The sequence below is a fragment of the Nocardia sp. NPDC055321 genome (assembly GCF_053645575.1).
Map to the genome: position 1 here is coordinate 1 of NZ_JBSHMS010000040.1, position 57671 is coordinate 57671.

The 57671-nt window shown below is 70.1% G+C and carries 49 protein-coding genes, 1 tRNA gene, 1 other RNA gene and 1 pseudogene; 18 read left to right on the forward strand and 34 right to left on the reverse strand.

Annotated elements, in window-relative coordinates; translation table 11 throughout:
• Positions 1 to 1408 precede the first annotated feature (1408 nt).
• A pseudogene (locus tag ACWIGI_RS38070) lies at positions 1409 to 2977 on the reverse strand (DNA polymerase III subunit gamma and tau); the annotation flags it as partial.
• Positions 2978 to 3385: 408 nt separating this feature from the next.
• Between ACWIGI_RS38070 and ACWIGI_RS38075 the strand changes: the two are divergent.
• Complete coding sequence (locus ACWIGI_RS38075) at positions 3386 to 4219, forward strand: hypothetical protein (protein ID WP_454208468.1); 834 nt, start codon at positions 3386 to 3388, stop codon at positions 4217 to 4219.
• A 104-nt stretch (positions 4220 to 4323) separates the two neighbouring features.
• Entirely contained in the window at positions 4324 to 5628 is a 1305-nt protein-coding gene (locus ACWIGI_RS38080) for an ammonium transporter (protein WP_454208469.1), read from the forward strand.
• Between the two features lie 90 nt (positions 5629 to 5718).
• Here ACWIGI_RS38080 and ACWIGI_RS38085 read toward each other — a convergent pair whose 3' ends face one another.
• On the reverse strand, positions 5719 to 6642 hold the full coding sequence (locus tag ACWIGI_RS38085; protein ID WP_454208470.1) for a neutral zinc metallopeptidase: 924 nt from the start codon (positions 6640 to 6642) through the stop codon (positions 5719 to 5721).
• A gap of 392 nt (positions 6643 to 7034) precedes the next feature.
• On the opposite strand from ACWIGI_RS38085, the gene ACWIGI_RS38090 reads away from it, so the two are divergent.
• The gene (locus ACWIGI_RS38090) at positions 7035 to 8633 is read left to right on the forward strand and encodes a DUF2207 family protein (protein WP_454208471.1); all 1599 of its coding nucleotides are present in this window, start codon (positions 7035 to 7037) and stop codon (positions 8631 to 8633) included.
• Between the two features lie 65 nt (positions 8634 to 8698).
• Here ACWIGI_RS38090 and ACWIGI_RS38095 read toward each other — a convergent pair whose 3' ends face one another.
• Positions 8699 to 10999, reverse strand: coding sequence for a PAS domain-containing protein (locus tag ACWIGI_RS38095; RefSeq protein ID WP_454208473.1), 2301 nt, complete (start codon positions 10997 to 10999; stop codon positions 8699 to 8701).
• Positions 11000 to 11147: 148 nt separating this feature from the next.
• Between ACWIGI_RS38095 and ACWIGI_RS38100 the strand changes: the two genes are divergently transcribed.
• Positions 11148 to 11534 carry a response regulator gene (locus ACWIGI_RS38100; protein WP_454208475.1) on the forward strand — a complete coding sequence of 129 codons (387 nt, stop codon included), beginning with the start codon at positions 11148 to 11150 and terminating at the stop codon, positions 11532 to 11534.
• On the opposite strand, the gene ACWIGI_RS38105 is transcribed toward ACWIGI_RS38100, so the two are convergent.
• Positions 11527 to 12183: a response regulator gene (locus tag ACWIGI_RS38105; RefSeq protein ID WP_454208477.1), complete on the reverse strand. Its 657-nt coding sequence runs from the start codon at positions 12181 to 12183 to the stop codon at positions 11527 to 11529. The two genes, ACWIGI_RS38100 and ACWIGI_RS38105, sit on opposite strands and share 8 nt — an antisense overlap.
• Before the next feature lie 210 nt (positions 12184 to 12393).
• Here ACWIGI_RS38105 and ACWIGI_RS38110 point away from each other — a divergent pair, with 210 nt between their 5' ends.
• Together ACWIGI_RS38110 and ACWIGI_RS38115 are read left to right on the forward strand one after the other, a co-directional pair.
• Positions 12394 to 12663 carry a WhiB family transcriptional regulator gene (locus ACWIGI_RS38110; RefSeq protein WP_454208478.1) on the forward strand — a complete coding sequence of 90 codons (270 nt, stop codon included), beginning with the start codon at positions 12394 to 12396 and terminating at the stop codon, positions 12661 to 12663.
• 118 nt (positions 12664 to 12781) lie between these two features.
• Complete coding sequence (locus ACWIGI_RS38115; protein ID WP_454208479.1) at positions 12782 to 15511, forward strand: AAA family ATPase; 2730 nt, start codon at positions 12782 to 12784, stop codon at positions 15509 to 15511.
• 132 nt (positions 15512 to 15643) lie between these two features.
• On the opposite strand, the gene ACWIGI_RS38120 is transcribed toward ACWIGI_RS38115, so the two are convergent.
• From ACWIGI_RS38120 to ACWIGI_RS38145, 6 genes are all read right to left on the reverse strand, one after another.
• Positions 15644 to 18346 carry a fumarate reductase/succinate dehydrogenase flavoprotein subunit gene (locus tag ACWIGI_RS38120; protein ID WP_454208480.1) on the reverse strand — a complete coding sequence of 901 codons (2703 nt, stop codon included), beginning with the start codon at positions 18344 to 18346 and terminating at the stop codon, positions 15644 to 15646.
• Between the two features lie 85 nt (positions 18347 to 18431).
• Positions 18432 to 19187: an ABC transporter ATP-binding protein gene (locus tag ACWIGI_RS38125; RefSeq protein WP_454208481.1), complete on the reverse strand. Its 756-nt coding sequence runs from the start codon at positions 19185 to 19187 to the stop codon at positions 18432 to 18434.
• Complete coding sequence (locus tag ACWIGI_RS38130; protein ID WP_454208522.1) at positions 19184 to 19990, reverse strand: ABC transporter permease; 807 nt, start codon at positions 19988 to 19990, stop codon at positions 19184 to 19186. Before ACWIGI_RS38130 ends, ACWIGI_RS38125 begins: the two co-directional genes overlap by 4 nt.
• Before the next feature lie 65 nt (positions 19991 to 20055).
• Complete coding sequence (locus ACWIGI_RS38135; RefSeq protein ID WP_454208482.1) at positions 20056 to 21489, reverse strand: ABC transporter substrate-binding protein; 1434 nt, start codon at positions 21487 to 21489, stop codon at positions 20056 to 20058.
• A 10-nt stretch (positions 21490 to 21499) separates the two neighbouring features.
• Positions 21500 to 21727, reverse strand: coding sequence for a 4Fe-4S dicluster domain-containing protein (locus ACWIGI_RS38140; protein ID WP_067574315.1), 228 nt, complete (start codon positions 21725 to 21727; stop codon positions 21500 to 21502).
• A complete protein-coding gene (locus ACWIGI_RS38145; RefSeq protein WP_454208483.1) occupies positions 21728 to 22495 on the reverse strand; it encodes a GntR family transcriptional regulator in 768 nt (255 codons plus the stop codon).
• Positions 22496 to 23211: 716 nt separating this feature from the next.
• On the opposite strand from ACWIGI_RS38145, the gene ACWIGI_RS38150 reads away from it, so the two are divergent.
• Entirely contained in the window at positions 23212 to 24492 is a 1281-nt protein-coding gene (locus ACWIGI_RS38150) for an ROK family protein (protein WP_454208484.1), read from the forward strand.
• A 515-nt stretch (positions 24493 to 25007) separates the two neighbouring features.
• On the opposite strand, the gene ACWIGI_RS38155 is transcribed toward ACWIGI_RS38150, so the two are convergent.
• The 16 genes from ACWIGI_RS38155 to ACWIGI_RS38230 all read right to left on the reverse strand — a co-directional run bounded on the left by ACWIGI_RS38155 (position 25008) and on the right by ACWIGI_RS38230 (position 40769).
• Positions 25008 to 26141 carry an LLM class flavin-dependent oxidoreductase gene (locus tag ACWIGI_RS38155; RefSeq protein ID WP_454208486.1) on the reverse strand — a complete coding sequence of 378 codons (1134 nt, stop codon included), beginning with the start codon at positions 26139 to 26141 and terminating at the stop codon, positions 25008 to 25010.
• Positions 26138 to 26944 carry a DUF1684 domain-containing protein gene (locus ACWIGI_RS38160; RefSeq protein ID WP_454208487.1) on the reverse strand — a complete coding sequence of 269 codons (807 nt, stop codon included), beginning with the start codon at positions 26942 to 26944 and terminating at the stop codon, positions 26138 to 26140. Before ACWIGI_RS38160 ends, ACWIGI_RS38155 begins: the two co-directional genes overlap by 4 nt.
• A 261-nt stretch (positions 26945 to 27205) precedes the next feature.
• On the reverse strand, positions 27206 to 28570 hold the full coding sequence (locus ACWIGI_RS38165; protein WP_454208488.1) for an NtaA/DmoA family FMN-dependent monooxygenase: 1365 nt from the start codon (positions 28568 to 28570) through the stop codon (positions 27206 to 27208).
• A gap of 8 nt (positions 28571 to 28578) precedes the next feature.
• Entirely contained in the window at positions 28579 to 29736 is a 1158-nt protein-coding gene (locus ACWIGI_RS38170) for an LLM class flavin-dependent oxidoreductase (protein WP_454208489.1), read from the reverse strand.
• Positions 29736 to 31505, reverse strand: a complete 1770-nt coding sequence (locus ACWIGI_RS38175) for a dipeptide ABC transporter ATP-binding protein (protein ID WP_454208491.1) — start codon at positions 31503 to 31505, stop codon at positions 29736 to 29738. The genes ACWIGI_RS38170 and ACWIGI_RS38175 overlap by 1 nt, the downstream gene beginning before the upstream one ends.
• Entirely contained in the window at positions 31502 to 32386 is an 885-nt protein-coding gene (locus tag ACWIGI_RS38180; RefSeq protein ID WP_454208492.1) for an ABC transporter permease, read from the reverse strand. The genes ACWIGI_RS38175 and ACWIGI_RS38180 overlap by 4 nt, the downstream gene beginning before the upstream one ends.
• Positions 32379 to 32597, reverse strand: coding sequence for a hypothetical protein (locus tag ACWIGI_RS38185; RefSeq protein ID WP_454208493.1), 219 nt, complete (start codon positions 32595 to 32597; stop codon positions 32379 to 32381). The genes ACWIGI_RS38180 and ACWIGI_RS38185 overlap by 8 nt, the downstream gene beginning before the upstream one ends.
• Positions 32590 to 33549, reverse strand: coding sequence for an ABC transporter permease (locus ACWIGI_RS38190; protein ID WP_454208494.1), 960 nt, complete (start codon positions 33547 to 33549; stop codon positions 32590 to 32592). The genes ACWIGI_RS38185 and ACWIGI_RS38190 overlap by 8 nt, the downstream gene beginning before the upstream one ends.
• Before the next feature lie 4 nt (positions 33550 to 33553).
• The gene (locus ACWIGI_RS38195) at positions 33554 to 35158 is read right to left on the reverse strand and encodes an ABC transporter substrate-binding protein (protein WP_454208495.1); all 1605 of its coding nucleotides are present in this window, start codon (positions 35156 to 35158) and stop codon (positions 33554 to 33556) included.
• Entirely contained in the window at positions 35155 to 36225 is a 1071-nt protein-coding gene (locus tag ACWIGI_RS38200; RefSeq protein WP_454208496.1) for an LLM class flavin-dependent oxidoreductase, read from the reverse strand. The genes ACWIGI_RS38195 and ACWIGI_RS38200 overlap by 4 nt, the downstream gene beginning before the upstream one ends.
• Before the next feature lie 178 nt (positions 36226 to 36403).
• Positions 36404 to 37585 (reverse strand): YeiH family protein, encoded by a 1182-nt coding sequence (locus tag ACWIGI_RS38205; RefSeq protein ID WP_454208498.1) that lies wholly within the window; start codon positions 37583 to 37585, stop codon positions 36404 to 36406.
• On the reverse strand, positions 37585 to 37734 hold the full coding sequence (locus ACWIGI_RS38210; protein WP_454208499.1) for a hypothetical protein: 150 nt from the start codon (positions 37732 to 37734) through the stop codon (positions 37585 to 37587). Before ACWIGI_RS38210 ends, ACWIGI_RS38205 begins: the two co-directional genes overlap by 1 nt.
• A gap of 103 nt (positions 37735 to 37837) precedes the next feature.
• Positions 37838 to 38383, reverse strand: a complete 546-nt coding sequence (locus ACWIGI_RS38215) for a flavin reductase family protein (protein ID WP_454208500.1) — start codon at positions 38381 to 38383, stop codon at positions 37838 to 37840.
• Positions 38384 to 38534: 151 nt separating this feature from the next.
• Positions 38535 to 39242 (reverse strand): hypothetical protein, encoded by a 708-nt coding sequence (locus ACWIGI_RS38220; protein WP_454208501.1) that lies wholly within the window; start codon positions 39240 to 39242, stop codon positions 38535 to 38537.
• A gap of 134 nt (positions 39243 to 39376) precedes the next feature.
• The gene (locus ACWIGI_RS38225; RefSeq protein WP_454208502.1) at positions 39377 to 40075 is read right to left on the reverse strand and encodes a hypothetical protein; all 699 of its coding nucleotides are present in this window, start codon (positions 40073 to 40075) and stop codon (positions 39377 to 39379) included.
• A 115-nt stretch (positions 40076 to 40190) separates the two neighbouring features.
• Entirely contained in the window at positions 40191 to 40769 is a 579-nt protein-coding gene (locus ACWIGI_RS38230; protein ID WP_454208503.1) for an HhH-GPD-type base excision DNA repair protein, read from the reverse strand.
• A 116-nt stretch (positions 40770 to 40885) separates the two neighbouring features.
• On the opposite strand from ACWIGI_RS38230, the gene ACWIGI_RS38235 reads away from it, so the two are divergent.
• The 4 genes from ACWIGI_RS38235 to ACWIGI_RS38250 all read left to right on the forward strand — a co-directional run bounded on the left by ACWIGI_RS38235 (position 40886) and on the right by ACWIGI_RS38250 (position 44969).
• On the forward strand, positions 40886 to 41245 hold the full coding sequence (locus ACWIGI_RS38235; RefSeq protein ID WP_454208504.1) for a YciI family protein: 360 nt from the start codon (positions 40886 to 40888) through the stop codon (positions 41243 to 41245).
• Positions 41242 to 42456, forward strand: a complete 1215-nt coding sequence (locus tag ACWIGI_RS38240; RefSeq protein WP_454208506.1) for an RNA polymerase sigma factor — start codon at positions 41242 to 41244, stop codon at positions 42454 to 42456. The genes ACWIGI_RS38235 and ACWIGI_RS38240 overlap by 4 nt, the downstream gene beginning before the upstream one ends.
• Before the next feature lie 64 nt (positions 42457 to 42520).
• Complete coding sequence (locus ACWIGI_RS38245; protein ID WP_454208507.1) at positions 42521 to 44026, forward strand: alpha/beta fold hydrolase; 1506 nt, start codon at positions 42521 to 42523, stop codon at positions 44024 to 44026.
• 103 nt (positions 44027 to 44129) lie between these two features.
• Positions 44130 to 44969, forward strand: coding sequence for a methyltransferase domain-containing protein (locus tag ACWIGI_RS38250; protein WP_454208523.1), 840 nt, complete (start codon positions 44130 to 44132; stop codon positions 44967 to 44969).
• 84 nt (positions 44970 to 45053) lie between these two features.
• On the opposite strand, the gene ACWIGI_RS38255 is transcribed toward ACWIGI_RS38250, so the two are convergent.
• Together ACWIGI_RS38255 and ffs are read right to left on the reverse strand one after the other, a co-directional pair.
• A complete protein-coding gene (locus ACWIGI_RS38255; RefSeq protein WP_454208508.1) occupies positions 45054 to 46352 on the reverse strand; it encodes an aminotransferase class I/II-fold pyridoxal phosphate-dependent enzyme in 1299 nt (432 codons plus the stop codon).
• A gap of 134 nt (positions 46353 to 46486) precedes the next feature.
• Positions 46487 to 46581: signal recognition particle sRNA small type (gene ffs / locus ACWIGI_RS38260), an RNA gene on the reverse strand.
• Between the two features lie 100 nt (positions 46582 to 46681).
• On the opposite strand from ffs, the gene ACWIGI_RS38265 reads away from it, so the two are divergent.
• Both ACWIGI_RS38265 and ACWIGI_RS38270 read left to right on the forward strand, forming a co-directional pair.
• Complete coding sequence (locus ACWIGI_RS38265) at positions 46682 to 47752, forward strand: hypothetical protein (RefSeq protein WP_454208509.1); 1071 nt, start codon at positions 46682 to 46684, stop codon at positions 47750 to 47752.
• Positions 47753 to 47837: 85 nt separating this feature from the next.
• Positions 47838 to 47922, forward strand: a tRNA-Ser gene (locus tag ACWIGI_RS38270).
• A gap of 66 nt (positions 47923 to 47988) precedes the next feature.
• On the opposite strand, the gene ACWIGI_RS38275 is transcribed toward ACWIGI_RS38270, so the two are convergent.
• Positions 47989 to 48234, reverse strand: a complete 246-nt coding sequence (locus ACWIGI_RS38275; RefSeq protein WP_454208510.1) for a hypothetical protein — start codon at positions 48232 to 48234, stop codon at positions 47989 to 47991.
• 406 nt (positions 48235 to 48640) lie between these two features.
• A complete protein-coding gene (locus ACWIGI_RS38280; protein WP_454208511.1) occupies positions 48641 to 50134 on the reverse strand; it encodes a wax ester/triacylglycerol synthase domain-containing protein in 1494 nt (497 codons plus the stop codon).
• Positions 50135 to 50235: 101 nt separating this feature from the next.
• Between ACWIGI_RS38280 and qcrB the strand changes: the two genes are divergently transcribed.
• Positions 50236 to 51870 (forward strand): cytochrome bc1 complex cytochrome b subunit, encoded by a 1635-nt coding sequence (gene qcrB, locus ACWIGI_RS38285; RefSeq protein WP_454208512.1) that lies wholly within the window; start codon positions 50236 to 50238, stop codon positions 51868 to 51870.
• 75 nt (positions 51871 to 51945) lie between these two features.
• On the opposite strand, the gene ACWIGI_RS38290 is transcribed toward qcrB, so the two are convergent.
• Entirely contained in the window at positions 51946 to 52149 is a 204-nt protein-coding gene (locus tag ACWIGI_RS38290; protein ID WP_454208513.1) for a DUF397 domain-containing protein, read from the reverse strand.
• Between the two features lie 398 nt (positions 52150 to 52547).
• On the opposite strand from ACWIGI_RS38290, the gene ACWIGI_RS38295 reads away from it, so the two are divergent.
• The 3 genes from ACWIGI_RS38295 (at position 52548) to ACWIGI_RS38305 (ending at position 54905) form a co-directional block, all read left to right on the forward strand.
• On the forward strand, positions 52548 to 53063 hold the full coding sequence (locus ACWIGI_RS38295; RefSeq protein WP_454208514.1) for a DUF309 domain-containing protein: 516 nt from the start codon (positions 52548 to 52550) through the stop codon (positions 53061 to 53063).
• Positions 53064 to 53170: 107 nt separating this feature from the next.
• The gene (gene gluQRS, locus ACWIGI_RS38300) at positions 53171 to 54091 is read left to right on the forward strand and encodes a tRNA glutamyl-Q(34) synthetase GluQRS (protein WP_454208515.1); all 921 of its coding nucleotides are present in this window, start codon (positions 53171 to 53173) and stop codon (positions 54089 to 54091) included.
• 52 nt (positions 54092 to 54143) lie between these two features.
• Positions 54144 to 54905, forward strand: a complete 762-nt coding sequence (locus tag ACWIGI_RS38305) for an RDD family protein (protein WP_454208516.1) — start codon at positions 54144 to 54146, stop codon at positions 54903 to 54905.
• 138 nt (positions 54906 to 55043) lie between these two features.
• Here ACWIGI_RS38305 and ACWIGI_RS38310 read toward each other — a convergent pair whose 3' ends face one another.
• Positions 55044 to 55709, reverse strand: a complete 666-nt coding sequence (locus ACWIGI_RS38310; RefSeq protein WP_454208517.1) for a DUF4190 domain-containing protein — start codon at positions 55707 to 55709, stop codon at positions 55044 to 55046.
• A gap of 49 nt (positions 55710 to 55758) precedes the next feature.
• On the opposite strand from ACWIGI_RS38310, the gene ACWIGI_RS38315 reads away from it, so the two are divergent.
• Positions 55759 to 56529, forward strand: a complete 771-nt coding sequence (locus ACWIGI_RS38315) for a queuosine precursor transporter (RefSeq protein WP_454208518.1) — start codon at positions 55759 to 55761, stop codon at positions 56527 to 56529.
• A 56-nt stretch (positions 56530 to 56585) separates the two neighbouring features.
• On the opposite strand, the gene ACWIGI_RS38320 is transcribed toward ACWIGI_RS38315, so the two are convergent.
• Entirely contained in the window at positions 56586 to 57176 is a 591-nt protein-coding gene (locus ACWIGI_RS38320; protein WP_454208519.1) for a YceI family protein, read from the reverse strand.
• Positions 57173 to 57586: a hypothetical protein gene (locus tag ACWIGI_RS38325; protein WP_454208520.1), complete on the reverse strand. Its 414-nt coding sequence runs from the start codon at positions 57584 to 57586 to the stop codon at positions 57173 to 57175. Before ACWIGI_RS38325 ends, ACWIGI_RS38320 begins: the two co-directional genes overlap by 4 nt.
• Positions 57587 to 57671: the final 85 nt, after the last annotated feature.

A 57671-nucleotide genomic window follows, 5' to 3' on the forward strand; every position in this document is an offset into this window, starting at 1 on the left:
CGGCGGGCGCGCTCGCGGGCGCGGCGCCCCAGCCCGCCGGGGCCGCGGCGGGCGCGCTCGCGGCGGCGGGCGCGCTCTTGGCCTGACTGGGCCGGGAGAACTGCGCCGGCCCCTTCTTGGTGGCGGGCCCGGCGCCCGCGGGCCCCTTGCCCGCGCCCTTGGCGGGCGCGGCGGCGGCCGGGGCGCTCCCCCCGCCGACCTCCCACTTCACGTCGTGCTCACGGCCCAGCACGGCCCGCACGGCCGACCGCACCGCGTCCAGGTTCTGCGGCTGCGACAGCCGCTGCGCCAGCGGCGCGTGCTGGTGCGCGAAAACGATGGTCGCCCCTTCGAGCCGCGACACCGACGCCCCCGACAGCAGCGCCTGCACGGCGGCCCCGAACTCCCGGACCTTGGCCCGGATGTCGGCCCACGCCGCCTCGATCTCCCGCAGCACCTCGTCGGGGTCGGCGCCGCCGGACGCGGCGGGCGCGGGCTGTGCGTCCTCGGCCGCCAGGGCGACATCGGATTGCGCTGCCGCACCGCCTGTTTCGGGCACGGCCTCGAAGCCGTGCGCGATTTCAGGGGCCGGGTCGGAATGCGCCGTCCCACGTGTTTCGGGCACAGCACCGAACGCGGGGGCGGGCTCGCGCGCCGGATCGAAGTCGGGTCCGGCGTCCGGGCCGGAAGGCGGCTCGGCACCGAGGGTGAGTTCCCCGTCGAGCGTCGGCTCCGACGCAGCCATGACCTCCGCGACGAGCGCGGGGTCGCCGCCGGCGGCGGGCTCGACGTCGAGTTCGAGGGCGGGTTCGGAGTCGAGCGCGGGATCGGCGTCGAGGCCGGGCTCCCGCAACTCCGGCACGAAGTCGCCGTCGGCGTCGCCGTCCGGTCCGGCCGGGGAGATATCCTGCGCGACAACGCCTTCGGGCGACGCGTCGGCCGCATCGGAACCGTCGTCCGCCGCCGGGTCTGCCACCCGCCGCGTGTCGGGGCCCTGCGGGATCGCCGAAACCCGCGCCGCACTCATCTCCGGCGGACGCATGGCGACTCGGCCTCGGAACTCCGAATCATTCTGCGACACAGTGTTTTCGGCCGTGGAAGCCGAACTCGGTGTGGCAGCGAAGGGCTGCTCCGCAGCGGCCTGTCCCGCGCCTTCCGCCACAGCGGACGACCGATCACCCGAAGGCACATGCTCTTCGGGTGAACTGTCCTGTTCGCCGGCGGTCCGACCCTGTGCGGGCTGTCCCGCGCCGTCCGTCTGGTTCACGGTCGTTTCCGGCGCGGAAGCCGAGCTCGATCCGAGAGTGGTCTGCCCTGCGGCACTCGGCTGCTGTCCGGATCCGTCCTGCTGAACAGCCTGCCGCGCAGGGGCCGTCTGTCCAGCAGCTCCGGACTGGTCCGCTTGCGCCGAAGCGGGCGCGGCCTGCTGCGGTGACCGACCCGATGCGTCAGTCCCCTGCGCAGCAGGGGGCTGCTGCACAGTGGCAGCGTCGCGTGCCGGGGCGGAGCCCTGTCCGGCGCTCGGCTGCGCGGACGCGGCGGATTGCCCCGCGGCGGACGGCTGCACGGCCGGAACCTGCTGCGGCGCAGCGGCATCCGCGGGCCGGGGCGCGGCGGGTGACGGGGGCGTCTGGGGCGCGGGGGCCGAGTTCTGGTGGGGCGCTTCGGGTTGTTTGTTGCCGCGGATGGCGGCCAGGGCCTCGGCGCCGCGGCGGCGGGGCTCGCCGGTGGGGGTCGTCGGGGCGGCGGGGGCGGGGCGGGGGTCGGGCTCGTGGGACTGCTGAGGGTGGGACTGTTGGGGCCGGGCGGGCGCGGGGGCGGGCTGGGCGGGCGGGAGGGCGCCGCCGGCCATGCGGCGTTCCAGGTTCTCCAGGCGCTGCAGGGTGGCCGTCTCGGCGTCGGAGGCGGCGGGCAGGAGCATGCGGGCCGCGACCACCTCGAGCAGGAGGCGGGGGGCGGTGGCGCCGCGCATGTCGCCCAAGCCCTCGTGCAGGAGCTCGGCGAAGCGGGCCAGGGACGCGGGGCCGATGTCGTTGGCCTGGAACTGCATTCGCTCCAGGACGTCGCCGGGGCCGGTGACCAGGTTGCGGGCGATCGCGTCGGGGACCGCGCGCAGCAGGATCAGGTCGCGCAGGCGCTCGAGCAGGTCGGTGGCGAAGCGGCGGGGATCGTGGCCGGCCTCGACCACGCGGTCGATGGTGCCGAACAGGGTGGCGCCGTCGCCCGCGCCCAGGGCCGCGACGGCGTCGTCGATCAGGGCGACATCGGTGACGCCGAGCAGCGAGACCGCGCGCGGGTAGGTGACGCCGTCGGGGCCCGCGCCCGCGAGCAGCTGGTCCAGCACGCTGAGGCTGTCGCGCGGCGAGCCACCACCCGCGCGAATGACCAAGGGGTACACCGCCTCGTCGACCCGCACGTTCTCCTGATCGCAGATCTTGCCGAGCAGGCCGCGCATGGTGGCGGGCGGCAGCAGCCGGAAGGGGTAGTGGTGCGTGCGGGACCGGATGGTGGGCAGCACCTTCTCCGGTTCGGTGGTGGCGAAGACGAAGATGAGGTGGGCGGGCGGCTCTTCGACGATCTTGAGCAGCGCGTTGAAGCCCGCGGTGGTCACCATGTGCGCCTCGTCGACGATGAAGACGCGGTAGCGGGATTCGGCGGGCGCGTAGAAGGCGCGGTCGCGCAGTTCGCGGGTGTCGTCCACACCGCCGTGGCTCGCGGCGTCGAGCTCGATGACGTCGAGGTTGCCCGCGCCGCCGGGACCGAGCGATACGCACGAGTGACAGACACCGCACGGGGTGGAGGTCGGGCCCTCCACACAGTTCAGCGAGCGCGCGAGGATGCGCGCGGACGAGGTCTTGCCACAGCCGCGCGGGCCGGAGAAGAGATAGGCATGACTGATCCGCCCGGTGTCCAGGGCGGTACTCAGGGGATCGGTGACGTGCTCCTGCCCCACCACTTCAGCGAACGTTGCCGGTCGGTACTTCCGGTACAGAGCCACGGCCCGAGGGTACCGGCAGGCGGTGACACCGCTCCGCTGCTCCCCGGCGGTTCCGAACAGGCGCGTCGCACAGTCGTGTGATGTAGGTCACATGCAATCCGGAGGCCCGTTCGATACCGACCGGACCGGACGCGGTCCCGGTGACGCGCTCGAGCAAATTCTTAGCGTGACCCACCGGCTCGATAGCCGGACGTAACTTAAGTGCAAGATCACCATTTACGGACACGCGTTCGGTTTCAACTCCGCAGACCGGACATAACGATCGCATCAACCGATGCGGCAAGATCGCAATTGTTTGGCTACCGTGGACCTCGGCAACTTCGGTAGCCAAACCTTCATCAGGTTGGTGGCCCCGGCCGGTCCCTCATCCCGACCGGGGCACAACCAAATTCTCCGGAGGAACGCCCAGTGCCGTCGCACGACGACATCGCAGAAGCCTGGCTCTCCAGCACCGAGTTCGCCGGTGATCTCGCCGCGGTCGGATTGCTCAGCCGAGCCATCAACCCCGAGGACTACGACATCAAACGGGCCTCGCTACCGGTGTCGGCCGCCGCCGATCCGGCCACCGCCGGGGCCATTCTCGAGCTGCTACAGCGCGGCCAGGTGCCGACGCTGGCGGCCATCGAAACCCTCATCGTGCAGAACGACATGCGCGCCGAGGCCGAGCGCATCGAACGCCTGGGCCGGCGCGCCCAGCGCAGCGTCGACGACTTCGGCCGAGTGCTCGCCAAACTCACCGACGAGTACTGGACCGCGCACGGCACCGGCCCGACGCGGCGCGACATCCTGCTCTCCGAACCGGTGTTCGCGCTCATTCGCGATCGCGTCGGCGATATCGCGCCGACCGCCGTCAAACATCTGTGGCTGATCGAACGGGCGCAGCGCGCGGGCTGGATCGCCTACAGCGCCACGCCCCGATCCCTGTGTGCGGGAAGGCGTTTCCACGCCGCGCGGTACGGCAACCGGGTCTCGCTGCGGCCGGTGAACGCGCTGGGCACGCTGGTCGCGGCGTATCTGCGCGATCAGATCGCCGAGCAGGGCCGCCCGCCGCGCTGGTCCGTATTGGCCTACGAATTGCGGGACGATCGCGGCCGGCGCGTGTTCAACGACACAGCCGATGCCCGGTCGCAGCAGCGCTGGCTCACCACCGCCGAATGGATGGCGCTGGAGGACGACCTCCCGGTGCCCGGACCGCGTGGATTGCGGGCGCTGGCCAAGAAGAGCCGGGATCGTCGCAGCTAGACCTGTTACAGACACGTATCCAAGTCCTCAATTTCGTAACAGCGCCGAAACGTGAGTTTTCGGTAACTTCCGTGCAACGCGAATTCGCGCGAAGGGAGTTACCGATGACACCGACCCTCGACCCGGCCGCCACGGCCTGGCTGCTCGCAGCCACGGCCATGGTGCTGCTCATGACGCCAGGGCTGGCCATCTTCTACGGCGGCATGGTGCGGTCCAGCGGTGTGCTCAACATGCTGATGATGAGCTTCATCTCCATTCCGCTGGTGACGGTGGCGTGGCTGCTGGTGGGGTACAGCCTCGCCTTCGGCGACGACGCCGGCGGCGGGCTCATCGGCGACCTCGGGCATATCGGGCTCTCCGGGATCGATCCGAGTTCGCTGTACCTGATCGGTGAGAACACCGGTATTCCGCAGCTGCTGTATGTCACCTTCCAGCTGACGTTCGCCATCCTGACCGTCGCCCTGGTCAGCGGCGCCATCGCCGATCGCGCGAAGTTCTCGGCGTGGATGGTGTTCGTGCCGCTGTGGGCCATCGCGGTGTACGCCCCGATCGCGCACTGGGTGTGGACCCCGGACGGCTGGCTGGCCAAGTTCGGCGTCATGGATTACGCGGGCGGCCTGGTCGTCGAGATCGCCTCGGGCGCTTCGGCACTGGCGCTGGCGCTGGTCCTGGGCCCGCGCGTGGGTTTCAAGGTCGACGCCATGCGCCCGCACAATCTGCCCTTCGTGCTGTTGGGCGCGGGCCTGCTGTGGTTCGGCTGGTTCGGCTTCAACGCCGGTTCCGCGCTGAACGCCAACGGCACCGCCGCCGCGGTCTTCCTGAACACCCTGGTCGCGGGCTGCCTCGGCATGCTGGGCTGGCTCGCGGTGGAGCAGTTCCGCGACGGCCGCCCGACCACCTTCGGCGCGGCCTCGGGCGTGGTGGCCGGTCTGGTCGCCATCACCCCGTCCTGCGGTTCGGTGACCACGGTCGGCGCGCTCGTGGTGGGTCTGGTCGCGGGCGTGGTGTGCTCGTTCGCGGTGGGCTGGAAGTTCAAGGGCAACTACGACGATTCGCTCGACGTGGTGGGTGTGCACTTCGTGGGCGGCGTGGTCGGCACGATGCTCATCGGGCTGCTCGCCAGCCAGACCATGACCGGCGAGGGCGGCAAGGAGGGGCTGTTCTACGGCGGCGGGCTGACCCAGCTCGGCAAGCAGGCGGTCGGCGTGGTCGCGGTGGCGCTCTTCGCCTTCGGCGTCTCCTTCGCGCTGGGCAAGCTCATCGACAAGACCATCGGCTTCCGGGTGAACCGCGAGGACGAGGTCAACGGGATCGACTTCGCGCTGCACGCGGAGACCGCTTACGCCGAGGGCGTGAACGGGCACGGGCACGGACAGCGACGTCCGGGTGAGGGGCCGTTCGGGCACTGAGTCGGTCCGAACGGTAAAAGGCCGGGGCGGTGAGTGATCCACTCACCGCCCCGGCCTTTTGCCGGGATGGGCACCGGATGTCGCGCCGGGTCAGTTCACCTTGCTCGCGGCCGCGGCGAACGTATTGCACTGTGCCGTGCGGTTCTTGTCGTAGCCGAGTTCGAACCAGCCGCCGCTGTTCTGCGAACTGCCGTGATCGCGCATGTCGCCCGGGGCGTCGCCGCGGTGGTAGATGTCGTTCTTGGCCACGTTGATCTGCGCGGTGGTCAGCGCGCCGCCGCCCTTGGACGCGGCGAGGTACATGCCGTCGAAACAGTTGGCCTGCAACTCGGTTCGGCGCGAGAGTTCGAGTCCGCTGTCCGAGCGGGTGCCCGCCGAACGCCGTTCCTGGTGCACCTTGCCCAGGATGCCGGACTGCGCCTGCACGTGATGGCCGTACTCGTGCGCGAAGACCGACAGGTAGACCACCCAGTTGTCGCCGTACATGTCGGTCTGCAGCTGGCTGATGGGCATGTAGATGGTCTTGTCCGCGGAGCAGTAGAACGCGGCGAAACTGCTGCTGTTGCCGGTGCACAGCGTGGTGATGCCCGAAGTGCCTTCCGAGACCATGACTTTGGGCGGCTCGAAGGCCAGGTTCACCTCGGTGAACAGCGGGCGCCAGGCGTCCTCCAGGCATTTGGCGGCGGTGTCGAAGAAGGTGCGGGCGGTGCTCACCTGCGTGCCCCACGGCGTGTAGTCGCAGTTCGCGGGAACGAGGGTGAGGTTCGTGTCGACCACGAGCGGATTGTCCGAGGTCTTGGCCACGCCGGGGGCGTCCGGCTGGGCCGGGTAGGTGGTGCCGACCCCGTCGCCGGAACCCAGTGTGTCCAAACCGTTCTTGACGGCCGTGCGCAGCAGCAGACCCGTCACCAGCAGGATGAGCACGACCAGCAGGGTGCCCCAGCGCGTGCGGCGCGGCGGCGGGGGCGGCGGCTGGGTGCGCCCGGCCGCGGTGTGCGCGGGCGGCGGCGGCATCGGCGGGCGATAGGCGGGCTGACGGGGTTGCGCGGCGGCGGGCGGGCCGTATCCCGGTGCGCCGCCGTACCCGGGCGGCCGGGACCGCGGGTGTCCCTGGGGCGCCGGGTATCCCGGGCCGGGCGGCTGCGCGGGACCCGCCGGCCGGTAGCCGGGGGGCGGCGGAAAGCCTTGACGCTGCGGATAACCGGGGCGCTGCGGGTAGCCGGGCGGTGGCTGCATCGGTCGCTGTCCGGGTTGCTGCGGGCGCTGCCCGGGTTGTGGCGGCCAGCCACCCGGGGGATTCGGTCCGTGCCCGGACGGTGGGCGAGTCATCCCCCACACCCCCTCGTTCCTCAGTGACTACCGACAGCCGCTGAGGAAGAATAGCAAGCTGGCTAGAGTAGCCATCCATGCAGATTTTTCGGGGGGGCGCCCTCGTCGCGCTGCTGCTCGCGGTAGCGGGCATTTTCGCGCCGATCGCCCACGCGCAGCCGGTCGGGGTGCGCATCACCGCGGATATCAATCTCGGCGACGACGGTCTGCTGCGAGTGAGCCAGACCGTGGAAGTGCCCGAGGGCGAAGAGTTCCGGCAGGTGCTGCCGCTGCGGGTGCAGCTGAGCGAGGGCGTCGAGCGCAGCTTCGAGGTCACCGATGTGCAGACCGTCGGGGACGGCACCGCAGGCGTCGCCGACAATCTCTTCACCATCGAGGTCCGCCCGGGCACGGCCACGGTGACGTACGTGGTGCACAACACCGTGTCCGAGACCCAGGGCGCGCAGGTGTTCCACTGGACCGGGGTGCTCAACACCGATGTGGCCTCGATCAGCGCCACGGTGATCAGCCCCGATTTCCGGATGGGCATCACCAAGTGCACGATCGGCCCGCCCGGAAAACCCGAGAACTGCGCGGACATTCGCGTCGAGCCCGACGGGGTGGCGCACCTGGAGAAGACCGGACTGCGCAAGGGCGACATCGTCGATGTGACGTTGCAGGTGCCGGCGGGCACGGTGCAGGCCAACGCGAATATCGAGGACGACAACGCGCCCGGCCCGTTCTCGCTGACCACGCCGGTGTGGGCGGCCTTCGGCGCGCTGCTGGCCGGGCTGCTGGCCGCGGGCGGGTACGTGTTCTGGGCGCGCCGGGTGCAGCCCAACGGCGCCGCGGTGCTCGATCCGCTGGCGCGCGAGGGCAATCGGGTCACCTTCACCTCGCCGGACGGCGTGCTGCCCGGAACCGCGGGCCTGCTGGCGGACGGCTACGTCGATGCCGCCGACATGGCCGCGACGCTGGTGGATCTGGCCGTGCGCAGCTATGTCTGGGTCGAGGTGGCCGGTGAGTCGGACTGGCGGATCACCCGGGTCAACGCCCCCGACGAGCATCTGACGGGCTACGAGCGCGCGGTGTACGCGGCGCTGATTCCCGACGGCAAGGATTCGGTGCTGCTGTCCCAGCGCCGCGGCCGGGTTCCGGCGAACGATGTGCGCGCCGCCCTGATCGACGACGCCACCGCGCGCGGCACGTTCATCGATCGCACCCGTCGCGGCTTCGAGTTCTGGCTGGGCGTGGGCCTGATCGCCGCCGGCGCGATCACCACCGTGGCCCTGGCCCTGGGCCCCGGCCACGCCCTGATCGGCGTGGCCCTGGCCGCGGCGGGCGTCGCGGCCCTGCTGCTCCCCCGCTATCTCCCCTCGCGCACGGCGCTGGGCCGCGACGTCGCGGCCCGCGTGCAGGCGATGCTCCGCAGCCTCGACGCCGTTGTCCCCCAGCAGCTTCCGCCCCCCGATCAGGAGATGGTCTTCTCCCGCGGCCTCCCCTTCATGGTGGCGGGCCGCCGAACGGACCAGTGGGTCAACAAGTTCCGCGACCTGAACCCCGCCGACGACGGCGAGCTCGGCGTCTACTGGTTCGGCGGCTTCGAGTCCGAACACGACCTCTACCAGTTCGCCGGGCACTTCCCGTACTTCATCACCGCCGTGGAGGGCCTGTTCGCCGACGCGAACGACCGCTGACCACACGAACTCCGGCCTCGATGCCCGCACATTACGACGGCGGCAGGGCATCGCGCCGGCACAGGTCATCGGGGAATGGGAATCCTGGCGGTGATGGTGGTACCGGCACCCGACGGCGACGTGAGTTCGAGGGTGCCGTCGAGTGCTTCCACACGGTCCTGCAAACCGAGCAGACCCGATCCCGCGCCGATGCGCGCCCCGCCGGCACCATCGTCGGAAACCCGCAGTTCCAGGTATCCGTTCGCGGACTCGGCCCGCAGCAGGATCTCTTCGGCGCGTGCGTATTTGGCGGTGTTGGTGAGTGATTCGGCCACCACGTAGTAGGCGGCCACCTCCACCGATTCCGGCAATCGACCCGTCACCGACAGCTCGAGACGAACCGGTACCGACGAGCGGCGAGCGAGCGTCTTCAGCGCCGGCCCGAGACCGCCGCGGGACAGGATGGCCGGATGGATACCCCGGGACAGTTCCTGCAGGTCGGTGTAGAGCTGGGACAGGCTGTCGACATGGTCGGACAGCTGCCCGCGCAGGTCGCCGTGGTCGGGCGGGATCGCGCTCTGGGTCGCGCGTAGCCCGAGACCGAGAGCGACGATGCGTTGCTGGACACCGTCGTGCAGGTCCCGCTCGATGGTGCGCCGGGCCTGGTCGGCCGCCGCGACGATGCGCGCGCGGGAGGCGGTGAGCGCCGCGCGGGTCTCGTGGTTGTAGATCGCGGTGGCGATCAGATCGGCGTAGTCGACGGTGTGGGCCTGATTGTCGAAATTCATGGTCTCGCGGCGGTCGGAGCCGACGACCAGGGCACCCCACACCCGATCGTCGACCGTGATCGGAACACCCATCCCGCTGCGCATACCGACGCGGCGCAGCCGTCGCGCCACGGGAGTGTCGGTGTCGGGATAGGACTCGATACGCGCGGGAAGTCCGGTGCGGTACACCAGGGTCGAAATGTTGTCCCCGCCCAGTTGCAACCGTTCCCCCACGGCGAGCGCGCCGTCCGATGCGGTTCCGTCGTGGGCCGCGACGACCACGCAGTGCTCCGGCTCCTCGTAACGCACCAGCGAGACATGCTCGATGTCGAGGCTGGCCGCGAGTTCGGCGACCGCCACCGGGTACACCTCGTCCGGATCCGGACGCTGGGCCACCAGGGTCGCGACCCGGCGCAACGCGGTCTGCTGCCGGGCCAGCGCGCTGACCCTGGTGTGGCTTCGTTCGAGCTGTTGCTGGGCTTCCCACAGGCGGTTCTGTTCCCGCCGGCGGTCGGTGACATCACGAGCCGTGGCGAACAGGGTGCCCTGGTCGCCGACCATGCTCCACTCCAGCCAGCGCTGCACACCGTCGCTGCGCAGGCAGCGGACCTCGAAGGTGACGGTCGCGTCCCGCGCGAGCACCCGGTCGAGCAGATCCTCGGTGCGGGCCCGGTCCTCGGGGTGGAACAGCTCTCGCAGCGGAGTGCTCCGCAACCGGTCGAGGTCATAGCCGAGCACTTCCTCGAACGCGGGGTTGGTGCGACCGATGCCATCGGCGTCGCCGATACACAGCAGTTCGGTGGTCAGCGCGAAGAAGCGTTCGAGTTCGCGACGGCTCGACCGCAGGGCCGCGTTCAAGCGATCGTGTTCACGCGCGGCGGACAGCAACGCTCGCAACGACGGCAGGATTCGCCGCACCCGTCCGGCTTGTTCGGCGGTGAGCAGGGACGGAACCAGCAGTGTGCCAACCGAATTGGTGCCGTCGTGCAACCCGATCGCCTCGCGGCCGGTGAGATCGGGGCCGGGGTCGTCCGCAACCAGCAGCACGGCCCCCGGGGCGGGCAGGGCGAGCGCCCGGGTTATCCGGTGTCCGGCGGCGGTCAACGCGGCGGGCAGATCGACCGCGCGCAACACCAGCCGGGCGAGATCGGCCGCGAGATCGGCTTCGCGCCGGCGTTCCTCGGCCTCGCGCGCGCGTAACCTCGCCTGGCCGACGAGCACGGTGGTCGCGATGCTGAGCACCAGGAAGACGATGACGGCGGGGACCAGGGCATCGGCGTCGTCGGCACTGTGAAAGTAGACGTAGGCGCACGCACTCGCGAGCGAGGTGGCGAACGCGAGGGGAAAGCCCCACCCCGCCGAGACCATCAGCACGCCGAACAGGAAGAGCGCGCCGAAAGCCATGTCGGGTGCGATGCGGCGAAGTTGCTGGACCAGCACTATCTCACCGGATATCAACGCCACGGCGACCAGCACACCCCACCGGGTCGGCGGCGCGGTGGGACGCAGCACCAGCCCCAATATCCGCTCGTGCAGGGACGACCCATCCCCGTCCGATGGCTCGGACCACGCCGAACCAGCGGGAACATCCTTCTTCGACCCGGTGGTCCACAACGCCATAGCGGCGATGTTAACGGCAGTTCCGCGCGACCGGGCACCACGCGGTCCGGTCGCCGATGCCGTGATACGGACACCTTCCAGCTAGCAGCAATGCCCGCGCTGCCGCGATCTGGGAACCTTGCAGCATGGCCGGTGGAGTTGTGAGCACGTGCGCTGTCTGATCGTCGACGACAGCCCCCCGTTTCGCGCGGCCGCGCGCGCGATGCTCGAACGTGGGGGCTTCACCGTGGTCGCCGACGCATCCACCTGCGCGGACGCGATCCGCGCGGCGCGTGAGCTGCGTCCCGAGGTCGCGCTGGTCGATATCGACCTGGGCGGGCAGAACGGCTTCGATGTCGCCGAACAACTGCATCGCATGCCCGGGGACGCGCCGCTGGTGATCCTCATCTCCACCCACGCCGAACAGGACTTCCAGGACCTGATCGAGTCGAGCTCGGCGGTGGGATTCCTGCCGAAGTTCGTGCTGTCGGCCGAGGCTGTCACGCGGATGATCGACCTGCACGGCCGTTCCGCCGACGGCTCGCCGTTCAGCTGATGGCGTCGAGATACATGATGACCGCGCGCACTCTGCGGTGATCGTCGGCGGTCTCGCTGAGATCGAGTTTGGTCAGAATGCTCCGCACATGCTTTTCCACGGTCCCCTCGGTGATCCACAGCCGCCGGGCGATCCCGACATTGGACAGGCCCTCCGCCATCGCGGTCAGCACCTCGCGTTCGCGGCTGCTGAGCACCGCCAACGGATCGGTACGCCGTCGAGTGGCCACCAGTTCCTCCACCACGGCGGGGTCGATGACCGACGCGCCCTTCGCGACACGCTGCACGGTGTCGACGAATTCGGTGACATCGGTGACCCGGCTCTTGAGCAGATAGCCGGTGCCGCGCCCGCCGTTGAGCAGTTCCAGCGCATGCTCGACCTCGACGTGCGCCGACAGCAGCAGAATCGCGGTGTCCGGCGCTTCGGCGCGAATGACCCGGGCCGCGTCCAGGCCCTCACCGGTATGGGTCGGTGGCATGCGGATGTCGATCACGGCCAGGGCCGGACGCGCCTCGCGTACCACGGCGAGCAACTCGGTGGGATCGCCCGCGCGGCCGACCACGTCGAAGCCCGATGTCTCCAGCAGACTGGCCAGCCCTTCGCGGAGCAGAACGTCGTCGTCGGCCACCACGACCCGCACGGCAGTCATCGTCGCTCGTATCCCTTCCATAACGCCCGTACCGACGATAGGGCACGCCCGTACCATTCCGGTACCGCACGGGCGATAGCAGCTAGCCGGTAGTGCCGCGGGCGGAATTCCCGCCCCCGGGTTGGCTGTCAGCCGTGACGACGCCGGGGCCCCGATTCGAGAGAGTTTTCTCAATGGCTCATCCATCAGCCACCGAACATCGGAGTAACCGTGGCCACGTACTTCCCCGCTCTCGACAGCCCTGTCGGCCAGGCAGGCCACGAGGATGTGGCGTGGCGCGAACAAGGGCTGTGCGCCCAGACCGATCCGGACGCGTTCTTTCCCGAGAAGGGCGCATCCGTGCGGGAGGCCAAGCGGATCTGCGCCGGTTGTGAGGTGCGGCAGCGCTGCCTCGACTACGCGCTGGCCCGAGACGAGCGCTTCGGCATCTGGGGCGGGCTATCCGTCCGGGAACGCGGCCGCATGCGCGTCGCCCGCTGACGCCGGCCGGTTCGCCGAGCGATCGGGCGTCGCGGCGAGGGTCGCGACGGGCCGACGACTTTTCACCACTGCGGCGACCAGCGGCTCAGCGCGCAGTGCAGATTCAAGGAGCACCACAATGCACACCAGCACCGTCACCCTCGAGGGCCGTGACTCCGAGCGCGCGACACTCGACGCGTTCGTGGCCGAGCCATCGGGTCTATCGCTGATCCTGCGGGGGGACAGCGGCATCGGTAAGACCGCCCTGCTCGACTACGCCGTGCGACTGGCCGGACAGCGCGGCGACGCGGTGATCCGGGTGTCCGGCGTAGAAGCCGAGAGCGAACTCGTCTACGCCGGCCTGCATCAGATCCTCTATCCGCTACTCGGCCGGTCGGCCGATCTCGACGACAGCGCCCGCGCGGTATTCGAGACGTTCTTCGAACAGCGCGCGCACGGCAGTCCCTCGGTGATGACTCTCGGAATCGCGGTGCTGCACCTGCTGGAGACCGCCGCCGGCGACGACAGGCTGCTGCTCGTCGTCGACGACGCGCACTGGTTCGACGCCGCGAGTGCCGAGGTGTGCGGCTTCGTGGCCCGGCGACTGCGCGCCGGAGCGGTGAAGATGCTGTTGGCGGTTCGCACCGATGTCGAATCGCGGTGGGACGCGGCGGCCGTTCCCGAGCTCGGGATCGGCGCGCTGTCCGACGCCGCGGCGGCGCGACTGCTCGATCGACGCTATCCCGGACTCGCCTCCCGGACGCGGCGGATCACCCTCGACAACGCCGTGGGCAATCCACTCGCGCTGGTGGAACTGCCCACCCACATACCCGCCGATCCCGATGACGCCGACGAACTGTTCGATGACCGGGCCGTGCCGGTTCCGCACCGCCTCCAGCAGCTGTACCGGGCGCGCATCACGGCCCTCGACGAGCGGGTGCGAACGGAATTGCTGCGCGCGGCGCTGGACACGACCATCACCGGTTCCGATAGCGGCTACCGCTTGCGCGGCGTCGAGCAAGCGGCGACCGCGGGCCTGCTCGACATCGACCCCGCCGATGGCCGCTACCGATTCCGTCATCCGCTGGTGCGGGCGGCGGTGATTCACACCGCGACCCTGTCCCAGCGCCGGGCGGCCCACCTCGAGCTGGCCGCCGCGTCCGACGACGATCTCGAACGCCGGGCCACGCATCTGGCCGCCGTCGCCGAGGGCCCCGACGACAGCGTGGCGGCAGCCTTGGAGACCGCGGCCGGCATCGCCACCCGGCGCGGCGGTGCGGGCACCGCGGTGGCGCTGCTGACCAAGGCCGCACAGTTGAGCGAGCGTTCCGAAGACCGCTCGCGCCGTCTCGCCGACGCCGCGTTCGTCGCCGGGCACGCGGCTCGGCTGGACCTCGCCCAGCGGCTCGCGCGCACGCCCCTCGCCGAGGTGGCCGAATCCCCGGCCATGGTCCTGGCCGCGGCGTATTCCTCGTTCTATGGCGACGGCGACATCCGTTCCACCACCCGGCGGGTGCGAGGGGCGATCGAGCAGCTGCGCGCGGTGAGCAGCGAACCGAACGAAACCCTCACCCGGCTGGTCGATCTGCTGCTCGCGATGAGCCAGTATTCCGGCGACGCGCGGATGTGGGCGGATACCCGGGCACTGGTGACCGCGGTGCGTGATCTGCTCCCGCCCGCCTCGCTGCTGTACAGCGATACCTGGAGCGATGTCGTGCGCCACGGTTCCGGTGCCGCGCAACGGGTCACGACGGCGGGCGCGGGTACCGCCGAGCCGACGCCGTGGGATATCACCAGGTTGGCGGTGTCGGCCTACCACCTCGATATCACCGGTGAATTCCGTACGCATCTGCACCGCATGGTCGACCGTGAACTCGACACGGGCGCGGTGAGCAGCGGCATCGTGATGTCGCACGTCATCATGCTCGACCAGCTCGCGACCGGGGAGTGGGAGGCAGCCGAGCGCACCGGTCAGCGGGCGCTGCGGCGAGCCACCGAACTCGGATTCGAGTTGTTCGTCCAGCAGAGCCGGGTGTATCTCGCCCAGCTGGCGGCGTTGCGCGGCCGGGTCGAGCAGGCCCGGCGGTGGCAGGCGGAGGTCGAATCCTGGGCCGGCCCACGCGGTCTCGGGTTCCTGACCCAGCTCGCGAACGCCACCGGTGCCCTCGCCGCACTCGGCGAAGGAGATTTCGATACCGCCTATCGGCACGCGGTGGCGATCACCGCGCCGGGTGAGTTCACCGCGTATGCCCATCAGGCATCGCGCGGCCTGCTCGATCTGGTGGAAGCGGCGGTGTACTCCGGTCGAATGGAGGAGGCACGCGACCACGTCGACAGCGCACGTCGTGCGGGTTTCGTGGCGATCTCGCCCCGGCTGGCGATCGTCACCCACGGTGCGGGCGCGCTGACCGCCGCTACCGGCGAGGAGGCCGCCGCCTCGATGGCTCACGCCGAAAATCACCCGGCGGCAGCACATTTCCCCTTCGAACTGGCCCGCATCCGGCTGGCGTACGGGATCCGGCTGCGCCATGCCAACAGCCGCACCGCCGCTCGGCCCCACCTGGTCGCGGCGGCCGAGTGCTTCGATCGTCTCGGCGCCTCGCTCTGGGCGAAACGCGCGCACGCCGAATTGCGTGCCCTGGGTGTGAGTCTTCGTATTCCCGAGCCGGATTCGGTGGACCTGACCTGGCAGGAGCGGCGTATCGCCGAACTCGCGGCCGCCGGGCTGACCAACAAGGAGATCGGCAAGCAGCTCTATCTGTCGCCACGCACCATCAGTTCACATCTGTACCGGGTCTTTCCCAAGCTCGGGATCACCACCCGCGTGGCGCTGCGGGACGCGCTGGCTCGACAGCCGCAAACGGTCTGAGGGCCCGGCTCGACCGTGCCGTATGCCGTTACGGCCGAGCCGATCTCACATCCGGTCGATGTCGATGCACGCCCGGCGAAAGCATCGGTACCGGCTGCCCGCCGCACCCGGACTCGTGTTCACGCGGGAGTCTCAGCCGGCATGCACCGCCAGGGCGCGGCGGGCGTAGGCGCGGACGTCGGCGTCGGTGTCTTCCAAGGCCGACTCCAGGGACTCGCGGGCCGCGTCGGACTCGGGCCAGGTGCTCAGGGTCAGGACCGCGGCCTTGCGGATGTCGGGGTGGATGTCGGTCAGGGCCAGGCGGAGGGGGTCGGCGGCCAGGTCGGGGCCGGCGGCGGGGAGGCCGCGGGCCGCGCCCTCGCGGACCTGCCAGGCCGAATCCTTCAGGGCTGCGGCCAGGACCGGGGTGTCCTCGGGGGTGCCCAGGCGGGCCAGAGCCGTGAGGGCGGCAGCGCGGACCAGGGGGTCGCGGTCGTCCAGGAGGGCGCGGACCGACTCCAGGCCGCCGCGGCCGATCGTGGCCAGGCCGCGGGCGGCGGCTATGCGAACCTCGCGGTTGCCGTCCCGGGTCGCGGCGGACAGCGCGGTCCAATCGTCCAGGGAGACAAGGCCGCTCACCGCCTCGATGCGCACGCGGTGGTCGGGGTCCGCCGCCGCGCGGGTAAACAGTTCCGGGGAGCCCGCGCGCAGGGCCCGCAGCAGGTCCACGACCACCGCGCGGACGGCCGGGTCGGGGGAGTCCGCGTGCGCGGCCAAACCGTCGGCGGCGGGCAGGATCTCGACCAGCTCGCGGAGACCGGCGATGGCCTCGGCGCGGACGGGCGCGTCGGAATCGGCGAGGGCGGCGATCAGCGGCTCGCCCCAGCCGTCGGGGGTGCCCTCGGTCAGGACCGAGATCGCGGTGGCGCGAACCTGGGCATCCGAATCGTCCAGGAACGAGCCGAGTTCGGCGACGGTGGGCGCGTCCAGCGACAGCAGCAGCGCGATGCGCGGGGAGACAACGGCCGTGGCCACGGGTCCGGTGGCTGATACCGCGGCCGAATCCGGCAGCGCCGCAGCCACGTTCGGCGGGCTGCCCACCAGTTCCGGCTGGGCCACGGGGATGACGGTATCGTCGGCGGAGGGCAGATCGTCCAGCCCGGGTACCGGGACGAAGTACGGGGCGACCGGGCGCTTCAGGAACTCCATCTCGCCGCCGTCGGTCTTGCGCAGGTTGAGGTGGTAGCGCCAGTCGACGTCGTCGCGCTCGGGGAGGTCGGCGCGTTCGTGGTAGAGGCCCCAGCGGGATTCGGTGCGGGTCAGCGACGAGCGGGCCGCCATCTCGGCGCAGTCGCGGATGAAGGTCACCTCGGCGCAGCGCATCAGCTCGTGCGGGGTCTGCGCGCCCATGGCCGCGATGTCGTCGAGCATGCGGTCGAAGGTCTCGATGGCGAGCGAGAGCTTGGTGGCCGTCTTCGGCGGCGCCACATAGTCGTTCACGAAGCGGCGCAGTTTGTACTCCACCTGCTGCTGTGGCGGGCCCTCGGGATTGCGCAGCGGGCGGTACACCAGCTCGTGCGCGGCGGCCAGCTGATCGGCGGGCAGTTCGGCGGGCGCGGGCAGGTCCGCGAGGGTGGACGCGGCGTGCGCGCCGGCCAGGTCGCCGTAGACGAACGCGCCGATCATGTAGTTGTGCGGTACGCAGGCCAGGTCACCGGCGGCGTAGAGGCCGGGCACGGTGGTGCGGGCGTTCTCGTCCACCCAGACCCCCGACGCGGAATGCCCACTGCACAGGCCGATCTCGGAGATGTGCATCTCGATGTCGTGGGTGCGGTAGTCGTGCCCGCGATTGGCGTGGAAGGTGCCGCGGGTGGGGCGTTCGGTGGTGTGCAGGATCCCCTCGAGAGTGTCCAGGGTCTCGGTCGGCAGGTGCGAGACCTTGAGATAGATGGGCCCGCGCGCGGATTCGATCTCCTGCTTGACCTCGGACATCATCGCACCGGACCAGTAGTCCGAGTCCACGAAGCGCTCACCCAGGGCGTTGACCTGGTAGCCGCCGAAGGGATTGGCGACGTACGCGCAGGCGGGACCGTTGTAATCCTTGATGAGCGGGTTGATCTGGAAGCATTCGATGCCCGAGAGTTCCGCGCCCGCGTGGTACGCCATCGCGTACCCGTCGCCGGCGTTGGTCGGGTTCTCGTAGGTGCCGTAGAGATATCCGGAGGCGGGCAGGCCGAGGCGGCCGCAGGGTCCGGTCGCGAGGATCACGGCCTTGGCCCCCACCGCCACGAATTCCCCGGTGCGCGTGTTCAGCGCGGCCGCGCCGACCGCGCGCCCGTTCTCGGTCAGCACCCGAACGGGCATGAGCCGGTTCTCGATCCGGATGCGCTCGCGCATCTTGCGCTGGCGCAGCACGCGATACAGCGCCTTCTTCACGTCCTTGCCCTCGGGCATGGGCAGCACGTAAGATCCGGAGCGGTGCACCCGGCGCACCGCGTACTCCCCGTAGGCGTCCTTCTCGAACTTCACCCCGTAGCGCTCCAGCCGCTGCACCATGGCGAAGCCGCGGGTGGCGGTCTGATAGATGGTGCGCTGGTTGACGATTCCGTCGTTGGCGCGGGTGATCTCGGCGACGTAGTCCTCGGGCTCGGCCTTGCCGGGGATGACGGCGTTGTTCACCCCGTCCATGCCCATGGCCAGCGCCCCGGAGTGCCGCACGTGCGCCTTCTCCAGCAGCAGCACGTTCGCGCCCTGTTCGGCGGCGGTGAGCGCGGCCATGGTGCCCGCGGTGCCGCCGCCGACGACCAGTACGTCGCAGTCCAGCCGGGTCAGCTCGGACAGATCAGGAATCTCCATGGGATACACCAGCATTCGAAGTCGGGGACGGCGCGTCCGATACGGCCCGCCCGGCGGCGTCGAGCCGGGCGGACGGGGAACGGCGCTACAGGGTGGCGAGATCGCCGGAATGATCCAGCGCGGTGATGATTTCGGCGCGCAGCGCCGAGTGGTTGACGCCCAGGGTGCGCGGCCGGGGGACCTCCAGCAGCGCCCGCAGCGGTTCGCCCGCCCGGCCCAGCACCGCGACGCGGTCGCCGAGCAGCAGCGCCTCGTCCACGTCGTGGGTGACGAAGACGACGGTGGTCGGATGCGTCCGCCAGGTGTCGATGAGCAGGCGTTGCATGGTGGCCCGGGTCTGGGTGTCGAGCGCGCCGAAGGGTTCGTCCATGAGGACCGCGCGCGGCGCCCCGGCCAGTCCGCGCGCGAGCTGCACGCGCTGGCGCATCCCGCCGGACAGGCTCTTGGGCAGGTAGTCCGCGAAGCCGGTGAGGCCGATCTCCCGGATCCAGCGCTCGGCCAGTTCCCGGCGGCCCGCCCGGGGTTCGCCCCGGAGCTTGAGCGCCAGTTCGATGTTCGAGCGCACGGTGCGCCACGGCAGCAGCGCGTTGTCCTGGAAGACCACGGCGCGATCCCGGTTGGTTCCGGTCACCGGCACGCCGTCGGCGAGCACCCGCCCGGCGTCCGGGCGCAGCAGGCCGGCGAGTGCGCGCAGCACGGTGGACTTGCCGCAGCCGGAGGGTCCGGTGAGGATCAGGATCTCCCCCGGCAGCACCTCCAGGTCCAGGCCCCGGATGACCGGTGCGCCGGTGTAGGACAGGTCGATGCCCTCGGCCCGCAGATTCATTCCGGCGCCCGTCATTTCGCCACCTCCTGTACGCGCGGCAGCCAGTGCGTCACGCGCCGCCCGATGAGTTCGACCGCCGCCGAGGTGCCGTACCCCAGCACGCCGATGGTGATGATGCCGACGAACACGCCCGGGTAGTCGACGATGGTGTACGCCTGCCAGGTGCGGTAGCCGACACCCAGTCGCCCGGAGATCATCTCGGCCGACACCACGCAGATCCAGGCCACGCCGATGCCCACGGACAGGCCGCTGAAGACGCCGGGCAGGCTGCCCGGCAGCACGACGCGCAGCAGGACGTCCCACCGGCTGCCGCCGAGCGTGCGCACCGAGTCCTCCCACAGCGTGGGCAGGGCGCGCACCGCGTGCCGGGTGGACACCATGACCGGGAAGAACGCGGCGAAGAAGGTGATGAACACGATTCCGGCCTCGTCCTCGGGGAAGAGCAGGATCGCCACCGGCACCACCGCGATGGCCGGAATCGGCCGCGCCAGTTCGGTGATGGGCCCGATGGTGTCCGCCGCCCACCGCGACCGCCCCAGCGCCACCCCGGTGAGCACGCCCAGCGCCGCCGCCAGCCCGAAGCCGGTGAGGATGCGGATGAGCGACTGCCCGAGGTCGAGGTAGAACACCTCGGTCCCCAGCTGATGCCGGAAGGCCCGCACGATCTCGGTCACGGTCGGCAGCGTGTCGAACCGGACCCAGAGCCGAATGTCGTTGGCGGTCAGGAACTGCCAGGCTCCGATCGCGATCAGCACGGAGGCCAGGCGAACAGCCCGGGACCGCCACGGGGTCGCACCGGACCCGGGCCGAGCGGTCACGACGGCCGGTTCGGCCGCGGGTGCGGCGGATACCGTTCCGGCCGCGGAGATCTCGGTCGAGGCGGTCACGACCGGACCTCGGTGACGGCTTGGTCGTAGGCGATCGTCGTCGCCGCGGGGTGGGTGCTCAGGTAGCGCTGGGCGGCCGCCGCGGTCGTGAAGGGCAGGTAGGTCTCCCCATCACGGACCCACAGGGCCTTGTCGGCGAACCAGCGGGTGCCGAGCTCGGCGTCGGGGATGTAGGCGGCGCGGATCGTCTTGCCCTGGGCGCGAGCCTGTTTGACGGCGCGCAGCAGGCCGGTGGGGTCCGAGACCGGCTGGGTCGCGCTCTGGCCGGTGAACCAGATCTCGCCGGCGAGCGCGGGATTCTCGGCGGGCTTGTTGCTCACCGGATCCGTGCCCTTCACCGGCGCGGGGTTGGCGTTGTTCGCCAGTTCGGCGTCGTAGTTCCGGCCCGCGTCGGCGAAAGCCTTGCGCAGCGGGTCCTGGTCGACGAAGGCGTCGATGTCCAGGTCCGCGAAGTCGCCGATCGACTTGAGGTATTTGACGTCGTCCTTGAACGCGGCCAGCAGGCTCGGCTTCAGCGTGGTGTCGAAGGAGGTTCCGCCCGGCCCGTTGTAGAGGTACACGACCTCCTGTGCCAGTCCGGAGTTCTCGGCGACGAGGCGCGCCGCTTCCAGGGGCTCGGTGTGGATGAAGTCGGTCGCGTCCAGTTGTGCGCGCAGGAAGGCATCGAGTACCTCGGGATGGTTCTTGGCGTAGTCACGACGGGCCACCACACCGTGGAAGGTGGGCACGTTCAGTTCGGCGCCGTCGTAGAGGAGTTTGGCCTTGTCCTGGAAGACGAGCAGCCCGGGCCAGGCCACGAACTGCGACAGCGCCGCCACCTGACCCGATTCCAGCGCCGAGGCGCCGACCTGCGGCTGCTGGTTGAGCACCTCGACCCCGGTCTTGGGGTCGATGCCGGCCCGGGTCAGGGCCTGCACCAGGGTGCCGTGCCCGGCCGAGCCGACGCTGGCCGAGACCTTCTGCCCGGCCAGGTCGTTGATGGTGCGGGCCGGGGAATTCGGTGCGACCACCACCATGTTCAGCGCGCCCTTGGGGTTGTAGCCGGTGATGGACACCAGCTCGGTGCGCGATCGCTCGTTGGCCTGCGTCCGCGAGCCGTTGATCAGCAGCGGGTAGTCGCCCATCGAGCCGATGTCGATCTTCTCGGCCACCATCTGCGCGGTGATCGGCGCACCGGTGTCGTAGTCCTGCCACTCCACCTGGTACTTCGGCCCACCCTTGGCGGTGAGATCGTTCAGCCGCTGCTCCAGAAAACCTTTGGCCTTCAACAGGGTTCCGGCGGTGACGGTGTTGATGGTCTTGGACTGGTAGCCGACGACGAGTTTGACGGTGTCACCGCTCGCGGATTCCTCGAGCGAGCAACCGGTGACGGTGAGCGACAGCGCCGCGGCGAGCGCGAGGGCGGCGAGGCGGGCGGGGCGGAACTTCACGGTGAATCCTTCAGCGGAGCAGGTAGGGCATGTTGACGGTGACGGCGCCGGTGGGACACCGTGCGGCACAAGGGCCGCAGTACCAGCACTCGTCCACGTGCATGAACGCCTTGCCGTTCTCGGGATTGATCGCCAGCGAATCGAGCGGGCAGATCTCGACGCAGAGCGTGCAACCCTGAATGCACAGGGATTCGTCGATGGTCACCGGGACATCCGCCCGCTGGTTGACCAGGGCCATTCAGATCAGCCTCCAATCGGTGCGCTCCGGCGGCCGGATGAGGCTGCCGCGCATGGTGATCCGGTCGCCGCGCATCCGGATGTATTCCAGGTCGACCGGGCGGCCGTCCTCGAGTTTCGTGAGCCGCTCCAGCAGCAGCAGCGCGCCGCCTTCGGGCAGTTGCAGGGTCGCGGCCGAATGGGCGTCCGCGCTGATGGCTTCCAGGGCGAGGTCTGCCGAGCCGAGCGGGCCGCCGCTGATCTGCTCGATGAGCGCGAAGACGTCGTTCGTCTCCAGATCGCGGGTCAGGACCTGCTCGCCGATATCGGGGACCAGGTAGGTCAGGTCCAGGCTGAGCGGCAGATCGCCGAACCAGCGGAGGCGTTCGATATAGACGGCCTGCTGCCCGGGCTCGAGGCGCAGGCGCCGGGCCACCGCCGGCGGCGGGGTCACGAGGTGCGCGGCACGCACCTCGTTGTGCACCTCGCCCTGCCCGCGCAGGGTTTCCTTCAACCCGAGCAGGGCGTCGAGGCCGTGATCGTATTTGCGGCGCGCCACATGGGTGCCGATCTTGGGCGCCCGCTCGATGAGGCCCTCGTCCTTGAGCAGGGCGAGCGCGTCGCGCACCGTGTTGCGGGACACCGTGAACTCGGTGGCGAGGTCCTGTTCGGTGGGCAGCGAGTTCTCGAAGGCGTCCGCGTGAATCTGCTGCCGGAGGATATCCGCCACCTGGCGGGCGCGATCGGCCCGGCGGATCGGGGTGCGCAAGGGTGTCGGTTCTGCTGGCATTTCGTGCTCCTTTCCGCCATTGACCTGCGGTTTCGAACTGTAGCGGCGCACCGGCCCCGCACCTGCGGACCAAGATCGGACACGGTCGCGCGGCGGCGGCAATGCGCCGGTTCCGGCCCGCGGCGCCACCCGTACGGCCTGCCGATTCCCGGACCGCGCGGGGTATTGCGCCACCGCGGCCCGCGCCGGTGCGGCTTGCAATCACGGTGATCCGAATGCGTGTGCGCCCGCGCGGGGCGGAGTGAGGTGGACTACGGGCCCTGTCTCGAGATGTGGGAGCGCTGTCCGAGTTCACAGTGGCGTCGGTCACGCCGGGGCGGTATTCCGCCACCCCGATCTCGATTCGGCAAACAGCAAGGGCCGCAAAATATTCGGTGCGGAGGCAGCCGTATCGGAGGGTTTGAGGCGCGGGCGGGACGCCACGCTCGGGTACCCCGGCAGCCGTTCGTTATCTTCCGTTCGGCTCGAGCGGAGTGTTAACTTGAATCCATGTCCGCCACCCATCCCCTCGCCGCACGGGTCACCTACGTGACCGTCGCGCTGGGTGTGCGCCTGCCGCTCCAGCGGGAACTGTGTTGTCCCCGCTCCAGCGCAGCCGAGATCTAGTCTCTCCGATTCGTTCGAATTCGGGTTTGTTCGCTGCACCGCTGACTATCTCCATCTAGGCATTCGTCCCCCCTGTGATCAGGCCGGGACCGCAGCAAGGACCGATCCATATGTCCAGCCCCACGCTCGAACGCACCCTTTCCACCAAGACCACCGCGGCTACCGCGCGGCTCGCCCCGGCTCGTCCCGCGGTACCGCCGGAACTGCGCATCACCGACAACCCGGCCGCCGCCGTCCTGCGGGCCGCGGCGCGCGGGCCCATCTTCCGCGATATCGCCGCGCAGGCAACGGGTCTCAGCATCGCGACCGTGAATCGCCAAGTCTCGGCGCTGCTCACGGCCGGACTGCTGCGCGAGCGGGCGGACCTCACCGCCTCCGGCGCGGTGGGCCGTCCCCGAGTGCCCTTCGAGGTCGACACCGATTCGTACGTGACGGTCGGCGTGCACATCGGCGCCAGCGTCACCCGCATCGTGGCTGCGGACCTGTCCGGCCGCATCCTCGGCGGACTCGAGATCGCCACTCCGCAAACGGGTCAGGACGCCGCGCTGACCATAGTGGCCCGCAGCGCCAAGGCGTTCCTCGATCGCCTGCCGCGCCGCCGCCCGCTGTGGACCGGCGTCGCGCTCGCGGGGCGGGTCGATCCCGCCGCGGGTGTGGTCGATCACCCACGCCTCGGCTGGCAGGCCGCACCCGTGGCCGCGGTCTTCAGCAGCGTGCTGGATCTGCCGGTGTCGGTGTCCGCGCACGTGGAGGCCATGGCCGCCTCGGAGCTGTTGCTGGCCAACCGCGAACCGGGCGAGGGCCCGCGCCCCGGCAGCAGCCTGTACATCTACGCCCGGGAGACCGCGGGCATCGCGGTGACCCTGCACGATCGCGTGCACACCCCCGCCAACGGCCCCGGCTCCATCGCGCACCTGCCGACCGGCTCGGACGCCGATTGCACCTGCGGCCGGCGCGGTTGCTTGGAGGCGACCATCGGTGAGCGCTTCTTCCTGGAGCGCGCGGTGCGCCGCGGCGTGCTGCCCAAGCCGGAGGCCACCCGCCGCCCGGCGATCACCGATCTGTATCGCGCCGCGGACGCGGGCAACACCGCCGCTCGCGACCTGCTGCTCGAGCGCGCCGACATCCTCGGCCGCACCGCGGCGCTGGTGCGCGACATGTTCAACCCCGATCGCGTCGTGCTGGGCGGGCAGGCCTTCACCGGCTACCGGCCCGGAATGGAGCGGGTGGCACAGGCTTTCGCCGAGAGCACCACGCTGCCCGCGGCGGATCTGCGGGTGAGCCGCTTCGGCGGGCGGGTGCAGGAGTTCGCGGCCGCGGTCACCTCGCTGAGCGTGTTCTACGCCGATCCGGTCTCGGCCATGCGGCGCGCCACACGCACCGCGCGCTGACCGGAAGGGCTCGGCCGGAACGGATCTCCGGCCGAGCACGGCACACACCGGGCCGTCGATGATCTCGGAGGCACACGCCGTACGAGCGCGCGGCAGATCAAGCGCCCGCTCCACGTGCTGACCGAGATCTACATCGCTGAGTCCGAAGACACACCGCGCGACTGGTCGGCCTCGCGACTTCCACGAGGCCGAAGGGTCGTCGACCACGGCTACAGCGTTCGCGGACATCGACTTTCGGCGCCGCGATACTCCGGGCTGCACCCGCCTGGATGTTCCGGCGCTGCGGCGCTGCGATGGTCCCGGGCGCTGCGAATTCCGGGACTTCGGTGTGCCGCGCCGGGGCTTCGACCTTCGGCCGCGTCGCCCCGGGGCAGGGCCGGCGACGGCACCGAAGCCGGGCCCGGACGGTCCACGGTCCGGGCCCGGCCCCGGGCTCGGCTGCGCTCGGCCCTGTCGCGCAGCCGTTCTCACCTCGCTCGCGCTGGAGTCCCCTTCCCCGAGAGCGAGGTGAGAGCTCAGGCCGCCTTGACGTGGGTCAGCCCCCACTCGCGCGCCAGCAGGCGGTGCGAGGTGAGCCGATCCTCGTGGCGGTGGGTGACGCTGGTGACGACGAGTTCGTCCGCACCGGTGAACTCGCGCAACGCGTGCAGGCGCGCGGCGACGGTGCCGGGAGCGCCGACGAACTGGGTGGCGACCCGGTCGCCGACCAGCCTGCGCTGATGGTCGGACAGCGGCGGGGCGGTGTCGGGGTCGAGGTACTCGGCCGCGCCCTCTCCGCTGCGAATGCTGTAGACCCAGTGTGGGTAGGTGGAGGCCAGGTGCCGGGCGGTGGCGTCGTCCTCGGCGACCACCACGTCGGCCGAAACCACCAGGTACGGACGGGGATAGCGCTCCGAGGGCCGGAAGGCGTCGCGGTACGCCTGCACCGTCTCCACGATCGTGCCGGGTGAGACGTGGTAGTTGGCGGCGAACGGCAGCCCCAATTCCCCCGCCAGCTGCGCGCTTTCGCCGCCGCTGCTGCCGAACAGCCACGGCTGCACGTCCGCGCCCTCACCGGGGACCGCGCGCAGGTGCACGCCGTCGGTGCCGGTGTAGTGGCCGGTCAGCAGATCGCGGATCTGCTGCACCTGTTCGCTGTAGGGCAGCGGCCGCGACCCCGGCAGGTGCAGCGCCTCGAGGCCAGCGGCGATCCGGCTGGTGTCCAGCAGCTGGCCCGGGATGAAGGGCGGCGGGATCACCACGCCGTCCCGGACCTCGGTGCGCCGCTCCGGATTCGGCACCGGTCGCACACCCGCCGAGCGCAATTGCTCACCGCGATGACCCGATCGGCCCAGGCCCAGATCCAGGCGGCCGGGATGCAGGGCGTCCACCGTGCCGAACGCCTCCACCACCGCCGCGCTGGTGTGATGCCCCAGCAGCACCGCCGCCGTCCCGACCCGGATGGACTCGGTGGCCGCGGCGATCAGCGCGACGAGGGTCGTGGGCGCCGAGCTCGCCACCGCGACGAAATGATGCTCGGCGATCCAGTACCGGCGGTAGCCCCAGCGTTCGGCGTTGCGCGCCAGGTCGATGGTGTTGCGCAGCGCCTGGCGGGCATCGGATCCCGCGCTGATCGGCGACAGGTCCAGGACCGACAGCGGGATGGTCATGCCGCTGTCGCTTTCCCCGGATCCCGCTCGCCCGCTTCGAGTTCCAGCGGCAGGCGATTCTGCGCGGGGGCGATGGGGCAGGTCGCGTAGTCGGTGAAGGCGCAGGGCAGATTGACGGTCCGGTTGAAGTCCAGGGTCAGGGTGCCGTCGGGGGCGGGGCGGGGAATGTCGAGCCGGCGGGCGCCGCCGTAGGTGGTGACGCCGCTGGTGCCGTCGGTGAACAGCAGGTGCAGGCCGAAGGTCTGGTTGCCGAAGACGATGAGCCGGTGCTCGAGTCCGCCGAGTTCGAAGGTGACGGTGCCGGTGGCGACGTGGTGGTGTTCGAGCCCGTCGACGACGGCGCCGGTGGTGACCACCCGCGCCACCTCGAACGGCTCGAAGCGGCCGAGCACCGTCCAGCGCGGATCGACCGGGTAGACCGGGATCTCGGTGAACGCGGCCAGGGCGGGGGCCGCCGGATCGTGTACGCGCAGCGCGTACTGCTTGGTGCGGCGGATGATCTCGATGACGCGGTCGCCCGCGCGCACCTCGAGCCCCGGCTTGCCCTCGCCCGGCGTGAACTCCACCTCGCCGTCCAATTCGGCTCCGTCGAACCGCAATTCGTCGCCCGCGCCGGCCCGCACATAGACGTGCTCGCCCTCGGCGCGCCAGCGCCCGGGCAGGCCGTCGATCACTTCCTCGGTGGCGCCGAGCCAGTGCAGCCCCGTGAGGCTGAGCCAGCCCAGCGGCTGCCGGGCCCACTCCTGTCGCTCCGCGCGCCAGGTGACCCACTGCTGTTCGAATTCGGTGACGGTTGCGGTCATGACGCACGTGCTCCTTCGGTGCCGAGAATGGGGGCGCAACCGAGGTGGTCGCGCGCGGGGTGTACTCGGTGCGGAGTTCCGGCGACCCCCGCGGTCCGGAATCGGCGGGCGGTGCGCCGGGGACGACGGATGGTTCGGCACCGGGACTCCGGTGATAGCGACAGCTTCGACGCTACGAAGGCGGGCGGCCGGTGTCGCGGGTCCCGCTCATCGTGAATTATTTCGCCGCACGGTGTTTCGCCCCCGATCGCACCGCGGCGGTCAGGACGCGCGCACCCCTTCGGCGTCGAGGTGGGGGTGGCGCAGGCCGAGGTGGTCGCGCAGGGTCGTGCCGGTGTACTCGGTGCGGAAGGTGCCGAGTTCCTGGAGCTCGGGGACCACCTTGTCCACGAACTCGTCCAGGCCGCCGGGGGTCAGATGGGGAACCAGGACGAAGCCGTCGGCGGCGTCGGATTGCACGTGGTTGTCGATCGACAGCGCGACCTCGCGGGGGGTGCCCACGAACTGCTGGCGCGCGGTCGTCGCGATGATCAGCTCGCGGATGCTGAGGTTCTCGGCCTCGGCCTTGGCGCGCCACGCCTGCGCGACCGCCAGCGGATCGCGGGCGTGCCGCACCCGGCCGCGGGTGATGTTCACGTTGTCGACCGGATCGATGTCCGGGAGCGGGCCGTCCGGGTCGTAGGCGGACAGGTCCCGGCCCCACACCTGTTCCAGGAAGGCGATCGCGGTCTGCGGGGTCACCTGGCCGCGGCGGATCACGCGGGCGTTCTCGGCCGCGTCGGCGGCGGTGTCGCCGAGCACGAAGCCCGCGGCGGGCATGATCTTCAGATCCTCGCGCCGGCGACCGTACTTGGCGAGCCGGTCCTTGACGTCCCGGTAGAAGCGCTGTCCGTCCTCGAGTTCACCGTGCGCGCTGAAGATGACATCGGCCTTGGCGGCGGCGAATTCGCGGCCCTCGTCCGAATCGCCCGCCTGGATCTGCACCGGGTACCCCTGCGGACTGCGCGGGAGCGCGAACTCGGCCTCGATGTCGAACTGGTCGCTGCGCAGGCGCACCGTGGCCGGGGGCGGCGCGAAGACGCCGCGCGCACGGTCGACCACCGGTCCGGCGGCGGGCGGGCTGTCCCACAGCGCCCGGGTCGCATCGATCACCTCGGCGGCGCGGGTGTAGCGCTTGGCGTGCTCCAGATAGCCGCCGCGCCGGAAGTTCTCGCCGGTGAAGGCGTCGGACGAGGTGACCGCGTTCCAGGCCGCGCGCCCGCCGGAGAGATGGTCGAGCGAGGCGAATTGCCGTGCCAGCTCGAAGGGTTCGTTGTAGGTGGTGTTGATGGTGCCCGCCAGGCCGAGGTGCGTGGTGACCGCGGCGAGGGCGTTGAGCACGGTGAAGGTGTCCGGCCGGCCCACCACGTCCAGATCGTGGATCCGGTCCAGGTGCTCGCGCAGTCGCAGGCCCTCGGCGAGGAAGAAGAAGTCGAACCTGCCGCGTTCGGCGGTGCGCGCCAGATGCACGAAGTTCTCGAAGTCGATCTGGCTGCCCGAGCGCGGGTCGGTCCAGACGGTGTTGTGATTGACGCCCGGGAAGTGCGCGGCGAGGTGGATCCGCTTGCGTATCGGCTGTTCCGGCATGACTCTCCTCAGGCGGTGGCGTAGCGATTGACGGGGCGCGGCAGGCCGAGCCGGGAGCGCAGGGTGCGGGCGCCGTCCGCGCCGGACTCCGCGGGGCCGGGCGTCGGCGGCGCGATCAGCGGCAGGTACTCGAGCACGGCGGGCAGCGCGAGCGGTCGCAGCACCACACCGTCGGCGGCACAGTCGATTTCGACCTGTCGCAGCAGCTCGTTGAGTTCGGCGGCCGTGCCGATGTGGAACACGGTGGCGGGCGCGGGGGTGGCGAACCAGTCCTCGAGTTCGGCGACGCCCGCGGCCGCCGCGTCGGCGGTCGCGGCGAGGTGGACGTCGATGTCCAGCAGCACCCGCAGCCGCTGGGGGTCACGGCCCGCGGCGGCGGCCGCGGTGCGGACTTCGGTGCGCACGGCCGCCGCGGTGGCCAGATCCGCCGCGGCGATGCGCACGATGTCCGCGCGGTGCACCGCCACGCGGGCGCTGGGCGTGTCGGCGGCCCGCACGGTCACCAGGGGCAGGCCCTGCGGCGGGCGCGGGGTGATGGACGGGCCCTTCACCGAGAAGTTGTCGCCGGTGAAGTCGATGTAGTGCAGCTTGTCCCGGTCGATGAAGCGGCCGGTCGGGGCGTCGCGGATCTCGGCGTCGTCCTCCCAGCTGTCCCAGAGCGCGGTCACCACCTCGATCGCCTCGTCGGCTTCGTGCCAGCGGGAGCGGGCATCCTGTTCCGCCTTGCGCCCGAACAGCCGCGCCTCGCCGTCGGCGGCGACGGTGACCTCCCAGCCCGCCCGGCCGAGGCTCGCGAAGTCCAGGCTCGCAACGGCTTTGGAGAGATGGAACGGCTCGGTGTGGGTGACGGGCGCCTGCGGCACCAGGCCGATGCGCTCGGTCACCGCGGCCGCCCGGGCGGCGATGGCGACGGCGTCGAGACTGCCGAGCACCCCCGCGCCGGGCTGACCGGTCGCGCCCGCGCCGGGCCGGCCGGTCGAGGCCGCGTACGAATCCGGGATGAAGGCGAGGTCGATGCCCGCGGCGTCGGCGGCGCGCAGGGCGTCCACCCAGTAGCCGGGGGTGAAGAGTTCCTCCGCGCGCGAGTCCGCGCGCCGCCAGGAAGCCGGGTGCGTGCCGGTGCCGGGCAGTTCCAGTCCGAGCAGCAGCGGGGTGAAGCGCGGCATCACGCCGTCCTTTCGACGAGGGGGACGAGCTCGGGCGCGGCGTCCGGGCGCGCGGGCGCGACGGCGCTCCGGGCGCGGGGTACCGCCGCGAGCAGCTCGCGGGTGTATTCGTGCCGCGGATCGCCGAAAAGTTCGGCGGTGTCGGCGGTTTCGACGATGGTTCCGTCGCGCATGACCGCGACCCGGTGCGCGAGCCTGCGCACGACGGCCAGATCGTGCGAGATGAACAGGTAGGCCAGGCCCAGCTCGGAGCGCAGGCCCTCCAGCAATTCCAGGATCTGGGCCTGCACCGAGACGTCGAGCGCGGACACCGGTTCGTCCAGCACCAGCAGTTCCGGTCGCAGCGCCAGGGCCCGCGCGATGGCGACCCGCTGGCGCTGGCCGCCGGAGAGTTCGGCCGGTCGGCGCGCGGCGTACGCCGCGGGCAACGCGACCTGCCCCAGCAGGGCGGCGACGTCCTCCCGCCGCGACCGCCGGTCACCGATTCCGAAGGCCTGCAGCGGTTCCGCGATGATGCGGCCCACTGTCAGCTTCGGATTCAGGGACACGTACGGGTTCTGGTAGACGACCTGGATGCGGCGGCGCAGCGCGCGCAGCGCCGTCCCGCGCAGCCCGCCGATGTCCTGCCCGTCGAAGGTGACGGTGCCCGCGTCGGGCGTCTCCAGCCGGGCGATCAGGCGCGCGGTGGTCGACTTGCCGGACCCGGATTCGCCCACCACGGCCAGGGTTTCGCCCCGCCCGATGGTGAGCGAGACGTCCGCGACGGCCGCGAGCGATACCCCGCGCGCGATGTCGAAGGACTTGCGCAGGCCGGTGGCGGTGAGCAGCGGCGACGCCGAGGGTCCGGCACCACGGCTCACCCCCGCGGTGGTCCGCGATGACGCGGGCGACTTCGCCACCGCCCCGGCCGCCGAAACCCCTGCGGGCTCAGCCGCCTTCGATCCCGCATCGCGCGGGCCGGTCTCGCCGCCGTATCCGTCGAGTTCCAGTCCCGGCGCGGCCGCGATGAGCCGCCGGGTGTACTCGTGCCGGGGATCGCGCAACACCGTTGCGGTGTCGCCGATCTCGACGATCCGGCCCTGTCGCATGACCGCGATGCGGTCGGCGCGTTCGGCGGCGACGCCCAGATCGTGGGTGATGAGCAGCACCGACGTGCCCGACTCCGCGGTGCGCGCGGCCAGGTGGTCCAGAATGCGGCGCTGCACGGTCACATCCAGCGCGCTGGTCGGCTCGTCGGCGATCACCAATTCCGGGCCGCAGGCCAGCGCGATCCCGATGAGCACCCGCTGGCGCTGCCCGCCGGAGAGGTCCTGGGGATACTGCCGGGCGCGCACCTCGGGGCGATCGAGCCCGGCCTGCTCCAGGATGCGCACGGCCTCGGCGGCGGCCGTGCGCCGGTCCGCGCGACCGTGGATGCGCAGCACCTCGGCGATCTGATCGCCGATGCGCAGCACCGGATTCAGCGACGTGCCCGGATCCTGCGGCACCAGCCCGATGCGCGCGCCGCGAATGCGCTGCAGCGCCCGCCGCGGCGCCCGGTCGAGCCGTTCGCCCGCGAATTCCACTTCGCCGCCGGTGATCTCGCCGCCGGTGAGCAGCCCGATCACCGCGTGCGCCAGGGTCGACTTGCCGGAGCCCGACTCCCCCACCAGGGCCAGGGTTTCCCCGCGTTCGACCCGGAGCGCGACGTCGTGCACCGCGACCGTGGTCCCGGTGCTGCCGCGATATTCCACGCGCAGGCCCTCGACGCGCAGCAGTGCCGCGCTCATCGGACGTTGTCCCCGCTGATCGCGCGGGAGATCCGCTGGGTGGACAGCACCAGGACGATGATCACCAGACCGGGCAGGGTGGTGAGCCACCAGGCCGTGGCCAGGAAGTTACGGCTCTCGGCGATGAGCGAACCCCATTCCGGGGTGGGCGGCACCGCGCCGTAGCCGAGGAAGCTGAGCGAGGCGATCGCGAGCACCGCCACCCCGAACTCGATCGCCGCCAGCGCGGCCACCGGCCCGTAGGCGTTGCGCAGGACATGCCTGAACAGCACGGTGGGCCACCGCACCCCCGCGGCGAAGGCGGCCTCCACGTAGGGCGCGCGGCGCACCCGCAGTACCTCCGCGCGCATGACCCGGGCGAAGCGGGCGACCAGGGCGATCCCGACGGCGATGGCCACGTTCGTGGTGCCCGCGCCGAGCACGGTCACCGCGGCCAGCGAGAGCAGCAGCTCCGGAATCGACAGCAGCACATCGATCGCCCGGGACAGCACGGTGTCCACCACGCCGCCCGCGGCCCCCGCCACCAGCCCGACGAGCGCGCCGACGACCAGTCCGATGAGCACCGCGAAGACCGTGGCGCTGAGCGAGAGCGCGGCCGCGTGCACGACCCGGGTGTAGAGGTCGCGGCCCAGATTGTCGGTGCCGAACCAGTGTTCGGCGCCCGGCGGCTGGAACTTCTGCGCCGGTAGGCCGGTCAGCGGATCGCCCGAGGCGAACAGCCCCGGCGCCACCGCCCAGCCGAGCACCAGCAGCAGGACTCCCGCGGCGGCCAGCAGACCCAGGTTCCCGCGCGGCGACCACGACGCGAAGCGCGAATCACGCTCGGCCGTACGACTTTCCGCGACGCCGGTCGCTTCGTATCCGGCGAGGGCGTCAGTCATCGACGATCGCCCAATCGGTGTACCAGTACCCCATACCGGTGTCGACCAAGGCGTGCGACAGGAGCAGAACGCGGCGGCGCGAACGGAAGCCGATGTCGCCGCTGTCGCTCGTTCCACGCCGGCGGGAACGCAGCCGGGTCACCGCCGCGCGCAGCGGACGCGCTCCGGGCAGGGCGGGGACGACGAAGGTGGAGAATCCTGGGTCAGACACGGGCGCGCTCCTTGCTCGAACGGTGCTGGACCACACGGGGATCCAGTAGCGGGAGAATGAGGTCGATCAGCAGGTTCACGCTCACGAAGACCAGTGCGGCCAGGGTGACGATCCCCAGCACCACCGGAATGTCCTGCATGAGCACCGCTTCCTGGGTGAGCCGGCCGATGCCGTTGCGCGCGAACACCGTCTCGACCACGACCGAACCGGCCAGCACGGTGCCCACCCACAGGCCCGAGACCGTCAGCGCCGGTCCGGCGGCGGGCCGCAGTACATGGCGCAGCTGCACCCACCAGCGCGACGCGCCCTTGGCGAAGGCGACCTCCACGAAGGGCTGCCGCCAGGTGGTGACCAGGCCGGCGTACAGCACCTGGGCGATGACCGCGCCCACCGGGATGGCCAGGGTGAGCGCCGGGAGCACCGTCCCGGCGAACCCGGTGCCGCCGAACGCGGGGACCAGCCGCAGCTGGAACGAGAACACCTGCAGCAGAATCAATCCCACCCAGAAGGTGGGCATGGACGCGCCCAGCGGCGGCAGGGAGGTCAGCAGTCCGCGCAGCCATCCCCGCTCGGTGTAGGAGGCGGCCAGCGCCAGGGCGACACCGCCGATCACCGCGAACAGCAGGGCGGTGCTCGCCAGGGCCAGCGTGGAGGGCAGCGCGTCGGCGAGTGCGCCGGTGACCGACTGCCCCGTGCCGACGGAGTGGCCGAGATCGCCGCGCACCGCGTGCGAGATCGCCGTCCAGTACTGGACCCAGATCGGTTGATCCAGGCCGTATCTCGCGCGCAGTTCGTCCAGCGCCGCCGCGTCGATCGGCGTACCCGGGGTGGCATTGGCGACCAGCTCCACCGGATCCGAGGGCAACAGGTACAGCACCACGAAGGACAGGCTGAACGCCGCCCAGAGTACCCCCGCCGCCTGCAAAACTCGGCCGATCACGTAGCGGCGCACGGCGTTACCGCTGGATCCAGGTGTCGTGCAACTGCAGCCGGGCCGAGGCCTCGAACTTCAGGTCCGCGACATTGCCGCCGACCCCGATGGCCTGGGACAGCTCCACCGTGGGAATCCACAGGCCCTCGTCGAGCACCGCGCCCTGTGCCTCGTTCAGCAAGCGATTGCGCTCGGCCGGATCGGTGGCCGAGAGCTGACCGCTCAGCAGCGCGTCGAGCTTCGCGTTCGGGCCCCGGCCGTTGAGGTTGCGCTGGTCGATCCCGAACGTGGTGCGCAGGATGTCACCGTCGGCGCGGGTGGTGTTGTAGTAGTTCAGGTCGAAGTTCTTGGTGTTCTGCCTGGCGGTCGACTCCGCCACCGACACCTGCTCCAGCTTCAGGTCGAAGCCGATGCCGCGCAGCTGCTGCTGGGTCAGCTCCAGAATCGCCTGATTGCCCGCGAACGCCGGGGCGAAGGTCACCGCGGCGGACAGGCGCTGCCCGTCCTTGACGCGGACGCCATCGGCTCCCGGCACCCAGCCGGCTTTCTCGAGGATCTGCTTCGCGGCGTCCTGATCGAACCGCAGCCGCGCCGACAGATCGGTGTACCCCGGTGTGCGCGAGGCCAATACGCTGCTCGCGGTCTTGAACTGCGGGCCGAGCACGGTGTCCACCAGTTCCTGGCGGTTGATGGCGGTCAGCAGGGCCGCGCGCACGGCCGGATCGGTGAACGGGCCGCGGGTCACGTTGGGCTGCAGGCCGAACGGCAGTCCGGGGTTGGAGGTGAACTGCACCCGGGCGCCCGCGGACTCGAGCTGCGGAACATCCTGCGGCAGCGCGTCACTGATGGCGTCGAGCTGGCCCGAGGCCAGGCTGCCGGTGCGCACCCCCGACTCCGGAACCACCGTGAAAACGATCTTGTCCAGGTACGCCTCGCCCGGGGTGGCGAAAACGGCGGAGCCCCAGTTGTATCCGATCCGCTTGGCCAGGGTCGCCGAGGCGCCCTGCTTCCACTCCGCGTAGGTGAACGGACCGCTGCCGACATTGCCGCCCAGGCAGCGGTCGTCGGCCGACTTGGCGAGGGTGGCCTCGCCCTGGATGCCCAGCTGCGGCGTCGAGGTCGCCTGCAGGAACTGCGAATTGGGCGTGTTGAAATCGACCTGCACGGTACGCGCGTCGACCGCCTTGCTACCGGCGTATCCGGAGAGATAGCTCGCCGCCAGCGGCGCCTTGGCGCCACCCAGCGCGACGATCGAGTCGAAGTTCTTCGCCACCGAATCCGCGGTGAGCGGGGACCCGTCGCTGAAGGTGACGCCCTCGCGCAGCTGGAAGCGGAACGTCTTGGCGTCCTGGCTCACGAACCAGGACGACGCCAGCCACGGCGTGATCTTGCCGGTCTCGGGATCCTGATCGGTCAGCGAATCGACGATCTGCCGGGTGACGTAGATCGTCTGGTTCGTCGCCGACTGCGCGGGATCCGAGCACGTCGGAGCCGTCGACAGACCGTAGCGCAGGGTGCCGCCGGGCTGTGGCGGTCCCGACGGCTCCCCGCTGCCGCTGTCCGCCCCTCCGCACGCGGCGAGGGACAGGGCGGCGGCTACGGTGCCGGCGAGGGCGAGGGAACGTTTCACTGAGGGTCTCCGGAGGGGTAACGATCGGCGCCGAGCGGACGGCTCGGAATGTGATGGCGCAGTACGGGCGCCACCTCCGCCTGGAACAGTTCGAGGCTTTCGCGATGCTGTTTGTCGGTGCGGCCGTCGCCGTCGGCGCCGAGGTGAACCACCTCGTGCCCGAGCGCCTCGTGATAGCGGTGCAGCTTGTCCAGCACCTGCGCCGGACTGCCGATCAGCGCCGAGGAACGCTCGACGAAATCCTCGATGGTGTCGAAAACGATGGGGGCGCCGAACTTTCGCGCCGCGGCCTGCCGGGCGGCGAACAGCGGGCGGTAGGCCTCGACGGCCTCCTGCGAGTCGCGGGCCACCAGGAAGCCCGCGGTGCCCGCGCCGACCAGGGCCGCCGCCGGGTCGTGCCCGTACGCGGCCCAGCGCTCGCGATAGTGCGCGACCAACTCGGCGTACGGCTCGACCGGATTGGTGACGTTCGCCGAGAACAGCGGATCACCGTGGCGCGCGGCGTAGTCCGCGGACTCGTGACTGGTCGCGCTGCCGTGCCAGATCCGCAGGCGCGGCTGGAACGGGCGCGGCAGCGCCTTGGCCGCGGTCAGTGACGGGCGGAATTTGCCGGCCCAGGTGACGCTGTCGTTTTCCCAGAGCCGCCGGAAGAGTTCGTAGCCTTCCCGATTGCGCTCCCACTGATCCTCGACGGTGACGTGGAACAGCTGGGCCTGGGCCGCGCCGTTGCCCTTGCCGATGATCAGTTCGAGGCGGCCGTCGGAGAGATTGTCCAGCGTGGAGTAATCCTCGAAGGCACGCACCGGATCCAGCAGGCTCAGCGTGGTGACGCCCGTGAACAGCGCGATGCGGGAGGTGACGGCCGCGATATGGCTCAGCACCACCGGCGGCGCGGCCGAGATGAAGGGATCCTCGTGCCGCTCGCCCACCGCGAAGCCGTCGTAGCCGAGATCCTCGGCCAGGCGCGCGCTGTCGACGACGCGGCGCAGACGCTGACGCGCGGTCTCGGTGACGCCGGTGACGGGATCGGGGGTGTGCGTGATCAGTGTCAGCAGCAGGAACTTCATCGAACGGTCCTCCATCGGTCCTGACCGAAGCACCCGCGCCCGGGAGCCCGGGGGGTCGCTGCGACTTCTGCGAGCCAGGTCTCTCGGTCGCTCTGGATGGTGCCGATGACGTTACGAAGCCGCGCGGCCGGTGTCGCCGGTCCGGATCACCGTGAGTTCAACCCGGACCGGCGGTGGATCAGGGCTGGAAATTGTGGAACAGCAGGACCGAAAGTCCCAGGCCCACCGCCAGATTCACCAGCGTCGCGGCGCCGAAGACCACGATGGGCCGCGGGCCCGCCTCACGAATTCCCCTGGCGGAGAACGCGAGACCGATCGAGACGAAAGCGAAGATCAGGAACCAGGTCCGCAGATCGTTCACCGTGGCGAGCGCCGGCTTGGGCTTGTCCGCGTACTGGGAGTACAGCGTGCCGATCACCGAGGCGGCGATGAAGCCGAGCACGAATTTCGGGAAACGCGCCCAGAATTCGCCGATGGTCGGGCGCTGCGCGGTGCCGGTGCGATCCACCCGCAGCGCGAAGTAGGCGGTCAGCGCGATGGCGACCAGGCCGATCAGCGCGTTCTGCGTGGTCTTGACGATGGTGGCGATCTGCAGCGACTCCTCGCCCGCCAGCGCGCCCGCCGCCGCGACGGCCGCGGTGGTGTCGATGTTGCCGCCGATCCAGGCGCCCGCCACCGCGTCCGACAGTCCGAAAACGTCGGCCAGCCACGGCAGCAGGAAGATGGAGGGCAGCGCGAAGATGACCACCATGGACGCCGCGTAGGCGAGCTGCTCGCGCTTGGCCTGCACCGCGCCCGCCGCGGCGATGGCCGCGCTCACCCCGCAGATGGAGACCGCCGAGGCCAGCAGCGCGCGCAGGCGATCGTCGATGCCGAGCACGCCGCCGAACCACCAGGTGAAGCCGAAGACCGCGGTGATGAGTAGGAGCGCCTGCAGAATCGCGGGACCGGCGGCCGTGGCCAGAATCTTCAGATTGATGGACGCGCCGAGCAGGACCACCCCGGTCTTGATGAAGAACTCGGTGCGGAAGCCGGCCGACAGGCGTTCGCGCAGGCCGAGTTTCCAGAGCAGGGCGTTGCCGAGCAGGCCGAGAATGATGGCGTAGATGGGGTATTCGACGCTCTTGGCGATCTTCTCGAACGGGGTGTCGACCGCCCACTTCGGCGCGTTGACCTCCAGGTAGCGGGTGATCGCGCCCAGCACCACGACCACGGCGATACCCGCCACGGCCAGGGCGACGCGATTGCCCTGCGGCGGATCATCGGTGGTGGCGGTCGCGGCGGTCGCGGGCGGCGCCGCGGCGGCCTTCGCGAGCGATTCCTGCTGCGGCTGTGCCGGATCGGCGGTCTTCTCGCTCATCAGGGCACCAGCCCGTCCGGCAGGATGCCGGTCAGCACCAGGGCCAGCAGGGTGAGTCCGGCGAATACCGCCAGCCAGTCCTCACTGATCCATGACCATCGTCCGGTCGCCGCCGCGACCTGTTCTCCGGCGGTTTCGTCCTGTGACATGACCGGGTACCCACTTTCGCCTGGCTGCTACCGAGTCCGGGCGAAGCCTGCCGCCCGGCGATGTCAGTGCAGCACCGGCGGTTTCACGAGAACAGGTTTCAGCTCAGGCGGATCGCAACGAGCGGAATCCGCTCTGGTGGAACACCAGTGGCTCGGTGGCCGGATGGGTGCTCAACCGATGCACGCGCAACAGCACCACGGCGTGATCGCCGGCCGGAACCTGTTCGTGCACCGAGGTTTCCAGCCAGATCGTGGCCCCGCCGATGAACGCGGCATTGCCGTGGCCGGTGTGCAGATCCACGCTCCGGAACCGGTCACCGGTGCGCGAACTCAGTTCCTTGGCGACCTTATCCTGGCCGGTCCCCAGCAGGCTCAGGCCCAGCCGGCTCGCCTTCTCCAGGCGTGGCCAGGTCTCGGAGGTGTACTGCACGCAGATGGCCACCAGCGGCGGGTCCAGCGACACCGGCACGAAGGTGCTCACCACCAGCCCGTGCGGTTGCCCGCCGATCCGCGCGCACACCGCCACGATCCCACTGGGGAAGTGCGCGAAGGTCTTTCGCAGCTCGACCCCCTCCACCGAGGTGAGTGCGGCCGCGGCCCCGTCCGGAAAGACATCCGCGTCGCCGCGAATCGAAGTCAGCTCGCCCATCTACCCACTCCACCATCCGGTTTCGCCGGGGAACAGGTTTCAGCTCACCCCGATTCGAGCCCCGGGAACGCGAAACCCGCCCGGTCCGAAGGACCGAGCGGGTTCCGGGGTCCCGCGCACCGGACGTTGCAGGACCGGCAACGCGCCCCGGCTACTTGGCCGGAGCCACGAAGGGCTGGTTGATGGTGGTGAAGTAGTTGAACGCGGCGATGATCGCCACCGGGGCGGTGATGAAGATCTGGCCCGCGAGGGTGCCCAGGAAGCCGACCGTGGTGATGCCGGTGAGGCAGCCGAGCACGGTGCCGCCCAGCGCGCCGAACATGGCGGTCAGCGCGGCACTGGCGGCCAGGCCGACGGCGCCGCCGACGAGGCAGCCGACGGCCGCGCCACCGAGGCCACCGGCCAGGGTCGCGACGGTGCCGCCCATCGAGATGGTGTCGATCATGCGCTTCCAGGCGGCCTGCTCACGGTCGTACTCGGACTTGAACGGGGCCTGGTTCTCGAAGGGCAGGTTGACCGGCTTGTAGACGGCCTTGTCGATGTTGTACTCGGGGGTCAGCGTCGCGGTGTTGTCCGAGATGTTCGCGGCGATCGGGAACTCGAAATCGTCGACGCGGAACTTGAGCTCGGTGCCGGCGACGGTGGTCCCGTTCGCGGCCTTGATCTTGAAGACGCCGTCCTCGACGACCATCGCGCCCGCATCGGTGCGGATGATGGTGCTGGTGTCGGTGGTGGTGGCGGCGTAGTTGATCACGCCCTGGTCGGCGGGGGCTTCGGGAGCCGCGCCCGCGGTACCGGCGGTAATCCCCATGGCGGCGATCAGCAACGCCGCGGTGGCGGCGAATTTCTTCGAAAGCATGTTGTCGTTTTCCTCATCAGGCAGATCCGCAGGGGGAACGGAGGAATACAAACGTTGGCTCACGAACGGAATATGACTCGAGGGTGCCGCCACGATGAACTCTCGTGGCGACACCCTCGGGGAGTGCTACCGGACTACTTGGCCGGAGCGGCGAAAGGCTGGTTGATCGTGGTGAAGTACTGCGCGGCAGCCAGAATGGCGACCGGAGCGGTGACGAAGACCTGTCCGATAAGCGTTCCGAGGAAGCCGACGGTCGAGGCGCCGATGAGGCAGCCGGCGAGCGGGCCGGCACCGAACAGGGTGGCCAGGGGCGCGGTCGCGGTTGCGAACACGACACCACCGAGCGCGCAGCCGAGGGCAGCGCCGCTGATGCCGCCGACCAGGGTGCCGACAGTGGCGCCCAGGGCGATAGTGGTGGTCAGACGGGTCCAGGCCGCGACCTCACGCTCGTACTCGGTCTTCCACGGCGCGACGTTCTCGTAGGGCAGCGCGACCGGCTTGTAGACCGCGTGATCCACAGTGAACTGCGGAGTCAGGGTTGCGGTGTTACCCGAGATGTTCGCGGCGATCGGGAACTCGAAATCGTCGACCCGGAAGTTCAATTCGGTGCCGGCGACCACGGTGCCGTTGGCGGCCTTCACCTTGAAGATTCCGTCTTCGACCACCAGGGAGCCCGCGTCAGTCGTGATGATCGACTGGGTCTCGGTGGTGGTCTGGGTGTAATTGATTACGCCCTCGTCAGCCTTGACCGGGGACGCACCGGCGGTCCCGGAGGCCAGGCCCAGCGCCGTAACTACCAGCGCCGCAACTCCGGCGAACTTCCTCATCTTCATTGGTACTGCTTCCTCGCCACTGCCGAAAACGAACTTGATAGCGGCAAGCATCAGGCAAACGGCGCAGAACGAGGAGGTTAAAAACCAGCTTGATTCGATCGAGATAGGGGCTTGACTACTTGGCCTTGGCGGCCGCCTTGGCCTGCTTCTTGAATTCCCGCACCTGCCCCAGGGATTCGGCGTCGGTGACGTCGGCGACCGAGCGGCGGGAGTTCTGTTCGCCGTATGCGCCGGCGGCCTCGCGCCAGCCGCGGGCTTGCAGTCCGTCCTGTTTACCCAACAGCGCCAAGAAGATTCGGGCCTTCTGGTCACCGAAACCCGGAAGGGCTTTGAGGCGTTTCAGGACTTCTTTGCCGTCGGGATCGCCCTCGGTCCACAGACCTGCGGTTTTGCCGTCGTAGTTCTCGACGATGAAGCGGGCCAGCTCCTGTACCCGGCGGGCCATGGAACGGCCGTACCTATGAATTGCCGGGGGCGTCGCGGCCAGTTCCTCGAATTCGGCCGGATCGGCGTCGGCGATTGTGCGGATGTCGAACCCGCCCATTCGCTCGGCGATCTTCTGCGGGCCCCGGAACGCGTGTTCCATCGGGAACTGCTGATCCAACGTCATTCCGACCAAAAGCGCGAAATCATCGGATGAAAGCAGGGCATCGGCTTCCGGTTCCTGAGCGATACACAGCGCGCGGCTCACCATGGGTCGATCATCCCATCCGGCCCGCGGACCGGTGACAGGGGTCACGCGAACACGCCACCTGGGCGCCGGCGTGGGCCGGTTGACCGGCCCGGTGGGATCTGGGAGTTTGTCGAACCATGAAGTACCTACTGCTCATCTACGGCAACCAGGAGAAATGGGATTCGATCCCGCCCGCGGAGTGGCCGCGCGTGGTGGCCGAGCAGGAGGCGTGGAACGCGCGCTATCGCGCCACCGGGGAACTGCTGGGCGCCTACGGTCTCGGCGACGCGGACACCGCGGAACTCGTGCTGCGCCGGGACGGCGGGCCGGTGGTGACCGACGGGCCCTACCTCGAGACCAAGGAGTACCTGGCCAGCCTCTACCTGCTGAACGTCGCGACCGCCGAGCGGGCGCGCGAGATCGCCGCCGACATTCCCATGGCCGATCGATCGCCGGTGGAAGTGTGGCCGGTGCTGCACGAGTCGCCGAAACAGTGACCGGCTCGGGCGTCGAATCGGTTCTGCGCGAGCTCGCGCCCGGCGTGCTGGCCACCCTGGTCCGGCGGTACGGAGACTTCGCCGCCTGCGAGGACGCCACCCAGGAGGCGCTGCTCGCCGCGACCACGCAGTGGCCCGAGTCGGGTATGCCCGACAACCCCCGCGGCTGGCTGGTGACCGTCGCGCAGCGGCGGCTCATCGACGAGATGCGCGGCGAATCGGCGCGCCGCCGGCGCGAGGAACGCGACGCGGCCGCCACCGTCGAGCCCGGCGACGCGCCCGCACACGACGATTCGCTCGCACTGCTGTTCCTGTGCTGCCATCCCGCGCTGACGCCCCCGAGCCAGATCGCGCTGACGCTGCGCGCGGTCGGCGGCCTGAGCACCGCGCAACTCGCGGCCGCCTTCCTGGTGCCGGAAGCGACGATGGCACAGCGGATCTCCCGCGCCAAGCAGACCGTGGACGCCGCGGGGCGCGTCTTCGCCATGCCCGCGCCCGCAGAGCGAGCCGGCCGGCTGGCCGCGGTCCTGCACGTGCTGTACTTGATCTTCAACGAGGGCTACACCGCCACCGCCGGAACGGATCTCGTGGCGCCCGACCTCAGTGACGAGGGAATTCGACTCGCGCGCATGCTCTTCCGGCTGCTGCCCGAGGATGCCGAAGTGGCCGGGCTGCTGGCCCTGATGCTGCTCACCGACGCGCGCCGGGCCGCGCGCGTGGACGCCGCCGGGGACCTGGTGCCGCTCGACGAGCAGGATCGCGGACTGTGGGATCACGGGCGCGTCGCCGAGGGCGTCGAGCTGATCACCGCGACCCTGGCGCGCGGGGACGTCGGCCCGTACCAGCTGCAGGCCGCGATAGCCGCCGTGCACGACGAGGCCGACACCGTCGAAACCACGGACTGGCCGCAGATCCTCGCGCTCTACGACCTGCTCGAGCGCGTCGCGCCCAATCCCGTCACCACGCTCAATCGCGCGGTCGCGGTGGCCATGGTCCTCGGACCCGCGGCCGGGCTGGCCGTCATCGCCGAGCTGGAGTCGGACCGGCGGATGGCCCGCCACCACCGGCTGCTCGCCACCCGCGCGCATCTGCGCGAACTCGCGGGCGACCGCGCGGGCGCGGCCCGGGACTACCGCGCGGCCGCCGACCGGGCCGACAATGCCCCTGAGCAGCGCTATCTCGCCGGGAAAGTTTTTTCGCTGACGATGTAGAGATCGCGGCGACCGCTCCGACCACCTCGCGTAAGGCACCGAAAAGCCAACCCGAGGAGTCACCGTGAACACCACCCGCGAACCCATCGTCCGCGCCGACATGAGCATCTCCCTGGACGGATTCGTCTGCGGCCTGGGAGCGCTCCAGCCGCCGTACCTGGACGAAGGCTTCCATCGCGTCACCGAGTGGGCCGTCAAACACTTCGTCTGGCAGGAGCAGCACGGACTCACGGGCGAGACGTCCGCGACCGCCGTCACCGATCCCGAGGCCGAGGTGATCGCCGAACGCGTCGAGCGGACCGGAGCGTACGTCCTGGGCAGGCGCATGTTCGATTCGGCGGGCACGGAATGGGACGTCGAGTCGCCGTATCACGTGCCGGTCTTCGTGGTCACCCAGCGCGCGGAGGAATCGCGAATCCTGGCCGACGGCACCATCTTCCACTTCTGCACCGACGGCGTGACCGCGGCGATCGAGCAGGCTATCCGGGTGTGCCGCGCGGCGGGTGCGGGCCGGGACGTGCACGTCTCCGGTGGCGCGTCCATCGTGCAGCAGGCCCTGGCCGCCGGCCTCGTCGACGAACTGCACATCCATATCGCGCCCGTCCTGCTCGGCCGCGGCGTCCGGCTCTTCGACAACCTGCCCGCCGGGATCGTGGAACTCGAGCGCTACCGGGTTCTCGACTCCGCCGACGCCACCCACCTCGCCTTCCGCATCCCGCGGCGGGACGCCGGCGGGGACGAGTCCGGCGCGCCCGCGGGCCCGAACACCCGCGAGGTCGTCTCGCGCGACGGCACGGTGCTGGCCGTCGACGCCATCGGCTCCGGGGACCCGGTGATCCTGCTCGGCGGCGCGTTCAACGATCGATCCACGGTCGCGGCCCTGGCCGCGGCGCTCGCGCCCGACTTCACCGCGATCACCTACGACCGCCGCGCCCGCGGCGGCAGCGACGACCGCGCCGCGGACTACGCGCTGCGGTCCGAGATCGAGGACCTCGCCGCGGTCATCGCCGAGTTCGGCGGGCGGGCAAGCGTTTTCGGCCACTCCTCGGGCGGCATACTCGCGCTGGAGGGGCTCATGCACGACCTCCCGATCGACCGGGTCGCGGTCTACGAGACCCCGTACCTGGCCGACGACTCGCGGCCCGCCCCCGCCCCGGGCACTCGCGCACGCCTCGCGGAGCTGGTGCGCGCGGGCGAGCACGACGCCGCGGTGACGCTGTTCCTGGAGGAGAACGTCGGCGTGCCCGCCGAGATGGTGGCGGGGATGCGCGCCGCCGACGACTGGCCCTTCCTGGTCGCCAACGCCGGCGGCCTGCCCTACGACGCCCTCGCCTGCGGCGACGACCTCGCCCCGCCGACCGCCCGCCTCGCCGCCCTGACCCGCCCGGTCCTGGCGGTCCACGGCGATCAGACCTGGCCCTGGCTCGCCGCGGGCACCCGCGCGGTGGCGTCGGCCGCCCCCGGCGCCCGCACGGTCGAGCTCCCCGGCGCCGACCACGGCGTCCTGGCGACCCCCGACCAGCTCGCCCCCACCCTGCGCGAGTTCTTCACCGCCCCCGCCCACCCCTGATCACCGACGGCGGTGGCCGTTCACCGGGGTTGGCGGCATCGTCCCTTCTGCCCGCGTTGCGGTGACGCGCGTCACGACTAGGCTCGGCGACATGCCCGACACCATGGCTGTATCCACAGCGGGAGCCGCGCCGCACGACGGCGGCGGGTCCGGACTGCGACCGGACCGATTCGACCGAGAAGGCCAGGACCAACTGGTCGACGTACACGATCTACAGGCCGCGCTACCCGGCATCCGGCGGCTGCGGAACTGGGCGCACGACGCGCTCGCCGCGCGCGCCGGGGAGAGCGCGGTAGACATCGGATCCGGGACCGGGTCCGAGGTCATCCGGTTCGCCGAAGCGGTCGGGGCCACCGGCACCGCGGTGGGGGTCGAACCGGACCCGCAACTGCTGACCGCCGCCGAACGCCGGGCCGCCCAGTCCGGATCGACCGCCACCTTCGTCTCCGGCGACGCCTACGGCCTGCCGTTCGGCTCGGACAGCTTCGACGTGGCCCTGTGCGAACGCGTCTTCCAGCACCTGACGTCCCCGGCGCGCGCGGTCGGCGAAATCGCCCGCGTGCTAAAACCGGGCGGCCGGGTCGTGGTCATGGACAGCGACTGGGGCACCGCCATCGTGCATCCGGGCGACCGGCAGGTGGTCGGCAAGGTCATCGAGACCATGATCGCCGGAACCACCAACCCCTTCGCCGGGCGCAGGCTCGCCGGGCAGCTCAGTGCGGCCGGCCTGGTGGTCGACGACATCGGCTCGCACGCCCTGATCCAGGACGGCGGGATCGGCGCGGGCGCGCTGGTGGCCCGCATCGCCGACATGTCCGTGGCACGCGGGTCCATCACCCAGGAGCAGCGCGATCAACTCATCGCCGACCTGGAAGCGGGCGCGAAGAGCGGCGACATCCACCTGTCGGTGACCATCTTCGCGGTGCTCGCCCACAAGGCCTAGCCGCCGCCTCGTCTCCACGTAAAAGCAAGGCGCGCACCGCATCCGGTGCGCGCCTTCGATTCCGGTAGCGACTACCGGCGCGGCCTATTCCCCGGCCGCGGCCAGCAGTTTCTCGGTGGCGGCCAGCAGCACGCACGTCGCGACGCCGTCCATCGCCTTCTCCAGATCGGCCAGCGAGGGGAAGCTCGGGGCGAGACGAATGTTCTTGTCCTCCAGGTCCTTTCCGTACGGGAAGGACGAACCGGCGGGGGTCAGCGCGATGCCGGCCTGCCGGGCCAGCCCCACCACCCGGCTGGCCGTGCCCTCGAGCACGTCGAGGCTGATGAAGTAGCCGCCCTTGGGCTCGGTCCAGGACGCCACCTTCGACGCGCCCAGGCGATCCTCCAGAATGCGCAGCACCAGTTGGAATTTCGGCTCCAGGATGGCGCGGTGCTTCTGCATGTGCGCCCGCACGCCCTCGGCGTCACCGAAGAAGCGCAGGTGCCGCAGCTGGTTGACCTTGTCCGGGCCGATGCTCTTCTTGCCCGCGTGCTTCAGGAACCAGTCCAGGTTCGCGGTGGACGCGCCGAGGAAACTCACGCCCGAGCCCGCGAAGGTGATCTTCGAGGTGGACGCGAAAACGTAGGGGCGGTTGGGGTTTCCGGCCGTGGCGGCCAGCCCGAGCACATCGATCACCGGATCGGCGATGTCGGTGAGCGGGTGCACCGCGTAGGCGTTGTCCCAGAAGAGCCGGAAATCGGGCGCGGCGGTGGGCATGGCGACCAGCTCGTGCGCCACGGCCTCGGAGAAGGTGACGCCGGTGGGGTTGGAGTAGTTCGGCACCGCCCACAGGCCCTTGATGCTCGCGTCGTCGCGGACGAGCTCGGCGATCGCGCGCACGTCCGGCCCGTCGTGACCCATCGGAATCGGGATCATCTCGATGCCGAGCGATTCGGTGATGGCGAAGTGCCGGTCGTAACCCGGTGCGGGACACAGGAACTTGAGCACCGGCTCGTCGGCCCAGCGCCGCTCGGAGTCGGCGTTGCCGTGCAACATCGAGTACACGATCACGTCGTGCATGTACTCCAGGCTGGCGTTGTTGCCCGCGATGAGGTTCTCGACCCGGATGCCCAGCAGCTCGCCGAAGATGGCGCGCAGCTCCGGCAGGCCGTGCAGGCCACCGTAATTGCGCACATCGGTGCCGGTGGCGTCGCGGTAGTCCTCGATGCCCGGCAGCGAGAGCAGGTCCAGCGACAGGTCCAACTGCTCGGGCGCGGGCTTACCGCGCGTGATGTCCAGCGTCAGCTTCTCGGTCTGGAGCGTCGCGTAGTTCGCGGTCTGCGTCTCGTGTTCGGTTACGAGTTCCGCATGGCTCATCAAACCAATTTGCGTCTGCCGGGGCATGGTGCAGCCTTTCCAGGGGCTAGGGGTGTTTTGTCCTGTCTGCGCCACAGCGCCGACCCGGATCACGTTACTTGGTAGCCACTGCCGACGGGGAGGTATCTCCACCGTCGCAAGCGTGCGAACACCCCGGAAATTAAAGGGGACCCAGCGCACCCGGCAGAGCCCGTTGACCCTTGCTGCCTTCCGGCCCTGGGGGAGTTCACAGGATGCGCGCCGCGCTGGATCCGTCGGCCAGTGTAGCGGCTCACCGAGACTCGCGCCGCCCCGGGTCGATACGATCGGTCGGACAGGCGGGGGGACCCGCTCAGCACCGGAGGGGAAAACCTGTAGTGACTAGCTCCAACCCCGGATCGGGCGACCCGCAGGACCCGGCTCGGCACCAGGAAACCGCGCAGTGGTGGGATATGCCGCCGGCCACCCAGGACGCGGGCGCGCCGGTCACCGGCCCGGACCCCACGATGCTCAACTACGGGGGCGGAGCGGCGTACGCCCCTCCCCCGCAGCCCTTTACGCCGCAGCCGTTCACGGGTCAGCAGTCCGCACCCCAGCCGTTCCCGGGTCAGCAGTCCGCGCCGCAGCCCTTCCCCGGGCAGCAGTCCGCGCCCCAGCCGTTCGCGGGTCAGCAGTTCGCATCGCAGCCCCAGCCGTTCTCCGGCGGGTACGCCCAGCAGCCGCCGCCGCAACCCCCGATGGGCGGCGGCTACGGCGGCTACACGCCCCCGCCGTCCGGCGGCGGATCCAAGACCGGCTGGATCATCGGCGGCGTGGTGGGCCTGGTGGCGATCGTCGGCATCGGCGTCGTGGCCATCGGCTTGTCCGGCAAAGAAGACAATCCGCTCAGCCCGCTCGATGACGGGAAGGCCGCCATGGACGGCAACTACTCCATGGACAACGTCACCAACGCCTGCAACCTCATCGACCCCTCGTCGATAACCCGCTGGTCCTCGACCTCCAGCGGAACCCCCGAGCACACCGAGACCAAGCCGACCGATTACTCCGGCGGGCGACTGACCTGCACGGCGGGCTACGAAAGCCAGTCCAGCACCAGCAAGTACCACACGAACGAGGCGGACATCACCCTCGACGTCTCCTTCAACGGCGCCTACGGCAAGCCCGACTACGAGTCCTGGAAGTCCTACGACACCGGCACCACCGGCAGCGGCCGCTCCTCCGGCGACGTCAGCGGCATCGGGTCGCAGGGCTACTGGCACGCCGAGACCCGCGACTACTCCTCGTTCAGTGTGCTCGATTACACAGTCGCGGTGCAGGACAGCAACGTCTCGGTCAAGGTCAAGATCAGCGTCGACCGCGGCGAAGGCGAGACCGTCAGCAAGGAGGACGTGGCCCGCGTCGCCAAGGACCAGGTCCAGCAGGCCCTGAACGGCCTGAAGAAGAAGTAGCCCGCGCACCGGCCGATCCCCGCGAGAAAGCGTCCCCGACCACCGAATTTCTTGTTACCGCCCTCTACCCGGTATATTCCTCCACGGAGGATTCGCCTAGTGGCCTATGGCGCTCGCCTGGAACGCGGGTTGGGTTAACGCCCTCAGGGGTTCAAATCCCCTATCCTCCGCTCACGAAAGCCTCGGCTGGACACCGTCCGCCGAGGCTTTCGTCGTTTCCGGCCAAGCGTTTCCGGTCAGTCGTCGACGCGGGCGTGGCGGCCGGTCGGGGGCGGGACCGAGACGGCGGGTAGGTCCGGGACGGGGACCGGGGAGAGGGCGCGCTCCCATAGGGGAGCGGTCGTCTCCACGAACCTGGGGAGTTCTTCGGTGGGGTAGTCGAGTTCTCGGCGGGCCTGCGCGAGGAAGAGGTCCATGGTGCCGTAGGCGGTGAGGATCTCCGTGAGGAGGCGCAGGGCACTGGGGTGGGTTGTCTGCGTCACGTTCGTCATGGTCCTCCACTGGGGCGCGAACCCGGGTGCGCCACGCACCGGGACGGCCGCGGACTCGGAACACCGGCCGGCGGATGGGGTTGGGTTGGGTATACCCGCCGGCCGGTGTCGTGCTGCCGTGTACAGCGATCGGCCCCGTTTGCAGGCCGGGGCCCGAGTCGTCAGGGCGGGACGACCCAGGGCATCCGAGCGCGGGCGGCTGCCAGCCTGTAACTGCGCGTGGCCGGGAGTCCCCACGCAGGATCCCGCGCTCGGAATGCCCGAGGCCAAAGCTAGGCAGTACCACCAGGTCGCCGCGACACGACGCGCACGATGGCATGGAATGTCAGCGCATTCAGCACGACAGGTCACAGGTGACTAGAAAATAGCCTCTTTGCCCGTCAGGTGGCCTGGCAAATCATCGGAAAGCATCCGCCGGCGCCGGATCGCCCGCGGCGCGCAGGGTCGCGACGACCTCGTCCAGGGCGGAGTCCAGCAGTGCCGCGTAGTCGTCGAGCCGGGTCATGACCGCCGGGTCGGCATGCACGGACACCGTGACCGTGTCGCCGAGGCCGTGCACGCCGTGGGTCAGGTGCATGACCGAGCCCAGCCCGGGAAACCCCGCGGTGAACAGGACGCGGCCGCCGTCGAACGCGAGATCCGCCGGACCCCGGTGCACGCTGGAGATCACGGTGTGGCCCGAGACCGACTGCGGCAGTACATCTATCGGGTAGGACGCGATGTCGCGGTACAGGATCGGCGCGGGAATCGCGGCGGTCGCCCGGGTGCGCGCGGCCTGCAGCGGATGCGCGGCTCGGGTGCGGCGCTCGGCCAGACCGGCGGCGATGCCGGCGGCGCGCTCCGCCGTATCCGGCTCTCCCGCACACAGATCCACCGACAGATCGTGATAGCTGTTGCGGGTGCGGCCGTCACCGGGCACCGCCATGGGAATCTGCGCGAACAGCGGGCCGGCGGGCTCGCCCGGCTCCGCCGAATACCGCTCCAGCGCAAGGGATACGGCGGTGGCGACCACCACCGTCACGGTCCGGCCGGGTACCCGCAGCCGGTCGGCGTCCCGCACCAGCATGCGCACCGCGTGGGCGGCGGGCGGGATACCGTCGCCGTTGAACAGGGTGGGCCCGACGGGCGACGCCGGCGGCGGGATCGCACCGGACGCGGTCAGCTCGGCCAGTTCGCGTTCGGCACGATACGCCGCGATGCCGCGAAACACCGTGCGCGCCATATCGATCGGAATCACCGGCAGGGCGAGCGCGGCGGCCGCCCACGGCCGCGGAAGCACCGCGGACAGCAGGTCCGCCGCCGCGTCGTGAGCACGGGCGATCAGGCGTCCCGGCAATCCGGCGGGTGCCGCGCCGGATCCGAAGCCGTCCCGAGCCTCAGCAGTTCGAGACCCCGCCTCGGCAGCGTCCCCGAACTCCGCTTCGGCGAACAGCGCCCGCGCCAGCTCCGCCGCGCGCCGGCCGTCCGCGAGCGCGTGCGAGAGCTGCAGCACGGCGATCAGCGCGGATTCGCCCGGCTCGGCACCGGGCGCGCCCGTGACGCCGCGGAACAGGTGCAGTCGCCAGGGGCGCCGATCGGCGCGCAGCCCGGTGCCCAGCACTTCGCCCAGCGCCGCCGGAATCGCGTCCCAGCTCACACCCCCGGGCGAGTGCTCGGCCACCTGGTCATCGGTGAATCCACAAGGCTCCCAAATGGGATACGCAATGTTTGCAGGAGTATCCAGCACGCGCGCCAGCAAATCCGGAACGCGGGCGACCCGATTCGCGAGGATTTCCCGTAGACGCTCGACCGACTGACCGGTATCGACAAAGGCGTACAGCAGGAACAGATCGTTGCGGGTTCGCGCCGACAGCCAGTACATGGTGGCGTCCCGGGGCGCCAGGGATTTCACCCGACGACCCTATCGAAAGGCCCTACGGTCCAGGCACTCTGGGTGCTACCGTGTGTAGTAGAAGGCTTGCAATACTCTCTTCTCGGGGCCGGGTGACCGCTATGGCAACTCGAAATCGACTCGCGGAACAGGCCGATGGGGCGGATCAGCGCTATCGGGCCGCGGCATTCCTCAAAAGATCCATCAATAAGATATTTCCGACGCATTGGTCGTTCCTGCTCGGCGAAATCGCGCTCTACACCTTCGTCATTCTGCTGCTGTCCGGTATATACCTGACGCTGTTCTTCGACCCCTCCATGAGCGAGGTCGTCTACGAGGGCTCCTACCAGCCGTTACGCGGCGTCACCATGTCCCGCGCCTACGCCACCACGCTGGAGATCTCCTTCGACGTGCGCGGCGGGCTCTTCGTGCGCCAGGTCCACCACTGGGCCGCCCTGCTGTTCTCCGCCTCGATGATCATCCATCTGTGCCGGGTGTTCTTCACCGGCGCGTTCCGCAGGCCACGCGAGGCGAACTGGGTGATCGGCGCACTCCTGCTGATCATCGCCATGTTCGAGGGCTTCTTCGGCTACTCGCTGCCCGACGACCTGCTCTCGGGCACCGGGCTGCGCGCAGCCTTCGCCGGCATCACGATGAGCGCCCCCGTCATCGGCACCTGGCTGCACTGGCTGCTGTTCGGCGGTGACTTCCCCGGAAACCTCATCGTGCCCAGGCTCTACGTGACGCACGTGCTGCTGTTCCCGGGAATCATGCTGGCGCTCATAGCCGTTCACGTCGCGCTGGTCTGGTATCAGAAGCACACCCAGTTCCCCGGGCCCGCGCGCACCGAGAAGAACGTCGTCGGCACCCGCATCGTGCCGGTGTTCTCGCTGGACCAGGGCGCGTTCTTCGCCTTCACCCTGGGCGTGCTCGCGCTCATGGGCGGCCTGCTGCAGATCAATCCGGTGTGGAACCTGGGGCCCTACAACCCTTCCCAGGTCTCCGCCGGCACCCAGCCCGACTTCTACCTGATGTGGACCGACGGCTTCCTGCGCCTGTTCCCGGCCTGGGAGCTGTACATCTTCGGGCACACCGTGCCCGGCGCCTTCTCGGTGGCGCTGGCCATGCCGGTGATCTTCGGGCTGCTCATCGTCTATCCGTGGATCGAGAAACGCCTGACCGGCGACCGTGCCCACCACAACCTGCTGCAACGTCCCCGGGACGTGCCGGTGCGCACGGCCATCGGCGCCATGGCCCTCACCTTCTACCTGGTGCTCACCCTGGCCTGCGTCAACGACATCATCGCCCTGCAGTTCCACATCTCGCTCAACGCGACGACCTGGATCTTCCGCATCGCGCTGCTGCTCGGCCCGCCCCTGGCGTACTACGCGGCGTACCGGCTCTGCCTGGGCCTGCAGCGCCGCGACCGCGCGGTGCTCGAACACGGCGTGGAAACCGGTGTGGTGCGCAGACTTCCGCACGGTGAGTACATCGAGATCCACCAGCCGCTGGGCCCGGTGGACGCGCACGGCCACCCGATTTCGCTGGAATACCAGGGCGCGCCCGTGCCGTACAAGATGAACAAGCTCGGCAGCGCGGGCCGTCCGGGCACCGGCAGCTTCTGGCGCGCCGACCCGCCGGACGAACGCGACCAGCACGCCGCCGCCGAACTCGCCGCGGAGCACGCGCAGCTCGCCGTGCTGCGGCGCGCGCAGCGGAACGACCGTCCGGTGGACGGGGACCACCCCGCCGAGTAGCGCTCGCACCCCGGAATACGGAGAACCCCGAGTCTGGCATCGACTCGGGGTTCTCTGTTGTCGCTCGGCCGGCGGTCAGGCGCGGGTGAACTCGCCGTCGGAGACGCCCGCCACGAACGCGTCCCACTCGCCCGGGGTGAAAGCCAGAATCGGGCCGTGGCCGTGATCCTTGGTGTCACGGACACCCACGGTGCCGTTCACGAGAAAGGCGACCTCCACACAGTTGCCGTTGGGGCCGCTGTGTTTGCTCTTGCGCCATACGGCGCCTGTGAAATCCACATTCACGGTACTAGCTCCTTTGCTGCGTCAAGCTCGAGATCTTGCTGGCATCGATCTGGGTGACGCCGGAATCCACGACGCTGCACGATTCCCGCGTACGCCGGGAGTTGCACGCAAACACTCCGTACAACCAACTTTCCGCACTTCACGATGGGAATGCACCCCCGATGGCCCTTCCCGCGCTAAAGACTAGCAGGGTTCGACATAAGGAGATCGCATTCTTTCGTTTTCAACCAGCAAATTTGCAGCAAGGTTAGCCAGCTAATTATTTGCCTAATATTTGCCAAGATCGGCGCACACGAATTTTGAAGCCCGCAATTAAGTTGTCGGTCAATTTGCCCACTTCCTGGCTAACTCGACGGAAGGCGCCCGCGAGCGCATCCGGGATCATGGACTGCATGGCCGAGCACACCCCGGACGATCCCGCCCCGGAGCCCGACGACACCCTCCGCGATCGCGACGAAACGGGCCGCGCGCGCAACGCCCGTCCGCGCGATCGTTTCGGCCGCCCACTGCCTTTCGGCAGCCCGGGCGTTCCGCGCATCCCCGATGACCTGCTGCTCTCCCCCGCCGAGACCCTCGACTACGCCCAGCGCCTGCTCGATGACGGTCTCGCCTTCAACGCGCACGAGGTGCTCGAGGCCGCCTGGAAGAACGGTCCGTTCGCCGAGCGGATGCTGTGGCAGGGTCTGGCCCAGTACGCCGTTGGCCTGACCCACATTCAGCGCGGAAATCCCAAGGGCGCCCGCACCCTCCTGGAACGCGCGACGCATCGGCTGACCGCGTGCGAGCCCGTGCCGTACGACATCGACGCACCCGGCCTCATCGCACACGCGACCGCCCTCCTGACCGCACTGGACGAGGAAAAACCGCTGGTGGAAGCGGATTTACGAGTGCAGTTGCGACTTCGCTGAATTCGCATCGCGGCTGTCGGCACGCACCGGGTGTGCGCCCGTGCGTGACTCGACCGCCACGCCGCCGCGAAGGATGCGAATGCACCCGTCACCTACTATGGGCCGCTGTGTCCACCACCGGTTTCGGACGATTCGCGCCCAGCCCCTCGGGTGATCTGCATCTGGGAAATCTGCGCACGGCACTGCTCGCCTGGCTGTTCGCCCGCTCGACCGGCCGCGGCTTCCTGCTGCGGGTCGAGGATCTGGATCGGGTGCGCGCCGGATCGCAGGAACGCCAGCTCGCGGATCTCGAAGCCCTCGGCCTCGACTGGGATCCGCCCGTCGTCCGGCAGTCCGAGCGGCTGCCCCTGTACGAACGAGCCATCGCGCGGTTGACCGCCGCGGAACGCACGTATGAATGCTTCTGTACGCGCCGGGAAATTCAACAGGCGGTCACCGCGCCGCACGGGCCCATGGGCGCCTATCCGGGGACATGCCGCGACCTCACGGAAAGTGATCGTGCGCAAAAGCGCGCGGCCGGACGACCCGCCGCACTGCGATTGCGTTCCGACGTCACCGATTTCGAAATCACCGATCAGCTTCTCGGCAGCTATCGCGGCGCGGTCGACGATCTGGTGCTGCGGCGCGGCGACGGGATCCCGGCCTACAACCTCGCGGTCGTGGTCGACGACGCCGACCAGCACATCGACCAGGTCGTCCGGGGCGACGACCTCCTGCCTTCCACCCCACGTCAGGCCTACCTGGCCACCCTGCTGGGACTGCCGATACCGGCGTACGCCCACGTGCCGCTGGTCCTCAACACCGACGGCCAACGGCTGGCCAAGCGCGACGGCGCGGTCACCCTGCGCGATCGGATCGAGCTCGGCGAGACCCCGCAGCGGGTGTTCGCCGCACTCGCAGCCTCTCTCGGCTACCACGAGGCAACCACGACGTCCCAGTTACTGGCGCAATTCCGGCCGGAAAACCTTCCACACCAACCATGGACACTCGATCCGAACGGCTTGTTGCAACCCAGTACGTATCCGTAACGTACGGACTCGACCAGATCCCGAACGAATTCGACGAGGACGGCGAAAACAAATGACAAGCGGTGGGTACGACCCCAACCAGTATCCGCAGGGCGGGCAGCCGTACGGCCAGCAGCCGTACCCGCCTCAGGGCCAGCAGCCGTACGGACAGCAGCCTTACGGCCAGCAGCCCGACCCCTACGGCAAGCAGCCCGATCCCTACGGCCAGCAGCCGCAGCAGCCGTCCTACGGGCAGCAGTCCGACCCTTACGGCCAGCAGCCCTACGGCCAGCAGCAGCCTTACGGGCAGCAGCAGCCCTACGGCCAGCCCGACCCCTACGCCCAGCAGCAGCCGTTCCCCGGCGGCCAGCCCGGCTACGGCGCGCCCGGCTTCGGCGGCGGCGCGGTGCCCGCCGACCTGTGGACCCGCTTCGGCGCCCGCGTGATCGACACGCTGATCGCCGGTATCCCGGCCGCCATCGTCGGCGCGATCCTGGCCTCGGTCATCGGCGGCATCGCGGGCAGCATCATCCAGTCGCTGTTCATCGGCGTGGTCATCACCGCCTACTTCGTCGGCATGGAGACCTCGCAGAACACCACCCTCGGCAAGAAGATGCTCGGCCTGCGCATCATCCCGCCGAACGGCGCGGCCAAGATCGATCCGAAGCAGTCGCTGATGCGCAACCTGTACGCCGCGTGCAACGCCGTGTACTGCCTGGGCGGACTGGTCGGCTTCGGTCTGGCGATCTACATCGCCGTCACCATCGAGCAGGACCCGAACAAGCAGGGCTGGCACGACAAGCTCGCCGGCGGCACCCAGGTCGTCAAGGGCTGATAGTTCCACGTCCCGCGTCGAGCCGGGGCGACAGCACGAAACGGGGCGCATCCGATGATCGGATGCGCCCCGTTGTCGTTCCCGGCCGGGATCGAGCCCCGGTTATCGTTCGCCGCACGGCATTTCGCGGGCCGCCGGTCAGTAGCTGCTGGTACCCAGGAAGGCCGCGCCGATGATCACCCACAGCAGGATGCCCAGCGCCAGCCCGCCCGCGCCGACCCAGATGCCGCCGAGCGCGAGCCCGCGGCCCTCCTGGCCGCTCTGCTTGATCTGGTTCAGCGCGATCACGCCCAGGATCAGCCCGACCAGCGAACCGATCGGCAGGAAGCAGAAGAACAGCGTGGTCAGGCCGAGAATCGAAGTGATGAGCGCGCCGATGGCCATGCCGTTGGTGCCCATGCCCTGCGGCCCGTACCCGTAGGGCTGGTAGCCGCCGGGCTGCCCGTATCCGGGCTGCTGGTAGCCGTAGCCCGGGGCCGCCGGTCCCGGCTGCGGGAACCCGCCCGACGCGGGCTGACCGTAACCGCCCGGCGTGGGCTGCGCGAAGCCGCCGGAACCGGGCTGCGCGTACCCGCCCGAGTTCGGATACGGGGTACCCGGATTCGGCTGCGGCGGAGGATAATTCGGATACTGCGGCGCGCCGGACTGCGCGTCCTGCGGCTTGCTCAGGTTCGGTGCGGAGGAATAGCCTGCCGGTGGCGGCGTCACCGGATTCGCCCCCGCGCCCGATGGCGCGGAATCCGGCGAGACCCCTTCACCGCCGTACTGTTTCCACCACTCGTCGGAACCGCCGGCATTCGTCATCAGCCCAGCCTATTCCACCCGAACGCGACACGGGTATCCTGTCTTGTTCGTGAGTGATGCACTATTACCGGCGGACACCGCCGGATCTGGACGCCCCGCTACCGAACACGCGGCTTTCGCGAAGGCGGCGGGGGGTTATTACACACCGGTCGTGGCTTTGTTCACGGCAGTACTGATCATCTCGAACATCTGCGCCACCAAGGGCGTTCAATTCTTCACCGATCAGTCCCTGAAGCTCGGGCCGATCGAGATTCTGCCGATAACCACCGACGGCGCCTGGTTCCTGTTCCCCTTCGCCTACATCCTCGGCGACGTGCTGAGCGAGGTGTACGGCTTCAAGGCCGCGCGCCGCGCGATCTACCTGGGTTTCGGCACGCTGCTGGTCGCGGTGCTCGCCTTCGAGATCGCCATCGCCCTGCCCGCCATGGATCCCGCCTACCAGGAATCCTTCGCCGGGGTCATGGGCCACACCCCGCGCATGGTGGCCGCCGGGCTCCTCGGCTTCTTCGTCGGCGAGATGCTGAACTCGGCCACCCTGGTGGCCATCAAGGAGCGCACCAAGGAGAAGCACCTGTGGGCGCGGCTCATCGGGTCGACCGTCGTCGGCGAGTTCGGTGACACGCTCATCTTCTGCTCCATCGCGGCCGGTGTCATCGGCATCTCCTCGTGGGGGCAGTTCATCAACTACGTGATCGTCGGCTTCGTCTGGAAGACGCTCGCCGAGATCATCGTGCTGCCCATCACCTACCGGGTGATCGCGTTCCTGAAGAAGAAGGAGCCCAGCTACCGGCCCCTGGACAAGCCCGCTCTGGAGAGCTGACTCCGCCGGTTCGCGGTCCGCACCCCACCGGGCGGACCGCGAACCGATGCCCGCGCTCAGCCCAGCGGCATCTCCGCCAGCAGGGCCGCGGGGTCGTATCGGATGAGCACCACATCCAGTTCCAGGTCGACGCGGTCCTCGATCAACCGGATCGCGAGCACGGGCACCTTCGGCGCGGTGATGCCGAAGTCGGCGAGCGAGACGGTGGTGCCGGCCGAGAAGGCGATGTGCTCCTCGTCGTCGGCGAACGGATCCGGGGCGCTGCCCAGCCAGGAGACCGTCAGGATGACCGTGCGGGTCACCCCGTGCACCGTCAGCTGCCCGGACAGGGTGCCGTGCCCGTCCGCGTCCAGGATCAGGCCCGCGCCCTCGAAGACCAGTTCCGGGTAGGTCTCGACATCGAGCAGCTCGGCCGAGCCCAGGTGGCGGTCGCGCACGGCCAGCCCGGTGTGCACGCTCCCGGCGTCGATGGACACCGTCGCGGTGCTGTGCACCAGACTGGTGGCCACCTCGAAGGTGCCGCGCACGCGGGTGAACCGGCCCCGCACCCGGCCCGCGCCCCGATGCACGGCCACGAACTGCGCGTTCGTGTGGAACGGATCGATGTGCCAGGTGCCCGGACTCGGCAGGCGGCCGGGCAGATTCACGAGACTCCCCACTCGTCCGCGGCCGGTACGACGGTCGTGACGACCCCGGCGCCGGCGACGTTGTCCAGGTAAACGCCCAGGATTCGGGTGGCCGCGTTGGCGATCACCTCGACGATCTCCGCGTCGGTGAGCCCGCTCAGGCGGGCCAGATCGAGCTGGGCGTCGGTGATCGCGCCGTTGGTGCGCAGCAGCGCCGCGGCCAGGCCCTGCACCGCGGCGGCGCGCAGGTCGATGTCCGCCGCCTCCGGCGATCGTTGTGCGGCAACCGGATCCGGCTCGATACGAAAGCGCAGGTGGACGGTGGCCCGCAACTCGGTCGCCCGCGATTCGGCGGCGGCACCGCGCGCTCGTCTCGGCCGGCGCGGTGATTCCAGCGCCCGTGACGGCGGCTCCCACAGCGGAATTCCCAAGGCCCCGTCTCCCTTCCAGCGTGCTCGACGGCTCCTCGATCCTCGCGGGCGCGGCGCGCGCCCGGCAATGACGATTCGCTGATGC

Coding starts and splice junctions, on each gene's coding strand:
- ACWIGI_RS38295 (WP_454208514.1), top strand. CDS start 52,548: ATGGCCGAGCACACCCCGGACGATCCCGCCCCGGAGCCCGACGACACC.
- ACWIGI_RS38235 (WP_454208504.1), top strand. CDS start 40,886: ATGAAGTACCTACTGCTCATCTACGGCAACCAGGAGAAATGGGATTCG.
- ACWIGI_RS38200 (WP_454208496.1), bottom strand. CDS start 36,225: ATGAAGTTCCTGCTGCTGACACTGATCACGCACACCCCCGATCCCGTC.
- ACWIGI_RS38255 (WP_454208508.1), bottom strand. CDS start 46,352: ATGCCCCGGCAGACGCAAATTGGTTTGATGAGCCATGCGGAACTCGTA.
- ACWIGI_RS38210 (WP_454208499.1), bottom strand. CDS start 37,734: ATGTCACAGGACGAAACCGCCGGAGAACAGGTCGCGGCGGCGACCGGA.
- ACWIGI_RS38220 (WP_454208501.1), bottom strand. CDS start 39,242: ATGCTTTCGAAGAAATTCGCCGCCACCGCGGCGTTGCTGATCGCCGCC.
- ACWIGI_RS38180 (WP_454208492.1), bottom strand. CDS start 32,386: ATGACTGACGCCCTCGCCGGATACGAAGCGACCGGCGTCGCGGAAAGT.
- ACWIGI_RS38095 (WP_454208473.1), bottom strand. CDS start 10,999: ATGGCGTTGTGGACCACCGGGTCGAAGAAGGATGTTCCCGCTGGTTCG.
- ACWIGI_RS38140 (WP_067574315.1), bottom strand. CDS start 21,727: ATGGCCCTGGTCAACCAGCGGGCGGATGTCCCGGTGACCATCGACGAA.
- ACWIGI_RS38230 (WP_454208503.1), bottom strand. CDS start 40,769: ATGGTGAGCCGCGCGCTGTGTATCGCTCAGGAACCGGAAGCCGATGCC.
- ACWIGI_RS38175 (WP_454208491.1), bottom strand. CDS start 31,505: ATGAGCGCGGCACTGCTGCGCGTCGAGGGCCTGCGCGTGGAATATCGC.
- ACWIGI_RS38105 (WP_454208477.1), bottom strand. CDS start 12,183: ATGACTGCCGTGCGGGTCGTGGTGGCCGACGACGACGTTCTGCTCCGC.
- ACWIGI_RS38250 (WP_454208523.1), top strand. CDS start 44,130: ATGGCTGTATCCACAGCGGGAGCCGCGCCGCACGACGGCGGCGGGTCC.
- ACWIGI_RS38120 (WP_454208480.1), bottom strand. CDS start 18,346: ATGGAGATTCCTGATCTGTCCGAGCTGACCCGGCTGGACTGCGACGTA.
- ACWIGI_RS38205 (WP_454208498.1), bottom strand. CDS start 37,585: ATGAGCGAGAAGACCGCCGATCCGGCACAGCCGCAGCAGGAATCGCTC.
- ACWIGI_RS38170 (WP_454208489.1), bottom strand. CDS start 29,736: ATGCCGCGCTTCACCCCGCTGCTGCTCGGACTGGAACTGCCCGGCACC.
- ACWIGI_RS38080 (WP_454208469.1), top strand. CDS start 4,324: ATGACACCGACCCTCGACCCGGCCGCCACGGCCTGGCTGCTCGCAGCC.
- ACWIGI_RS38150 (WP_454208484.1), top strand. CDS start 23,212: ATGTCCAGCCCCACGCTCGAACGCACCCTTTCCACCAAGACCACCGCG.
- ACWIGI_RS38310 (WP_454208517.1), bottom strand. CDS start 55,709: ATGACGAATGCCGGCGGTTCCGACGAGTGGTGGAAACAGTACGGCGGT.
- ACWIGI_RS38085 (WP_454208470.1), bottom strand. CDS start 6,642: ATGCCGCCGCCGCCCGCGCACACCGCGGCCGGGCGCACCCAGCCGCCG.
- ACWIGI_RS38305 (WP_454208516.1), top strand. CDS start 54,144: ATGACAAGCGGTGGGTACGACCCCAACCAGTATCCGCAGGGCGGGCAG.
- ACWIGI_RS38165 (WP_454208488.1), bottom strand. CDS start 28,570: ATGCCGGAACAGCCGATACGCAAGCGGATCCACCTCGCCGCGCACTTC.
- ACWIGI_RS38215 (WP_454208500.1), bottom strand. CDS start 38,383: ATGGGCGAGCTGACTTCGATTCGCGGCGACGCGGATGTCTTTCCGGAC.
- ACWIGI_RS38155 (WP_454208486.1), bottom strand. CDS start 26,141: ATGACCATCCCGCTGTCGGTCCTGGACCTGTCGCCGATCAGCGCGGGA.
- ACWIGI_RS38225 (WP_454208502.1), bottom strand. CDS start 40,075: ATGAAGATGAGGAAGTTCGCCGGAGTTGCGGCGCTGGTAGTTACGGCG.
- qcrB (WP_454208512.1), top strand. CDS start 50,236: ATGGCAACTCGAAATCGACTCGCGGAACAGGCCGATGGGGCGGATCAG.
- ACWIGI_RS38090 (WP_454208471.1), top strand. CDS start 7,035: ATGCAGATTTTTCGGGGGGGCGCCCTCGTCGCGCTGCTGCTCGCGGTA.
- ACWIGI_RS38145 (WP_454208483.1), bottom strand. CDS start 22,495: ATGCCAGCAGAACCGACACCCTTGCGCACCCCGATCCGCCGGGCCGAT.
- ACWIGI_RS38115 (WP_454208479.1), top strand. CDS start 12,782: ATGCACACCAGCACCGTCACCCTCGAGGGCCGTGACTCCGAGCGCGCG.
- ACWIGI_RS38125 (WP_454208481.1), bottom strand. CDS start 19,187: ATGACGGGCGCCGGAATGAATCTGCGGGCCGAGGGCATCGACCTGTCC.
- ACWIGI_RS38160 (WP_454208487.1), bottom strand. CDS start 26,944: ATGACCGCAACCGTCACCGAATTCGAACAGCAGTGGGTCACCTGGCGC.